Genomic DNA, 54,894 nt, shown 5'->3' with positions numbered 1-54,894 from the left:
GTATCCTTGCTCATGGTGGATGGTTTTGTTGTTCGCTGGTTTCCGACTTCGACAATCAGATTCTCAGCTGAAACCACCACCGCCTTCAATTTCCCGCCTCAACTCCCCCGTACACCACTTCCGACTTTAGCTCTCCTGCCAATGCGCAAACCATGAATCGGCGGGAATGGATGTCCACAGTCATGCTGGAAATCGACATCATCAAGCGGCGTGGTCCATTACTGATCAAACCATTGCAGTTGCGTTTGCCCGTCCTGAAGCCAGCGTTGCCGGAACACATTCGCCGCGCGGATCAGGCAAGGAGAGCAAACGCGGAACGTGAGGTCAAAGAGGTCAGACATGCTGTGGATAGCGGTGACATTGCCGCTTTTATCGCTAGAAGCCGTCAGGCCGCCGTCGATGCCCTTCTCGCCGGTGAGTACGACTTCGCCTGGAGCGAGCTCGACGCCGACTGATGGCATCGATCAGCCGTGCTTCGCGCTTGCCGATCACGCGCGGATTCTGTTGCCCGATCTCATCGCGTTTCGGCTCGGTGTGCGGCCGGGCAGCACGCGCTCGCATGCGTTCGCGCTGGCGCCGCAGCTGACCTTGCTTGCCGTCGATATCGGCGAGGAGCAGCGCGCGCTCGAATCCGTTGCGCTGGCTTTGCTCGCGTTTACGCCGAAGGTCGTGCTTGCGCATGCGAATACGGTGCTGCTGGAAGTGGGCGCAAGCATGCGACTGTTCGGCGGACTGCGGGCGCTGCTCAAGAAAGTGATGTCTACAGTCAAAGGCTGCGGCTTCACTTCGCGTATGGGCTGCGCGCCGACTGCCTGGGGCGCGTGGCTGCTTGCGCATGCGCGCACGCGGCGTGTCACGCGTCGCGTGCGGATAGTGAAAGAAAGGACGCTGGTGCGTGTGCTCGATGCCTTGCCGGTTTCGCTCGTGCCATCGGCGGAATCGCATGGCAGCGCGTTCGAGCAGATTGGTTGTGCGACGATCGCGGATCTGCGGCAGTTGCCGCGAAAGGGCGTCGCGCGGCGCTTCGGACAAGGTATTTTGCAGTGGCTCGCGCAAGCGTACGGGCAGGCACCCGATCCACGCGAAGTGTTCTGCGCGCCGGCATCGTTCGAGGCGCGGCTTGAATTGCAGGCGCGCGTGGATAGTGCCGAAGCGCTGTTATTCGCGGCGCGCCGGCTGGTGCTGCAATTGGCCGGATGGCTGAGTGCGCATCACGCAGCGGTCAGCGAGTTTTCGCTTTTGCTGGAACATGAGCTGGCCGCGCGCCACGCGCCGAAGACCTCGACGCTCAATGTCAAGTGGGCCGTGCCGACGCGTGATTCCGATCACATCCTCTGGTTGCTGCGCGAAAAGCTCAATCACGAGACGCTTATCGCGTCGGTAATCGAGATGAAGTTGTTCGCCGATAAAGTCAGCGAGCACGCGCCGCCGCCCGACACGCTTTTTCCGATGCCGACCTCGGACAATGAATCGATGGCGAAATTGCTCGAACGTCTGAGCGCGCGGCTCGGTGCCGAGAACGTGGTGCAACTGGTTGGACATGAAGATCATCGGCCGGAAGCGGCGATGTCGGTCGAAGCGTATCAGCCTGTGCGTGAAACCAAGAAGAAGCGAGGAAAAAAGAAAGAAGAAGACCAGAAAATCGACGAAGAAGCGAAGGAAACCGAGGAAATCGGCGAGGAGTTGGAGCTTCCTGACCGTGCCATTCCATCGCAGCCGCGACCCGTATGGATTCTCGAAGCGCCGCAAAAGATGATGCTGCGCAACGAGCGGCCGTTTTATCGGCGGCCGCTGAAGCTGGTCAGCCGGACGGAGCGTATCGAAGCCGGCTGGTGGGACGGCAATGGCGTTCAGCGCGATTACTACGTCGCCTCCGACGATCGCGGTCGCATGTTTTGGGTGTATCGCGAGCGCCTGAGCGGTGCGTGGTATCTGCACGGCTTTTTCGGATGATGCGGCGATGGAAGATCTAAGCGACATCATCGAACTGAAAGGCGAGAAGGCGGTGTCTTCCTCGACGCTCCTGCCTGATTACGCCGAACTGCACTGTCTGAGCAACTTTTCGTTCTTGCGCGGGGCGTCACATCCGCAGGAACTGGCGGCGACGGCGCTGGAGCAGGGCTATACCGCGATCGCGATTACGGACGAGTGCTCGCTTGCGGGCGTCGTGCGCGCTTACGGCGCCATCAAGGAAATCGAAGCGCGGGAAAAGGTGGCGGATTCGGCGCACAAGCAGAAGCCCCCGTTGAAGCTGATCATTGGCAGCGAATTGCATCTCACCGATGCCAACGGTGCGCCATTTTGCACGCTGATCGCGCTTGCGACGAATCGTGCGGGCTACGGCAACTTATCGGAGCTGATTTCGCTGGCGCGTTCGCGATCGCCCAAGGGTAGCTACAAGCTCTGTCCCGAAGATTTCACCAATCCCGCCGCCTCGTCCAGCGCGCTCGATTCGACGGATTTGCGCGGTGATATCGCGCATTTGAAGCATTTGCCCGATTGTCTGCTGATCCTCGTGCCGCAGCGCTCGGCCACGCTTGCCGATACGCTGGATCGCGCGCACTGGCTCGCGAGTTTTGCCGCAGGCCGCGCGTGGCTCGCGCTGGAGTTATGGCAAGACGGCAGCGATGACGAACGCCTCGCGTCCTGCCACGTGATTTCGGAAGCGAGCGGATTGCCGCTTATCGCGGCGAGCGGTGCGCTGATGCACGCGCGTTCGCGCAAGCCCTTGCAGGACACGCTCACCGCCATTCGCCTGAATCGGCCGCTTGCCGAGTGCGGTTACGCGCTCGAAGCGAACGCGGAGCGCTATCTGCGCACGCGCTTGCGAATCGGCGCGCTTTATCCGCGCGCGGCGATCGCTGAAACGTTGAAGGTGGCATCGCGCTGCACGTTCGATCTCGAAGAACTGAAATACGAATATCCCGAAGAACTCGTGCCGCCCGGCGAAACGCCCGCAAGTTATTTGCGCAAACAGGTGATCGCGGGCGCGCTCAAGCGCTGGCCGAATGGCATGGATGCCGACACAATCGGCCTGATCGAAAAGGAACTGGCGCTCGTTTCCAAGCTGAAGTACGAGAAGTACTTTCTGACGGTGTATGACATCGTCACGTTCGCGCGTAGCCAGAAGATCTTGTGTCAGGGGCGTGGTTCGGCGGCGAATTCCGTCATTTGCTATTGCCTGTTCATCACTGAACTCGATCCAATCCGCTCAAACCTCCTGATCGAGCGATTCATCTCGCAGGCGCGCAACGAGCCGCCGGATATCGATGTCGATTTCGAGCATCAGCGGCGCGAGGAAGTGATCCAGTACATCTATCGGAAGTACGGGCGGCATCGCGCGTCGCTGGCGGCGTCGCTGACGACGTATCACACGCGCAGCGCGCTAAAGGATGTCGGCAAGGCGCTCGGGCTGGAGGCGTCGCTGATCGAACGGATCGGCAAGTCGCAGCAATGGTGGGACGGGCCGTCGGCGGTGGCGGGGTATCTGAAGGAAGCGGGTTTCAAAGAGGACTCGCATATCACCAAACATTTGATTCGATTGACGCGCGACCTGCGTGGATTTCCGCGTCATTTATCGCAGCACGTCGGCGGATTCGTGATTGCGCGCGAGCGTTTGTCGCGGCTCGTGCCGATCGAAAACGCCGCGATGAAGGACCGCTGCGTGATTCAGTGGGACAAGGACGATATCGATCAGCTCAAGCTGTTGAAAGTCGATGTGCTCGCGCTCGGCATGCTGTCGGCGATTCGCCGCGCGCTCGAATTCGTCGCGCTGCGGCGGGGCATTCCGGACTTCGGCATCACGCATATCCGGCGCGAGGACAAAGCCGTCTACGAGATGTGCTGCCGCGCGGACACGGTCGGCGTGTTTCAGATCGAATCGCGCGCGCAGCAAAGCATGCTGCCGCGATTGCGCCCGGAAAAATACTACGACCTCGTGATCGAAGTGGCGATCGTGCGGCCCGGTCCGATTCAGGGCGGCATGGTGCATCCGTATTTGCGTCGCAAACAGGGTCTGGAAGCGGCGGATTATCCGAAGGAAGAGTTGCGGCCCGTGCTCGAACGCACGCTCGGCGTGCCGATCTTCCAGGAACAGGTGATGAAGCTCGCGATGGTCGCCGCTGGCTACACGGCCGAAGAGGCCGATCAGCTGCGCCGCGCAATGGCCGCGTGGCGACGCAGCGGCAATCTCGAAAAATATCAGGCCGATTTGATGGCGAAGATGCTCGCGCGCGGTTACGCGCACGAGTTCGCGGCGCGCGTGTGCAAGCAGATCGAGGGCTTCGGCGAATACGGTTTTCCGGAGAGTCATTCGGCGAGCTTCGCGCTGCTGGTCTACTTCAGCGCGTGGATCAAGCGATACGAACCCGCCGCGTTTCTGGCCGGTCTGCTCAACAGCCAGCCGCTCGGTTTTTACTCGCCGTCGCAACTCGTGCAGGACGCGCGTCGTCATGGCGTGCAGGTGTTTGCGCCGGATGTATCGCTGAGCGATTGGGAGTCGGTGCTCGAAAATGCGCCGGGCATCGGCGAACGTGTTCTTTTCGATGCCGACAAGGAGCGGCGTCGCCAGCAGTTCTACGTCGCGCCCATGCCGCAGCAGGTTTTTCGCAAGACGATGCGGCGCGGTGCGCGCAAGCTCTCCGCGCGCGTCGCGCTGGCCGCCAGGCGATACGGCGCGACCGGGCCGGGCGTGCGTATCGGTCTGCATCTGATCAAGGGGTTTTCGCAGGCCGCCGCCGAGCGGATCATGGCTGCGCGCGCCCAGGCGCCGTTCGTCGATGTCGACGATCTCACGCGCCGCGCGAACCTATCGCGACGTGAACTCGAAGCGCTCGCGGCTGGCAATGCGCTGGCGAGTATCGCGGGGCATCGCCGGCAGGCGTGGTGGGAAGTGACTGCGCAGCAGCGCGCGCCCGAATTACTGCGCGACGCGCCGATGAGCGAGCCGGCGCTCGCTTTGCCGCAAGCGCCCGAAGGCCGCGAAATCGTCGATGACTACGCGAGTCTCGGCCTTACGCTCAATCGGCATCCGCTTGCGCTGCTGCGCGAACGGCTGACGCGGATGCGCTTCAAAACCGCCGCCGAACTCGGCGATATCCGCAACGGACGCATGGTGCGCGCGTGCGGCATCGTTACGGTGCGTCAGCGTCCGGGCACGGCGAACGGCACGATTTTCGTCTCGATCGAGGACGAAACCGGCTCGATCAACGTGATCGTGTGGCCGGGGCTCGTCGAGAAACAGCGCAAGGTTTTGCTGGGCGCGTCGCTGCTCGGCGTGCACGGCGTCTGGCAGATGGAAGGCGACGTGCGTCATCTGGTGGCGCAGCGGCTCGAAGATCACAGCGCCTTGCTGGGGCGGCTCGCCGCGACGAGCCGCGATTTTCACTGAGTGGGCATCGCCGGATAATTCGCCAGCAACGAAGCGATGGCGACATCGAACGGCGTGCGGCGGCCGATCCCGAGCGCTTCGAGCCGTCCCGAATCGAGATGGCAGTCGCGCGGGCGCGGCGTCGCGTCGGTCGGTGTGCGCTGCGCGGTGAGTTTGGCGTCCACCTTCAGCACGCGCGCGATGCGTTCGGCGATATCGAACTTGGTCATAGGCTCGTCGCCGGACCATTGCGTGATGCCCGAAATTGTATGGCCGCGCGCGTGGTGGTCGAGCATGCCGCGAATGACCACGGCGACGTCGGGCGTGTAGGTCGGATAGCGCGTCGCCCAGGCGTCCATCGAGGCGGGCGCGCTGCCCGTTTCCGCTGATTGGACGATGGCGGGCGTCAGGCTCGTCACCGCCGATTCGGCCCAATCGACGAACGGTCCGTAAAGCAGCGGCAGACGCAGCACGCACGCGGCGGGATCGGCCGAAAGCAGCGCGCGTTCGCCGTCGAGTTTGCTGTGGCCGTAGGCGTTGAGTGGCGCGGGCGCGTCGTCGGGAAAGTAGGGCGGCGACGTGCCGTCGAAGACGTAGTCGGTCGAAATCGACAGAACCCACGCGCGCGCTTCGGCGATCGTCGCGAGCGCTTCGACATTCAGTGCGCGTGCGAGCGCCGGATCGTTCTCGCACACGTCAGGCCGGCGTTCGGCTGCGGCAACCACGACCGCATCCGGCGATTCGGCGCGCAGGAAGTTGCGCACGGCTTCGTGATCGCGAATATCCAGACTCACGACGCCCGCGCCCGTCCGCCGATGCGCGGTCCGCACAAGCTGCCATCCATCCGCGCGCTCGAGTTCACGGCTGACGGCGCGCCCGAGCAATCCTGACGCGCCGATGATCGCAACCTTCCTCATGCCGATGCAACGCCGAGCACGGTGTAACCCGCGTCGTCGATCGCGTCTTTCAGCGCATCGTTCGTCTGCGTCGATTCGACCGCGACCTTCCCACGCTCCAGATCAATCTGAACGCGTGCTTGCGGATCGATTTCCTGAATCGAACGCGTAACGGCTGCAACGCAATGCTGGCAACTCATGCCCTGAACTTCGAATTCGGTCATTCCGGTTCCTCTATTGAAAAAGCTTCGACGATCTATATCGTATACCTTGCCATCGTGGGAAGGTGTAGAGTCGATTTCAGATTTTTCTTCAGGAGCGTTGGATGAACATCGGTGAAGCGGCGCGCGCGTCGGGCGTGACGGCCAAGATGATCCGCTATTACGAAAGCGTCGGCTTGCTCAATCCGGTTGGGCGCACGACGTCGGGGTATCGAGTGTACGGGCATCAGGAAGTGCATGCGCTGCGCTTTGTGCGGCAGGCGCGGCGGCTCGGATTTCTCGTCGAGGATATTCGCAAGCTGCTCGCGTTATGGCAGGACCGCTCGCGAGCGAGTGCGGAAGTGAAGTCGATTGCGATGGAACATGTCGCCGAACTCGATCGACGGATCACCGAACTCACGGACATGCGCGATACCTTGTCGCATCTTGCGCAACATTGCCACGGCGACGAGCGCCCGGAATGCCCCATTTTGGATCGTCTGGCCGAGTAAACGCACCAAAATAGAACGTAGTTGTATAGTTAACTGAATTGATGTGCGCTTTTTCCTATTAAATCAGTACTTTGTTGCTGTTGCAGAATCGCACTATTGCGCAACATGACGCACTCAGACCATGCATTTCGCTGGCACAAAGTCAAAAAGGTTCGTATAATCCGGGTTATCCCTTATGCGGGTAATCCCTGACCCGAACCGCCAGGGACACTGAAATCTCTGGAGAACATCATGTTTGCAATCATCATCGAAAAGCTAAGCGCCTGGTTTGAAATCGCCGAGCAACGTCGTCGTGAAGAGTATCTGGCGCAATCGTCGGATATCGTCCAACTCGAACAGCGCATCCGCTCGCTCGAGTCGAACGGCTACAACGTCTAAGCGTTAGTTGCCCGAGCAAAAGAAAAGCCCCGTTAGGGGCTTTTGTCGTTTACGGCGTACGCGCGTGGCTTTACTTCTTTTGCGGATGCGCCGCCAGCCATTGCTTCATGAACGCGATTTCCTTGTCCTGCGCCGCGATGATGTCCTTCGCCAGTTTGCGCAGCTTCGCGTCCTTGCCGTACTTCAGCTCGACTTTCGCCATTTCCACCGCGCCTTCATGATGCGGGATCATATGCGCGACGAAATCGCGGTCGGCGTCGCCCGTGTATTGGATGCTCGACATGCCCGACATCATCGAATGATCGGCGGCCTGAAAAGCGGCGGTGGAGGCTGAGTCCGACGGCTCCATCTTCATGCCGGCCATCGTGTCGTGCGCGGGTGCGGCGGTTTGGGCGAAGGCACTCATGCTGCAACATGCGGCCACCGCAGCCAGCAAAATCCTTGATCTCATCGATGCTCCTTGTTGTGTAATCAAACGCCTAGCCTAAAGCTTGCCACCGGGGTAAGGTAAAGCCGTTTCGTCTACTGATAAGAGCGAACGATGCGAGGCCACATCATCACCACGAGGAAGTCGCTTGCACGCCATGCCGCCGTGCTCGCCCTGACGCTTTGCGCCGCGCACTCGGCGCTGGCGAAACCCGGCGGCGAGCCGCTCGTGCTCGACACGCAAACCGGCATTCACAGCGGCGTGCCTGGCACGGTGCTGCAAACAGCGCCGCTCAATTCATCGGGTATGGTCCAGATGGACACCTTGCCGGACATTCAACAACAAGGGCAGCCGCCGATCATCGTGCAGCCGTATGTCGAATATCCCGGCACGCAAGGCGCGACGCCTTACAACAGCAACAGCGGCCGCAATCGCCCGCCGCGGCAATCGTATTAATCCGCGCGATGTTCCAGCTTGAACGATGCGTTAGAGTCTTCGCCGAGCGTATCGACGAGAAAGGGCAGCGCGGATTTCAACTCGGCCGCCAGCGTGTACGGCGGATTCAGGATGAACATGCCGCTGCCGTAAAGGCCGAAGCCGTCCTTCGGCGGCGCTTTCACGATCAGCGATGCGTGCAGCCAACCCTTGGGCTGAATCGCTTTCAACTGTTCTGCGAAACGCTGTGACTCCGGGCGCGTGACGATCGGATACCACACGGCGTACGTTCCCGTCGAAAAGCGCTTCAGGCATTCCTCGACGCAGGTCAGCGTGCGCGCGTAGTCGCGTTTGTCTTCGTACGATGGATCGATCAGCACGAGCGCGCGGCGCGGCGGCGGCGGCAAAATTGCCTTGATGCCGTCAAAACCGTCGCCTTCGTAGATCATCGTTCGGCGGCCTGCGTCGCGGAAGTTGTGGCGCAGCACGTCGATTTCCGTGCTGTGAAGCTCGTACAGTCGCATGCGGTCCTGCTCGCGCATTACGCGATAGGCGAGGTACGGCGAGCCGGGATAAAAACGCATATCGTCATCGGGGTTCAGCGCTTTGACTTCGTCGATGTAATCGGTAATGAGCGGCGGCGCATCTCCACGATCCCACAGCCGCGCAATGCCCGTCTCGTATTCGGCAGTTTTCGTCGCGAAACCTTCGGTCAGCGAGTAGACCCCCGCGCCCGCGTGCGTGTCGATATACCAATACGGTTTGTCCTTCTGGCCGAGGTAACGCAGCATCTGAATGACGATCGCGTGCTTCAGCACATCGGCGTGATTGCCCGCATGGAAAGCGTGACGGTAACTGAGCATGAAGATTGGCCCGCGCGGGGCGTGTGACGAGTTGAGAACGGAGGCGCGCCTCGCGAAGGGCATCTATTTTAGCCGACGCCGCTGTGCTGCAGAGCCGCACGGCCTTCATGCACAATAGCCTGACTCGGCCACGCCCGACAGTCGTCCGGATGGCATAGGCAAAAAAGACAGTCCAAATTGCCTATGCCATTCGGACGACTAGGCGGCGATCGGCGCGCATGTTGTCATTCACCTTCATCACTCGCGGAAAGGAGGTTTGCATGTCACAGAACGGAAAGCTCGACGGCAAGGTCGCTGTCGTTACGGGCGCGGCGAGCGGTATCGGCCGGGCGATTGCATTGACATTGGCCGATGCAGGCGCCGCCGTCGCCATCGCCGATCTGAATCAGGCGGGCGCAGACGCGGTAGCGAAGGAAATCGCCGATAAAGGCGGCCGCGCGATCGGTATCGCGATGGACGTGACCAGCGAAGAAGCGGTCGATCAGGGCATCGACCGCGTGGTGAAGGAACTTGGATCGGTGGATATTCTCGTGTCGAACGCGGGCATCCAGATCGTTAATCCGATCGAAAACTACGCGTACGCGGACTGGAAGATGATGATGGCGATCCACGTCGATGGCGCGTTTCTCACCACCAAAGCCGCGCTTCGGCATATGTACAAGGACGATCGCGGCGGCGTCGTGATCTATATGGGTTCGGTGCATTCGCATGAAGCGTCGCCGCTCAAATCCGCTTACGTCACGGCAAAGCACGGTTTGCTCGGTCTCGCGCGCGTGCTGGCGAAGGAAGGCGCGAAGCACAAGGTCCGCTCGCATGTCGTGTGTCCGGGTTTCGTGCGCACGCCGCTGGTCGATAAACAGATTCCGGAGCAGGCGAAAGAACTGGGTATCAGCGAGGAAGAGGTCGTGAAGCGCGTGATGCTCGGCGGCACCGTCGATGGCGTGTTCACGACGGTCGAAGATGTCGCGCAGACCGTGCTGTTCCTGTCGGCATTCGAGACGGCGGCGCTGACGGGCCAATCATTCGTCGTCAGTCACGGCTGGTTCATGCAATAAGAGAGGGCGCGACCGCATGGCAGAAAACGACAACAGCCGCGCGCAGGAAGGCGAGCGCGCGCAACGGCGAATCGACTTGCCGCCTTATGAAACCGTCGCGCTGATGCTTCAGGGCGGCGGTGCGCTCGGCGCATATCAGGCGGGCGTGTATCAGGGCTTGCATGAGGTCGGCATTCATCCGAACTGGATCGCGGGCATATCCATCGGCGCGCTCAATACCGCGATCATCGCGGGCAACGCGCCGGAGGATCGCGTCACGCGCCTCAATCAGTTCTGGGACACGATCTGCCAGCCCGCTTTTGGTTTCCCGATTCCGCCGATGCTCGAACGCGCGCTCTTCGATTCCGCCGATGAGATCCGCAACGCGTTCACCACATATCAGGCGTTCAGTGCGTTGGTCGAAGGGCAGAAGGGTTTTTTCGTACCGCGCTTTCCGCCGCCGTCACCGATTGCAACGAGCACGCCGCAGACCGCGAGCTACTACGACACGACACCGCTCAAAACCACGCTCGAAAGCCTGTGCGACTTCGACCGCATCAATTCGGGCGAAACGCGCGTGTCGGTCGGCGCCGTGAATGTCGCGACCGGCAACTTCGCTTATTTCGACAACACGCAGATCAAGCTGCGCGCGGAGCACTTCATCGCGTCGGGCGCGCTGCCGCCGGGATTCGCGGGCGTCGAGATCGATGGCGAGTTTTACTGGGATGGCGGTCTCATGTCGAATACGCCGCTTTACGAAATCGCGACCGCCACGCCGCGCCGCGATACGCTCGCTTTCCAGGTCGATCTCTGGAGCGCGCGCGGGCCGGTGCCGGACAGCATCGTCGATGTGATGGGGCGCATGAAAGACGTGCAGTTTTCCAGCCGCACGCGCCTGGTCACCGATCAGATGCAGCGCGCGCAGCGATACCGTAATGTGCTTCGCCATGTGCTGGATCTGCTGCCAGAAGATGTTTGTAAAAGCGATCGATGGTGCAAGCTGGCGGAAGAGCTCGCATGTTCGAAGCATTACAACATCATCCATCTGATCTACCGGCAGAAGGAATACGAAGGGCATTTCAAGGACTACCAGTTCGGCTTTTCGACCATGCGCGAGCACTGGGCGAGCGGGCTGGAAGATATCCGGCGCACGCTTGCGCATCGCGACTGGCTGGAGATGCCGAACAACGAATCGCGCTTCGTCACGCACGACATTCACCGCGATGGCCGCTGAAGATGATTCAAAGGGTGATTCGGGCGGGATGCGCAGGCGCTTTGTATAATTCGGACGCCGTCGTCCCCTATCCCAAAATTCAGTCCGATGAACTCGATCGCCGTTTGCTTCGTCTGCCTCGGCAACATCTGCCGGTCGCCCAGCGCCGAAGCGGTGATGCGCGATCTGGTCGAGCGGGCGAAGTTGTCGGATCGCATCGTGATCGATTCGGCGGGGACGGGAAACTGGCATATCGGCGATCCGCCCGACGAGCGTGCGCAGCGCGCGGCGAAAAAGCGTAGCTACGACCTCTCCGCCCTGCGCGGCAGACAAGTCGTGGTCGATGACTTCGCGCGCTTCGATTTGATCATCGCGATGGACGACGCCAACTTCACCGCGCTGACCATGCTGTCCCCGCCGGAACATCGCGACAAGATTCGCATGCTGATGGAATTCGCCACGCGCGACGACAGCCGCGTGGTCGTCGATCCGTATTTCGGCGGCGAAGAAGGTTTCGAAACGGTGCTCGATCAGTGCGAAGACGCTTGCGAAGGCTTGCTGAAGGCGCTGCGAGCGCAACTCATCGTCTGAAAAGCATAGAGCAGACAGTTAAGCGTCTGCATATTTTTGGCCCGGATACTTGACTAAATATGTGGGCTATTTATACTTGACAGAAATCCTCGAGTATTAGCGGTAGCCCCCAATTATGAGACTCACCACGAAAGGCCGTTTCGCCGTCACGGCGATGATTGACCTGGCGCTGCGCCAGGAGCAGGGCCCGGTGACGCTGGCAGGCATCAGCCAGCGCCAGCGCATCTCTTTGTCCTATCTCGAACAGCTCTTCGGCAAGCTGCGGCGTCATGAGATCGTCGAATCGGTTCGCGGGCCGGGCGGCGGTTACAACCTCGCGCGCCGTGCGGAGAACGTCACGGTCGCGGACATCATCATCGCGGTCGATGAGCCGATCGACGCCACGCAGTGCGGCGGTAAAGGCACGTGCGAAGGCACCAAGCAGCACGATGGTCATTGCATGACGCACGAGCTGTGGGCCACGCTCAATCAGAAGATGGTCGAGTATCTCGATTCCGTCTCGCTGAAAGATCTGGTTGATCAGCAACGCGCGCGCGAAGGTTCGTCTTCCGTGCTGCGCGACCGGCGCACCGAATCGGCTGGCGTCGAAACTGCGCGCGTGGTGCCGAAGGGTCCGAATTCCATTTTCAACCTGGCCGGATAATGTGCGCCGCCGCGCGGGGCACGAGCCAGACGCGCGGAAGGACGACGCCAGCCAAGAGCTTTGACCGATTTTCCCGGAGCGACTGATGAATAACGATATCCCCCACCTGCCCATTTACATGGACTACAGCGCGACGACGCCAATCGATCCGCGCGTGGTGGACAAGATGATCCCGTATCTTCGCGAGCAGTTCGGCAATCCGGCCTCGCGCAGCCATCAATATGGCTGGGATGCAGAGCGTGCGGTCGAAGAAGCGCGCGAGAACGTCGCGGCGCTGGTGAATTGCGATCCGCGCGAAATCATCTGGACCTCGGGTGCGACGGAATCAGACAACCTCGCCATCAAGGGCGCGGCGCATTTCTACAAGAGCAAGGGCAAGCACATCATCACGGTGAAGACCGAGCACAAGGCCGTGCTCGACACCACGCGTGAGCTGGAGCGCGAAGGCTACGAAGTCACGTATCTGGATGTGAAGGACGACGGTCTGATCGACCTCGACAAGTTCCAGGCCGCGATCCGTCCCGACACGATCCTCGTTTCCGTGATGAGCGTGAACAACGAAATCGGCGTGATTCAGGACATCGAGGCAATCGGTGAGATCACGCGCGCGAAGGGCATCATTTTCCACGTCGATGCCGCGCAGGCCACCGGCAAGATCCAAATCGATCTGCAAAAGCTGAAGGTCGATCTGATGTCGTTCTCGGCGCACAAGACGTACGGCCCGAAGGGTATCGGCGCGCTTTACGTGCGTCGCAAGCCGCGTGTGCGGATCGAAGCGCAGATGCACGGCGGCGGTCACGAGCGCGGTATGCGTTCGGGCACGCTGGCGACGCACCAGATCGTCGGGATGGGCGAGGCGTTCCGTATCGCGCGTGAAGAAATGGCGACGGAGAACGAGCGCATTCGCATGTTGCGCGATCGTCTGCTCAAGGGCCTGCAGGATATGGAAGAGACGTATGTGAACGGCGACATGGAAAAGCGTGTGCCGCACAACCTCAATATCAGCTTCAATTTCGTCGAAGGCGAATCGCTGATCATGGCGGTAAAGGATGTGGCGGTGTCATCGGGTTCGGCGTGCACGTCGGCTTCGCTGGAACCGTCGTACGTGCTGCGCGCGCTCGGCCGTAACGATGAACTCGCGCATAGCTCGATCCGCTTCACGGTCGGCCGTTTCACTACTGAACAGGATGTGGATTACGTGATCAATCTGCTGAAGAGCAAGATCGCGAAGCTGCGCGATTTGTCGCCGCTGTGGGAAATGCACAAGGACGGCATCGACATTTCGTCCATCCAGTGGGCTGCGCACTGAGCGCACCAAGCGCACTAGCATCAAGCGCGCGCCGCGCGACATCGAATAAAGGAGAGTTTGAATCATGGCTTATAGCGACAAGGTTCTGGACCATTACGAAAATCCGCGCAACGTCGGCTCGTTCGCCAAGGACGATGACACCGTCGGCACCGGCATGGTCGGCGCGCCGGCCTGCGGCGACGTGATGAAGCTGCAGATTCGCGTGGGCGCGGACGGCGTCATCGAAGATGCGAAGTTCAAGACGTACGGCTGCGGCTCGGCGATTGCATCGAGTTCACTGGTCACCGAATGGGTGAAGGGCAAGACGCTCGACGAAGCAATGAGCATCAAGAACACGCAGATTGCCGAAGAACTCGCGCTGCCGCCAGTGAAGATCCACTGCTCGATTCTCGCGGAAGACGCGATCAAGGCAGCGGTCGCCGACTACAAGCAGCGCCATGGCGCAGCAGCGCCGGAAGTGGCGGCGACCGAATCCAAGCAGGCAGCGGCGTAACAAGACGAAGACGATGGGCGTCGAATGCGGTGCCCCGCAGAAGAGAAGCGAAAGACTATGGCAATCACGTTGACGGATAAGGCAGCACAACACGTGCAGAAGTATCTGACGCGGCGCGGCAAGGGCGTGGGCCTGCGTTTGGGCGTGCGCACGACCGGTTGCTCGGGTCTGGCGTACAAACTCGAATATGTCGATGAACTCGCGCCGGAAGACACCGTGTTCGAAACGTCGGGCGTGAAGATCGTGATCGATCCGAAGAGCCTGCCTTATCTCGACGGCACGGAACTGGACTTCGCACGCGAAGGCCTGAACGAAGGCTTCAAGTTCAACAATCCGAACGCGAAGGACGAGTGCGGCTGCGGCGAGTCGTTCCGCGTGTAATGCGCGTAACGCCGGCGGTATCGGCAGAAGAGGCGGCGCGTGCCGCCTTTTTCATTCGCGCTAATTGATTTGATTCATATGGCTTCGCTCACTGACTCTCACTTCGAACTCTTCGATCTGCTGCCGGTTTTTGCCGTCGATCAGCACAAGCTCGATGACGCCTATCGCACCGTGCAGGCGCAAGTGCATCCCGACCGCTTCGCTGCTGCCGGAGACGCTCAGCGCCGCCTCGCGATGCAGTGGGCCACGCGCGCCAACGAGGCGTATCAGACGCTGCGCGATCCGCTGAAACGCGCGCGCTATATGCTGTCGCTTCGCGGCATCGACGTCGGCGCGGAGAACAATACCGCGATGGAACCGGCTTTCCTGATGCAGCAAATGGAATGGCGCGAGAATATCGAAGATGCGGCGGCGGCGAAGAATATCGGCGCGCTGGAGGCCTTGCTTGACGAACTGCGCGATGAAGAACGTGTGCGCTTCACCAAGCTCGAAGCGCTGATCGACAGTCAATCGAATCAGCCTGCCAGCGAAGCCGTGCGCCAGTTGATGTTCATCGAACGCGTCGCGACGGAAATCGGCGCGCAAATCGAGCGGCTCGAAAGCTAACGAGAAGCCGCCCAACACCCCCTATATCGAACGATGGCTTTACTGCAAATTTCAGAACCCGGCATGGCGCCCGCGCCGCATCAACGGCGCGTGGCGGTCGGTATCGATCTCGGCACCACGAATTCGCTCGTGGCGGCCGTGCGCAACAGCGTGCCCGAAGCGCTGCCCGATGAAGACGGCCATGTGTTGCTGCCGTCGGTGGTGCGCTATCTGGAGAAGGGCGGGCGGCGTATCGGCCGGATCGCGAAGGAAGAGGCGGTGACCGATCCGCGCAATACGATCGTCTCGGTCAAGCGCTTCATGGGTCGTGGCAAGGCCGAAGTGGAAGGCGCGGAAAACGCGCCCTACGACTTTATCGATGCGCCCGGCATGGTGCAGATTCGGACCATCGACGGCGTGAAGAGTCCGGTGGAAGTGTCGGCGGAGATTCTCGCCACGCTGCGGTATCGCGCGGAAGACACGCTGAGCGAGGACCTCGTCGGAGCGGTCATCACCGTTCCGGCTTATTTCGATGAAGCCCAGCGGCAAGCGACCAAGGACGCGGCCAAACTCGCCGGTCTGAACGTGCTGCGCCTGCTGAACGAGCCGACGGCGGCAGCCATTGCCTACGGTCTCGACAACGGCGCGGAAGGTCTTTACGCGGTCTACGATCTCGGTGGCGGCACCTTCGATCTGTCGATTCTCAAGCTCACCAAAGGCGTGTTCGAAGTGCTGGCCGCAGGCGGCGATTCCGCGCTCGGCGGCGATGATTTCGATCACGCGCTGTATCGCTATGTGCTGACGGAGGCGGGCGTGTCGGCGGACACGCCGGAAGACGTGCGTTTACTGCTCGATCTCGTACGCGTCGCGAAGGAAACGCTCTCTTCCGCCGATGAAACCCGTGTGCAGGCCACGCTATCGGACGGCCGCAAAATCGACGTCGGCGTGACCGAATCGCAATTTGCCGCGCTGACGGAAGCGCTGGTGAACCGCACGCTGACGCCGACCAAAAAAGCCCTGCGCGACGCCAAAGTCACGCCGCAGCAAATCAAGGGCGTGGTGCTGGTCGGCGGCGCGACGCGCATGCCGGTGATTCGCCGCGCCGTGGAAACGTTCTTCGGCCAGCCGCCGCTCGTCAATCTCGATCCGGATCAGGTCGTCGCGCTCGGCGCAGCGATTCAGGCAGATTTGCTCGCGGGAAACCGTCGCGGAGAAGGCGACGACTGGCTGTTGCTCGACGTGATTCCGCTGTCGCTCGGCGTCGAAACGATGGGCGGCCTGACCGAAAAGATCATCCCGCGCAATTCGACGATTCCGACCGCACGCGCACAAGACTTCACCACGTTCAAGGACGGCCAGACCGCAATGGCGATCCACGTCGTTCAAGGTGAACGCGAACTGGTCGCCGATTGCCGCTCGCTGGCGCGCTTCGAACTGCGCGGCATCCCGCCGATGGCCGCAGGCGCGGCGCGTATCCGCGTCACCTACCAGGTCGATGCGGACGGCTTGCTCTCGGTGTTCGCACGCGAGCAGATGTCGGGCGTGGAAGCATCGGTGGTGGTGAAGCCGTCCTACGGCCTGGCCGACGATGAAGTTGCACGCATGCTCGAAGAAAGCTTCAAGACTGCGGATATCGATATGCGCGCCCGCGCCTTGCGTGAAGCGCAGGTCGAAGCCGATCGCATGATCGAAGCGACGCACGCCGCGCTCGAAGCCGATGGCGAATTGCTCGATGACGCCGAACGCGCCGAAATCGAAAAGCAGACGGCGGAACTCGCGGCGCTGGCGAAAACAGATTCGGTCGAGCAGATCGAAGACGCGACCAAAGCGCTTGCCGCCGGCACCGACGAATTCGCCGCGCGCCGCATGAACAAGAGCATTCGCCGCGCATTGGCTGGCCGCCGACTCGACGAAGTCTGAGCACGGGCATCGCCCAAGTCAGCAAACGACAAACAATCAAGCATTTACGGAATAACATGCCTCAAATCGTCGTACTGCCTCACGTGGAACTGTGTCCGGACGGCGCGGTGATCGATGCCGATCTTGGCAAAAGCATCTGCGATAACCTGCTGGATCACGGCATCGAAATCGAGCACGCGTGTGAAAAATCGTGCGCGTGCACGACTTGCCACGTCATCATCCGGGAAGGCTTCAACGCGCTCGAACCGTCCGAGGAACTCGAAGACGATCTGCTCGACAAAGCGTGGGGGCTGGAACCGACATCGCGGTTATCATGTCAGGCAATGGTGCCGGCCGACGAGGATCTGGTGGTCGAGATCCCGCGCTACACCATTAACCACGCCAAAGAAAATCACTGACAGGAGGCTCGCCCATGAAGTGGACAGATACTCAGGAGATCGCGATGGCCTTGACCGACGCGCATCAGGATATCGATCCCCAATATGTGCGTTTCACTGACCTGCATCGCTGGATCACCGAACTCGACGGGTTCGACGACGATCCCCAAAGCTCCAACGAAAAGATTCTCGAAGCCATTCAGGCGGCCTGGATCGAAGACGCGGATTATTGATTCGTCCGGTTTGTAAAAAAAGCGGCGGCTTTCTTCGGAAGCCGCCGCTTTTTCTTGCGCGCGCGTTCTGCATCTTTGACAGAACTTGACGTTGCGCACATTGTTCGACCTTTCCCCTGCGACTTAAAATCGCGTCCGCTGCTCGGCGGCAACTAATGCCGCACGTGCTCGATCCCGCTCTGACGATGCGCTGATCACGCGCCATCGCTTCGTATTGCCAACAATTTTTACCTTCTCGCATCGACCGGATTGCACGGTGCGTGACCGGTCTTTGGCGTTCATTTGAAGGAGAAGTACATGGGGAAACTCGGCCTTACGCGTCGTGGGTTTCTGAAAGCGGGCGCACTCGCAGGCGTGTCGGTTTTCGTCGCGCCGCTCGGCAGCCGTGCGTTCGCTGCGTTGTTCGAAGAGAAGATTCTTACGCCGGTGCAGTGGAACGCGGCGAACGGCGACGCGAAATTCCGCATCGACGGAATCGCGAAGGTGACCGGCGCGAAAGTCTTTGCGCGCGATATCCGCGCCGCCGACATGCCGCACTGGCCGCAGACGCAATCGCACGCGATGATTCTGCGCACCACGCTCGCGGATCGCACCTACGCAGGCTTCGACCTGTCCGTACTCGATGCCGCCGGCCTCGCGCCGGATCGTATCGTCACGGCTGACGATCTCGCGCGTGACAAGCTCGCATTCCCTGCGTTCTACGGCGACGACATGCTGCTGCCGACGGGCAAAACGCCCGCGTATCACGGCCAGGCGGTCGCAATCCTCATCTATCACGACTTCGCGCGCTTCCGCTTCGCAAAGGACAAGCTGCAATTCCGCGATGGCGTCATCAAGTACGGCGCGCAGACCGGCCCGCTCGAACGCGATCCTTGGGCGGCGTGGCGCTTCGTGCGCGTCGGCGGCAAGACGCCGTTCGACGACGACACCTTCTCCAGCATGAAGAACGCGCCGCTGTTCCCGCACATGATGAAGAAGCGCGAACCGGTCTGGGCCGATTCCAGCGAGCACGGCAAGCTGGACGAGCAGGGCATGTTCCACGCGAAGGCCATCGGCGATGCGCTCGATCATCCGGCGGACGGCTGGCTGGTGGTGAATCGCGAATACAAGACGCAATCCGTCGATACCGCCGCGCTCGAACCCGACAACGCGAACTGCTGGTACGACGCCGCGACGCAATCGCTGCATATGGTGATCCCGACCCAAGGGCCGAGCGAAGTCATCGAAAGCACGATCGAGATGACGAAGAAGTCGGGCTTCGCGGTGAAGAATCTGTTCCTGCATCCGTGCTACACGGTCGGCTACGGTTCGAAGGACCACTACAACATGCCGTTCTATGGCCTCGTCGCCGCGCTTTACGGCGACGGCCGTCCGGTGCGTCTCGCCAACGACCGCTTCGAGCAGTTCCAGACATCGCTGAAGCGCCATGCTTTCGATATGCGCTATCGCATGGCGATCGACAAGAAAAGCGGCCTGATTCAGGCCTTCAAGGGTGATTTCTCCGCGAACGGCGGCGGGCGCGCCAACTTTTCGCCGTCCGTGGCGATGGTCGGCGCGACCGCGGCGCAATCGATCTATTACATCCCGCAGAGCGATCTGACCGCGGTGGCGATTGCATCGCCGGCGGTCGATGCAGGCTCGGCGCGCGGTTACGGCACGCTGCAAAGCATGGCCGCCACCGAAATGATGATCGACGATATCGCCGAACAACTCGGCATCGATCCGATCGAACTGCGCCTGAAGAACGTGATGCGCACCGGCATGAAGAATACGCAAGGCGCGATTCCGGCCGGCGCGGTGCGTGCCGAAGACGTGCTGAAGAAAGCGCAGACGCATCCGCTGTGGACGGAGCGCGCGAAGCGCAAGGCCGAGTACGAAGCGGCGCATCCGGGCATGCGTTACGGCATTGGTTTCGCGTGTACGCAGAAGGACTTCGGCACTGGCGCGGAAAGCGCGTTCGCCAAGGTCGAATTCGGCAAGGACGGCAAGATCGCGCTGTCGCATTCGGGTGCGGAAATCGGCACGGGCAGTTCGACTTCGCAGGCGCTTGCGGTGGCGAAATGGCCCGGCAAGCCCGCCGCCGAAGTGCATATGGCGATCACCGACTGGTCCGACTTGCCCATCGTGACGAGCGGCAATCCGTACATCATGTCGCAGGCCGAGCAGGACAAGCTCAGCGCGAATCCGCGCTGGTCACCCGGCTATATGTCGCCGGCGAGCGCGACGAACTCCGCGTACTACTTCACGCACGCGACGCAGGAGGCGGCGCGCGTGGTGTTCCGTCACGGCCTCTGGCCCGCAGCGATGGCGATCTGGTCGCAAGGCATTGGCGGCGGTCAGGCGGCGTCGTTCGTGGTGCGGATCGAGGATGCGCGCTGGATCGACGGCAAGCTGTCCGCCGATGGCATGGAACCGCTCGCGCTCGATCTGCTTATGCAGAAAGCGCACGAACTTGGGCTTGTGACGGGCGCGACCGTGCACACGTTCAATCGCTGGCAATGGAGCGAAGCGCAGTTCGATATCGGCGGCAAGGTCGAACAGTTCCCGATCGATGGCTTGTCCGTGAAGCTCGGCGACAAGGCTTATACGGCGCTGAATCGCAAGAAAGTCTTTATTCCGCCGACGCAGCGCAATAACGCGACGGTCACGTATTACAGCGCGGTCGGCACGCTGGTCGAACTGGCGATCAGCGAGTCCAGCGGCAAGGTCGATCTGCTCTCGCATCACTCGATCATGGAGTGCGGCAATCAGCTTTCGCCTCAACTCGTGTCCGGCCAGTTGCAGGGCGGTCTGGCAATGGGCATCGGTCACGCGCTGCACGAGTATTTGCCGCTCTACAAAGACGGTCCCGGCAACGGCACGTGGAACTTCAATCGCTATCACTTGCCGCTCGCATCGGACGTGGCGGTGTGGAAGCAGACCGGCGAAGTGTTGCCGCCGCTCACCGAAACCGATCCGCCGAAGGGCATCGCCGAAGTGGTGATGATTCCGGTGGTCGGAGCCATCGTCAACGCGATCGCGCATGCGATCGGCCATCGCTTCACCGCTTTGCCGGTGACGCCGCAAAACATTCAGGAGGTGCTCGCATGACGGCGACGCAAACCGCTGCGAGCATCGAAACGCGCTCGCTTTCCATGACGATCAACGGCAATAAAGTCGGCCCGGTGGACGTGCCCGCCGGTCTGTCGATGATCGATTTTCTGCACGAATATCTGAACCTCACCGGCTCGCGGCTTGGCTGCGGGCAGGGCATTTGTCACGCGTGCGTCGTGATCGTCGATCGCGCCGACGGCACGAGCGAGGAAGTGCGCTCGTGCATCAACGGCGCGCATTTTTTCGATGGCAAATCCGTGCGCACGGTCGAGGCGCACGCGAAGCGCAACGAGCAGGGCGAGGTCGTCGAGATGTCTTCTGTGCAGCAAAAGTTTCTGGAGCATTTCAGTTTCCAGTGCGGCTACTGCACGCCCGGTTTCGTCAACGCGACGATGGTGCTGCTCGAACGTCTGAAGCGCGAGCCGGTGGCGAAGGACAAGATCGAATCGACCATCATGGATGCGCTCAACGATCATATCTGCCGCTGCACGGGCTACGTGCGCTACTACGAGGCCGTGAAGGATCTCGTGCTTTCCACGCCCGGACTCGTGAAGGACGCAGCATGAAGTTGATCGCTCTGCTGTTTCCCCTGGTGCTCGCGCTGTCCGCATGCGGTCAGAACGCGGACAACGCCGCGAGCGCGAAAAGTTCGCCCGAGCAGATTGCGCGCGGCCGTTATCTCGCGAAGGCCGCCGATTGCGCCGCGTGCCATACATCGACGGGCGGCGCGCCGTTCGCGGGCGGCGTGAAGCTCGAATCGCAATTCGGCACCTTCTATGGCACGAACATCACGCCTGATCCGAAGTACGGCATCGGCAAATGGAGTGCGGACGAGTTTTACACCGCGTTGCACGACGGTAAAGCGCCCAAGGGCAAGCTGTATCCGGCGATGCCTTATACGTCGTATCGGCAGATGTCGCGTGAAGATAGCGATGCGATCTACGCGTATCTGATGGCGCAGAAACCGGCCTCGCTGCCGAACGTCGAACCGGATCTGAAGTTTCCGTACAACGTGCGATTCGCGGTGCGCTTCTGGGACATGCTGTTCCTGAAGGATGCGCTGCCGGATGCATCGGCGGGGCAAACGGCGGACTGGACGCGCGGGCGTTATCTCGCCAACGCGCTCGGTCATTGCGCGGAATGTCATACGCCGCGTGGCGCGTTCGGGCAACTGGATGCGTCGAAGGCGCTGCAAGGCGGGGCGCTTGGCCGTGTCGCCGCGCCGGATATCACGCCGGATGCGCTGGCGGCGCGTGGCTGGACGGGCGCGGATTTGCAGGCGTTTTTTGCAACCGGTATCGCAAAGCAGGGTTCCGCATTCAGTGAGATGCATCCGGTCGTGTTCCTGAGCACGCAGCATCTGAATACGGACGATCTGCGCGCGCTTGCCACGTATCTGCTCGGTGATACGCCTCACGCGCCCGCGCCGGTATCGCCCGTGAAGCTGGACGATGCGGCGGGACGTCACCTGTATCTCGATTCGTGTGCGGGCTGTCATGGTATCGACGGGCAAGGCAAGCCGCACGTCGCCGTGGCGATGGATGGCAACTCCACGCTGCGCCAAAGCGATCCGCGCAATCTGATCGTGTCCGTCCTGGATGGCATCGACGCGCAGCCGTTCGCCGGTGTCGAAAGCATGCAGGCGATGCCCGCGTTCGCCGGCACGTACAGCGACGAGCAACTGGCGCAACTCGTCAACTATCTGCGCGCGACCTATGGCGGCCAACCCGCCGATGTCACGCCGGACACGGTGAAATCGCTGCGTTAAAACAAGAAGGCCACGTGTAACAACGTGGCCTTTTTGACATTTAGACGCGCACACCGCGATCCGACAACTGCCGCTGCAACGCCGGCCACATCTTCGCGACCGCTTCCTCGCCCGCAAGAATCGATGCATTGCGCTGGCTGAAATCGCTGCTGCTCATTGCGGCGAGATTCGGGCGAATGACGGCATCGGCATATTTGTCGAGTTCGTAGGCCTTGATGGTCTGACCCATGATCGTGAAAGTCTGCATCAGCACATCGAACGAACTGGAGGTGAGCGCGTTTTCCGGGCGCGACGAGATATCGACCGCGATCACGAATTCCGCGCCCATCTTGCGCGCGAACGCGGCCGGCACCGGGCTGACGAGCCCGCCATCCACATACTCACGATCGCCGATTTTCACCGGCTCGAAAATCGACGGCACGCTGCAGGACGCCCGCACCGCGACGCCCGTATTGCCGCGCTGAAACAGAATCGGCTGGCCGTTCTTCAGATCCGTCGCGACGATGCCAAGCGGGCGCGCCATCTTCTCGATCGGCCGATTATCGAGCGTCTTGTTCAGATAGTTCTGCAGCGCGACGCCTTGCAGAATGCCGCGTGCGCGAAACGGCATGGCCCAGTCGCTGATCGAGGCTTCGTCCATCGTCAGCGCCAGCTTGTTGATGGCGATGCCGTTCATCCCCGATGCATACAGCGCCGCGATCACCGATCCCGCGCTCGTGCCCGCGACCAGATCGACCTGCACGTTGCGCGCTTCGAGCGCCTTGATCACGCCGATATGCGCGAAGCCGCGCGCCGCGCCGCCACCCAGCGCCAGCCCGATGCGCACCGGCTTTTGAGGATCGGTTTTAATCGGCGGCGTAACTGCTGCGGTGCCGCCGCCGGTTGACGTTGACGTCGTCGTGCAAGCAGCAAGAACGGACGATGCCGCCGCGAGCGAAAACGCGCGGCGGGAAAGGCGAGGCGAGGATGACGTCAAGGTGTACTCCAGCGTGGCCGCCGGTCTTCGCGCGATGGCCGCGCGGGTGCTTCGGGGCATGTCGTAAAAGGCGCGCACATCATAAAGCAAAGGCGCATGGCCCGACAGAAAGCGGGCGGCGAGTATAATTCCGACTCATTTTGAGCAAGCGCGCGGGCACGTTTACGCCGCTTGAAAACGGCTCGCGTAAGACGATAAACCGCCGCGAACCGGCATCACGACTTCATCCGCTTCGGCGCGCTTCTTTCGGCTTTTGTAGTCACATGCCCGCGCCCATCATCGAGTACACATCAATGAGCACCCAAGTCCGCACACGCTTCGCCCCGAGCCCGACCGGCTTCATCCATCTCGGCAATATCCGCTCTGCGCTGTATCCGTGGGCGTTCGCGCGCAAGATGAAGGGCGTGTTCGTGCTGCGGATCGAAGACACCGACCTCGAGCGCTCGAGCGATGCATCGGTCGATGCGATCCTCGAAGGCATGTCGTGGCTCGGCCTGAATTTCGATGAAGGCCCGTTCTATCAGATGCAGCGCATGGACCGCTATCGCGAAGTGCTGGCGCAGATGATGGAGAAGGGCCTCGCGTACCACTGCTACATGTCAACCGACGAACTCGACGCGTTGCGCGAACGTCAGCGCGAAGCGGGCGAGAAGCCGCGCTATGACGGCACGTGGCGTCCGGAACCGGGCAAAACGCTGCCGCCGGTTCCCGAAGGCGTGAAGCCGGTGGTGCGCTTCCGCAATCCGCTGACGGGCGCGGTCGCGTGGGACGACGCGGTGAAAGGGCGTATCGAAATCTCCAACGAAGAACTGGACGATCTGGTGATCGCGCGTCCCGACGGCACGCCGACGTATAACTTCTGCGTGGTCGTCGACGATCTCGACATGAAGATCACCCACGTGATTCGCGGCGACGATCACGTCAACAACACGCCGCGCCAGATCAATATCCTGCGCGCGCTTGGTGGCGACGTGCCCGTCTACGCGCATTTGCCGACCGTGCTGAACGAGCAGGGCGAGAAGATGAGCAAGCGCCACGGCGCGATGAGCGTGACGGGGTATCGCGATAACGGGTATCTGCCGGAAGCGGTGGTGAACTATCTCGCGCGCCTCGGCTGGTCGCATGGCGATGCGGAAATTTTCTCGCGCGATCAGTTCGTCGAATGGTTCGATCTGGAGCATCTGGGCAAGTCGCCCGCGCAATACGACCACGACAAGCTGAACTGGCTGAACGCGCACTACATCAAGGAAGCCGATAACGCGCGCCTCGCCGAACTGACCAGGCCGTTCCTGCTGGAACTCGGTATCGACTCAGCCGCAGTCGCCAATGGCGCGCCGCTCGACGAGGTGATCGGGTTGCTGAAGGACCGCGCCTCGACAGTCAAGGAAATCGCCGATAACGCCGCGATGTTCTACCGTGAACCCGCCATCGACGCCGATGCCTTCGCCCAGCACGTCACCGAGGCCGTGAAGCCCGCCATCGCTGATTTGCGCACCGCACTCGCCGATGTCGAATGGAGCAAGGAAGCCATCGCGGCGGCGCTCAAGGCCACGCTCGGCGCGCACAAACTCAAGATGCCGCAACTCGCGATGCCCGTGCGTTTGCTGGTCGCCGGGACCACGCACACGCCGTCCATCGACATGGTTCTGAAGCTGTTTGGCCGGGAAACGGTAATTGCGCGTCTGGCCAAAGCCGCAAGTTGAGAACATTGCGCGTGAATGCGTGAAGCGAGGCAAAAAATTTCGCGTCACGCACTAAAAGGTATTTACAGCTTCGAAAACGACTTATATAATCTCGTTTCTGTTCTGCAAGGGGGTATAGCTCAGCTGGGAGAGCGCTTGCATGGCATGCAAGAGGTCAGCGGTTCGATCCCGCTTACCTCCACCAAGAACAGTGAAGTGGTTGCGAGTTGTATTCTGAATCGGTTGTAGTTGATTCGAAATCGCAAAAAATACTTCACAAGATACACGAAGTTGTTTAGAATCTTGGTCTTCGCTGATTTGAATCAACTAAGTTAGTCAGTGAAGCGGAAGTAAAGACAGAATCACAAGTTTCTGTCCCCTTCGTCTAGAGGCCTAGGACATCACCCTTTCACGGTGAGTACAGGGGTTCGAATCCCCTAGGGGACGCCAGAATATCGGCGGCTGCTAGTTTAAAGCGCTGCACAATTCGCCGGTGACACGGCGAATCGATGAAAGTAAGTGGAGCGGTAGTTCAGTTGGTTAGAATACCGGCCTGTCACGCCGGGGGTCGCGGGTTCGAGCCCCGTCCGCTCCGCCAACGTATTTGCGAACATCGCGAGCAGGAACACTCCGGCTAATGAGAGCCGGTTTTTTTTCGCCGCAGATCGGTTGCAAAGGTTTTGAGAAGTTTCTGTCCCCTTCGTCTAGAGGCCTAGGACATCACCCTTTCACGGTGAGTACAGGGGTTCGAATCCCCTAGGGGACGCCAGAATATCGGCGGCTGCTAGTTTAAAGCGCTGCACAATTCGTCGGTGACACGGCGGATCGATGAAAGAAAGTGGAGCGGTAGTTCAGTTGGTTAGAATACCGGCCTGTCACGCCGGGGGTCGCGGGTTCGAGCCCCGTCCGCTCCGCCAGCTAAAAGTGGTATAAGCGTCGCTTGACGCAAAGAAGTCCAGCCTTCGGGCTGGATTTTTTTTTGCCTGGCTTTCGTCTGGTATATGCGCAACGTGGTGTCGAATCGTCAGACGGTAGTATTGTCCATTGCCAGCGCGCCCGCGCTGACTTAGTGTTGAGCACTGTTCTCCATGCCCTGCATGCGTGCGATGCTCGACCCGACCGAAGACCTCTCCCTCTACCAACTCCGCCAGGCGACCATGGCCGACTTCGCCTTCGCCGAAGCACTCACGCACGGCAATATGGGCGGCTACTACCGGCGACATAACCTCGTGTGGCGCGGCGATCTGTTCCTCTCGAGCTGGCGCGAATCCGAAAACTTCATCCTTCAGGCCGATGGCGTGCCCATCGGCGTGATGCGCGTGACCGAAGAAGACAACTCGCTGCATATCCGCGATGTGCAGATCGCGCAGGGATATCGCGGACGCGGGGCGGGGACGTTTCTGCTCAACACGGCGCATCGCTGGGCGCGGGCGCGTGGGCTGGCCGAGTGTCAGTTGCGCGTATTCGTCGATAACCCCGCGGCGCGCTTGTATGTCCGGCTCGGCTACAAACCAGCGGGCCCGCGTCTCGCGCAGCTCGGCGCGATCCGCCACATGGTTCGCCGCGTCTGATCAATCAATATGCTGTTCCGCGTCTTCATCGTGCCCGTCGCGGGCGAAGAAGGCGCGCGGACTTTCGCCGAAGGCACGGCGGAACATCGCGGAAAAGGCGCTTTGGCTTTGATAGCCCAACTCGCGCGCGACCTGTGCAAGCGGTCTGCCTTGACTCAGCAGCGGAATCGCGCGCGCTAGCACCGCTTGCTGTCGCCATTGCGAAAAGCTCACGCCCAATTCACGTCGAAACAATCGCGCGATGGTCCGCGTGCTTGCGCCCGCTTCGGAGGACCATCGTTCGAGATCCGAATTCGACGGATCGGCGAGCACGGCATCGCAGAGCGCGCGCAGGCGCTTTTCATTGGGCATCGGCACGGAAAGCGGCAAGGGCTGCGAGCGGATGATTTCGTCCAGCGCGAGCGTGCCGAGCAGCCGTTCGCGCGTGCGTGTAATGGCGGCATCATCGAGGGCGGCGATCACTTCGCGCAGCAACGGCGACACTTCCACCACGCGACACGCATCGAGACCGGCAGGCACCACGCTCGCATCGACATAAAGCGTGCGCAGATACGCGTCCTCGACGATCACGACCTCGTGCGTCACATTCGGCGGCACCCAGATCGCGCGGGAGGGCGGCACCATCCACGTGGAATCTGCCGTGGCGACGCGCAGCACGCCGCGCGACGTGTATGCCATCTGCGCCCACGGATGCGTATGCAGCGCGATACGCACGCCATACGGCATCGGACGCGACCGCACGCGAATGGGATGCTCCAGCGTCGGTGAATGCTCGACGGGAATATCCAGATGCTCGACTCTGTCGTTCGCTGTTTCGTTCGATACGCTCGTTTCAGCCTGCGTTGCCATGCGATCCTCGCTTTGCATCCGCCGATGGTAACCGAGCGCTTCGCAACACGCTTTTCGGCACCGCATAATGCGCAGATCACGCACGCACATGAGGAGCGCCTTTTCAGATGCAACACGTCTTTGTCTACGGCACGCTGCGAGCGGGCGAAATCAACGATATCAACTGCGCGGCCGAACGGCACGGCATCGCTTCGCCTGAGCGTATCGGCGCGGCATATGTGAACGGCTTGCTATTCGATTTCGGCAATTATCCCGGCCTGGTGCTGGACGAAGCGGGCGCGCGGATTCTAGGCGATGTGTATCGCATCGACGATGCTTTGGTGCCGGTGCTCGATGAAATCGAGGATGTCTATCCGGGCGTGGAAGGCCTGTTCCGCTCGCATCGTCTGCATGTCGAGGTGGACTTGCTTGACGGGCGGAGGCATATCGATTGTCTGATTTATCCCGTTAGCGTGGCCGCAGTTCAGGGATTGACGCGAATAGAAAGCGGCGATTGGGTCACGCATCGCGCGACACGCGATGCGTGACTAGGCGAACTTACTGCGCAGGCGCAGCCTTCTTGCCCTTGTGATGGTGCATCGACTTGTGCGCCGGCGCCTGGGACTGCATGTTCTGCATGCTTTCCTGCTGCGATTGCAGGTTCTGCGCGCGCGACTCGACGTCGGCGGCGACGGCGGGATCGGTGCTCATCCGCACGCCTTGATCGCTCTGCGCAAAAGCGCTCGTTGCGATCGCGCCAAGCGACAACAGAACAGCCAGGGACACTTTCTTCATTGTTACCTCCTAATAGCAGTTGAACCCGGGAATCGTCTGTCCGATCCGGTCGGAAAAACGCTCATGTCTGAGCAAAAAACGCTCCCGGCGCGATACCGCAAACGTTGGCGCGATAAGCCGAAGCAAACCGCACCTTAAACCCAGACACCCCGATCATAAGCCGAGAATCGGTCAGCGGTGTGTCGTGCGCACTGCCGCGGCCGGAACGCAATCATATCGATGTCCGGATTTGCTTGCTACTCCTGAATGATTTTTGCGCGCCCCGCAGGGCGATTCATTGATCGAACTCAATACCAATGCAGCCAGCGCCACACGTGAAAGCGCGCAACACCAATCAGCTCATGCGCAGCGAGCTCGCCGTTTTCAAAGCTTCTGAAACGTGGAAACACCGTTAGCGTACTCTGCCGTACATCGGAAACGTAGTACTGCGGGGAATATCCAAAGGCTGCGAAGGCATCCAGCGCGCGGCGCATATGATATGCAGATGTGACGACGATCAAACCGTTGTCATGTGAATGCCCGACTATTGCGGCTACGTTTCGCGCGTTCTGGTACGTATTGAGACTGCGGTTTTCGCGCGTCAGATCGCCCGGAGCGACGCCCTGTGCGATGAGATACGGCGCATAGTTATCCGCTTCGGCCTGACCGTGACGTTGTGGATCGCCGCCGCTCACGATCACCTTGCAGGTCGCGCCGGTTTGCTTGCATTGACCGTAAAGACGCGCCGTAGCGGCGATGCGCGCCATCGAATCCTGTTTCGGTACGAGTCCCGAATCTTCACGATCGGTGCCGCCGCCAAGTAGCACGAGCGTGGTGTCAGGCGTGAAATGCGGCTCGGAAACAGTGAGATAGCCGTCTTGTGCGACATCGAGCAAGCGTTGGGTCAGCAATCCCGAACCGAACGCCCATGCGAGCAGCACGATCACGATGGCGATTTGCACGCGCCGGCGTCGCCAAAGCGCAAATAATGCAAAAAAAAGCAGCAATAAGGTGATGAGAACCAATTTGATTGGGGTAACGTATTGGTTTGAGAGAGAAACGTTCCGTCATCGCGTACACGGGAACGCATCGGCGGGTGTCGCAGGAAAGCGCGTGATCAGCGCGCTCACACGGGGGCTTGTAATAAAAAGCAGCACCTAACGCAAGCGGCGGCCAAACATTCGCACTGCAGGAAGTCAGCAGTTTGTCAGCGCGAAATTCGGCGCGCCGCGTTTAGTCGACGTCGCGAACCGTCTTGCGACCGTCACGCGCGTCGTCATGGCTGCACAGGAAGAAAGAACGAGATGACCACGTATTCTAACGAAGCGGTACTCGAAGCACTTCGCCGAGCGCAGTATCGTCAGGTTCCCTGGGCGAAACGTCCCAATGTTTTCGATCTTTTGCGCGCGCTCGGCCTGCTCGAGCTTACGCGTCAACGAACTGTCGCTCCCGCGCCCGGTTTTCATGCACCGGTCGATATCGCGGTGGTGACGGAGCGCGGCAAAAACGAGTTCACGCGTCTTTCACGCGATGAACGTTCCATCGACTGGGATTTAAGGCGTGCCGAACGCTATACCTTCGGCGGCCAAGAAGTGGCGCTGGAAGCAAGGGTTTAACGACGCCTGAACCGGCGGCGTGCAACGCACCGGTTGCGGGGGAATCGTCGGAAGTAAACGGTCGACAGACGGGTCGAGGGTGCGTTGTCGTCGGTGGATTCGTGCCACTTATCGGACGGTCATCGGACGATCCGACTTCCAAAAAAAAGCCCGTGTCGCGGAGACACGGGCAGACCGGATCTTATTGCTGCCACGCTGTGCTCATGGCAATGGGTGTGACTCACGTCCGCCCAAGTGGTTCCGGCGATTCACACTCTCAATGCTGACGCGAACGGTCTTCCCGTTCGGAATCGGGTCGTGCGCGCGCGTTGCTGGCGATATCGCCACGCAAATCGCCGCGCGGCGTAGGCGGCGTCACTTCGCGCGTGCGAACGGCATCACGCGGTGAACCCATCGCGGTTTTGGTGCTGACGTACAAATCGGATGCGGGCGGCGGCTGTGCCTGTGCGGATGCCGCCACGCCGACCAATGCGCTAAGTGCGCCGGAAGCGAGCAGTATCAATGCCTTCATGGTAAGTGTCCTCAAGCCCTCGTGGAGCCTGTTCGATCACTTACCAAGCTAAGCGCATCAGCCAAATGGCGCTGTAAGCATTGGTAAAGAGTTGTTTCGTCGCGACGTCCGCACCGTGAAGGTGAGAAGACGCTCGCGCCGCGGACGACGCGAGTCGGACGATTTCAGAGGGGAAGCAGAGAGCGCAGGACAAAGCCTGCGCGCGATGTGTGCAGCAACCGAACCCGGCAGCCGGAATGTCCGGCAACTAGGCTCAGGCGGAGCGCTGAACGTTTATGCCATCTTCGCCGGCGCGCGCCACGATTCCGGATTGGTCCAGAACGCGCCACGCAGACGGTCGCGGCTCGGCGGAGCAGGCGGCTTGGCCGCGCTCGAACCGATACGGCCGCGCAACGAAACCTCACGGCCGTTGCTGGACAACCGCTTCACGATCTCGGCCAGCGTGCCGTCGGCCTGCCACTCGTCGAAACGACGGCGGCACGTGGGCGGCGAAGGATAGCGGCCCGGCAGCTTCGACCAGCCTTCACCGGTCGAGAGCACCCAGAGCACGGCGTTGACTACCGACCGCGCTTCGACACGCGGACGACCGCGCCGCTCGCTGCGAGCAGGCTCGGAACAGAACAGCGCCTCAACCAGCGCCCACTCGTTATCTCTCAAATCGTCGAACAGCACCATATCTCACCTCAGCGAAGCTAACCCCGGTGCGCTGCCCCGCGCCGCGCACTCTGGTCGGAATTCGAAGAACGAATACCAGGAAAGGTCGGAGCGGATAGCGGCGAACGATTTTTCGAAATAACCGCGTGACCCCGACCTCTGTGCGCAATGAAATGCGAGAACCGTGCCATGAGACTTGCAAAACCCGGGAAAGTCCCGTGGCAGTAGGCTGACGCGATGCCAGCATGGCCCGTATGAGACCCGAAATGGACTGATTAAGAAATCGGGACAATCACCAATCAAGTGCAATAGGCCCAGCTAGCGTGCGTTACGCGGATTTGCTGCACTGCATCGAAACGCTCGTTCGTGACGTGGTTCGCATTATTCAGGTCGTATAATTGCGCATGAAACAGATTGATTGATGAGTGATTCGAATGAGTGCGCCGCTGAATGTGACGTTACGGCAGTTGCGGGTGTTTATCGAAGTGTCGAGGCTGCGCAGCTTCAGCCGCGCCGGAGATGAAATTGGCCTGACGCAATCGGCGGTGAGCCGCTGCGTGCGCGAGCTGGAAGGCGAGATCGGATTGAAGCTGATCGATCGCACCACGCGTGAGGTTCAGTTAACCGATGTCGGCATCAACCTGGTCGGCACCGTGTCGCGGCTGCTTGCCGATCTCGATGAAGCCCTGCGCGAGGTTCGCGATCTGGGCCAGCAGAAGCGCGGCCGCGTGATCGTCGCCGCCAGTCCGACGATCGCCTGCCGGTTGATGCCGCGCGTGATCGCCGCCGCGCTCGAACAGTTTCCGCTCGTCACCCTCAGCCTGCGCGACGACGTGCAATCCGACGTTCTGCGCAAGGTGAAATCGGGCGAAGTCGATTTCGGCGTGGTGGTCGGCCCGTTCTCATCCGACGATCTGCACGGCGAAACCGTCATGACCGATTCCTTCTGCCTCGTCGCACGCGGCGATCATTCGCTCGCACGCGGGAAAGCCGTGGCGTGGGCATCGCTGGCGGGCCAGCCGCTGGTGATGCTCGATCACGCGTCCGGCAGCCGCCCGATCATCGATGCCGTGATGCAAGAGCACGGCGTCGAGGCCAACGTCGTGCAGGAACTCGGCCATCCGGCGACGGTGTTCGGGCTGGTGGAGGCGGGCGTCGGCGTGAGCGTGCTGCCGTGGCTCGCGTTGCCGTTGCCGGCGGATTCATCGCTGGTGGCGCGGCCGCTGGAGCCGCGCGCGGAACGCACGGTCGAACTGGTGCGGCGGCGCGACCGGTCGCTGTCACCGGCGGCGGAATCGGTGTGGTCGCTGATCGCGTCGTTGCCGGCGCGGGCGGAAGAACTGGGCTGAGGCGTTATCTCGAAATAATAGCGGGCGCGTTAGACTGCGCTTTTCATCGACGGGGCGGGCAATGAGTGAATCGGAAGGCGCGGTGCGCGCGGAATTGGGCGAACTCACGGGTGCGCACGGAAACAGTGCGATCGGCGCGCCGAACGCGCGCGACGCGGTGCGGGCGCTGCGGCCGTCGCAGATTCGCGAGGTGGCGAACGCCGGCTTCGGCGTGCCGGACGTGCTGCCGTTCTGGTTTGGCGAGTCGGATCGCGTGACGCCTGCCTTTATCCGCGATGCCGCCAGCCGCGCGCTCGCCGACGGCGCAACCTTCTACACGCACAACCTCGGCATCGCGCCGCTGCGCAGTGCGCTCGCGCGATACGTCAGCGCGCTGCACGGCGAGACATCGGCGGATCACATTGCAGTGACGAGCGCGGGCGTGAACGCGCTGATGCTCGCCGCCCAACTCGTGGCCGGTGCGGGCGATCGCGTGGTCGCCGTCACGCCGCTGTGGCCGAATCTGGTCGAGATTCCGAAGATCCTCGGCGCGAGCGTCGAAACCGTCTCGCTGACCTACGGCGAGCAAGGCTGGACGCTCGATCTGGATCGGCTGCTCGCCGCGCTCACGCCCGACACGCGCATGCTGATGATCAACTCGCCGAACAACCCGACCGGCTGGACGATGACGCGCGATCAACAGCGCACCGTTCTGGAACACTGCCGCAAGCACGGCATCTGGATCATTGCGGACGAAGTCTACGAACGCCTGTACTACGGCGACCACGGCAGCGTCGCGCCGTCGTTCCTCGATCTGGCCACGCGCGACGAACGCGTGATCGCGGTCAATTCGTTCTCGAAGGCGTGGCTCATGACCGGCTGGCGGCTCGGCTGGCTCACCGCGCCCACGCGCCTGATGGACGACCTCGGCAAGCTGGTCGAGTACAACACGTCGTGCGCGCCGTCGTTCGTGCAGCAGGCGGGCATCGTTGCAGTCGAAGAGGGCGAGAAATTCACGCAATCGCTCGTGCACGATCTTCGCGCCAGCCGGGATCATCTGGTCAGCGCCTTGCAGACCATCGATGGCGTTGACGTGCGTGCCCCGGACGGCGCGATGTATCTGTTCTTCTCGCTGCCAGGTTCGGCGCGCAGCCTCGATCTTTGCAAGCAACTGGTCCGCGAGGCGCATCTCGGTCTCGCGCCGGGCAGCGCGTTCGGCGCCGAAGGCGAAGGCTTCGTCCGATGGTGCTACGCCTGCGATCCCGCACGCCTGGATGTCGGCGTCGAACGGCTGCGCGCATTCCTCGCGGCAAAGTGAGTCTGAGCGTCCTATTTGAATCACCTTTACGCCCCGGTTCTTTTTGCGTAATATGGCGCTCAGTCACGCGCTTTCGTCCTGGAAAGCGCCACTTCGTCCGGCTGGATGGCCCGGCGGTTCGCTCACCGACCGCCCAATGTCGCCTCTCCCCGGTGCGTGCTCCCAATCAATATGACCGATCAGAAATCGGGCGAGCGCGTCTTGAAACTCCGCGTCCAGCTTTATCGTCCGCAGCGCTTCAACTGCGCTCAAGCTTGCGCAGTCATCTGCTCAGACTCGATTTGAATTGGATCATTGACCATATAGGGTTGACCCAAGCTGCATGAAAACCCAAGAGGCGAAAATCGTCCTCGAGACTGCTCTGATATGCGCGCAGGAACCGCTGCGGCTGAGTGATTTGCGCAAGCTGTTCACCGATGACATTTCGGCGGACACGGTGCGCAACTTGCTGGAGAGCCTGAAGGCGGACTGGTCGGGCCGTGGCGTCGAACTGGTCGCACTGGCGTCGGGATGGCGCTTTCAGAGCAAGCCTGCAATGCGGGCTTATCTCGATCGGCTGCATCCGGAAAAGCCGCCGAAATATTCGCGCGCTGTGCTCGAGACACTTGCAATCATTGCTTATCGGCAACCGGTTACGCGGGGCGATATCGAAGAAATCCGTGGCGTGACGGTCAACACGCAGGTCGTGAAGCAGTTGGAAGACCGGAGCTGGATAGAAGTCATCGGCCATCGCGATGTGCCTGGCCGGCCGGCGCTCTATGCCACGACCAAGCAGTTTCTCGACGATCTCGGCCTGACCGCGCTCGATGAATTGCCTGCTCTCGATAATCCGTCCGCGCAACTCGAAGCATCGCTGTTCGCGCAGCATTCGATCGATTTTCCGGAAGGCGTGGCGACGGCGGGGGAACAAGCCGACGCAGCGCCGGTCAACGCCGAAGAAGGGCACGCTGCCGACATGTCCGACGCGGTCGATATCGCCGAAACAGTGCAGGTCGAGCCGGAACCGCAGGCAGGACTCGGAACGGATCGTGCGCAAGCCGATGCTGAAACCCAGTCCGAACCCGGCGCGCAGACGCCAGAAGAAGAACGCACGATCCGCGAATTGGATTCGGCCGCAGCCCGCGAAGAGAGCGCGGCGCATGAGGATGATTCCGACGCGGCACCGTCGAACGGCATCGAATTCGACGACGATGACTCCGAGGAGCCCAGAGCGCGCCGCGCCTGAGCGACCTGAATCGCTTTGATTAATGCATGGCCCCTGATCGGCAAACCGGCTCTCTAAAAAGATGATTTCGAGACGAATAGCCGGACCGGTCAGCGGAAATTTTTGACGTGCCCGCGATGGGCGCGCGATTCGACATTTGAGGTTGTTTTGACACATTCCCACGACAGCGATTCGCCCGAATCCGCGCGGCCCGCGCACGCCTCGGACGCCCAGGATTCGGCCGACAACGGCGACCGCACGCGCGCCGAGCGCAACGACGAAAACGGCGAGGGCGATGATCGTCCGCGTCGCGGATTGCGCCGCGGTCCTCGCAGCCTGATCGCGCGACGCCGCGCTGTCGCCAAGACGAAGGGCGAAGACGGCGCGCCGGCTGCAGTCAGCGAAACGCCGCCGGATGGCGTGGCGCCCGCACAGGCCCGCGCGCCGCGCAAGGACACGAGCGGAAAGCCGCCGCGCGCGCCGCGAGCCAAGGCCGAGGGCGGGCAAGGCCAAGGTCAGGGTCAGGGCGGCCGTAGAAATACACGCCGCGATGCCGCCGAGCCGACCGTCGAAGCCGCTGGTGAATCGGCAACGCAGCCGCAGGCGCCGCGTGACAACGCGAATCGCAGGAACGGGCAGGGGCAGCAAAAGCGTGGCAAGCAGCCGCGCAACGAAGCGGCTGCATCGACGGAAAATTCGACGGCTGCAGGCGGCGACGATCTGTTCGCCTACGTCACTTCGCCCGCATTCGATGCCGACAACGGCACCACCGGCGTGCGCGCTCCGATGCTCCGCCGTGGCCGCAACGCGCCTCAGCAAAAGCGCGTGCTCGAACCGGACGACGACGCACCGAAGCTCCACAAGGTTCTCGCCGACGCGGGCATGGGCTCGCGCCGCGACATGGAAGAACTGATCATCGCGGGCCGCGTGTCTGTGAACGGCGAGCCGGCGCATATCGGCCAGCGGATTCTGCCGACCGATCAGGTACGCATCAACGGCAAGCCGATCAAGCGCAAGCTGGCGAGCAAGCCGCCGCGCATCCTGCTGTATCACAAGCCGACCGGCGAAATCGTCAGCCACGCGGACCCGGAAGGCCGTCCGTCCGTGTTCGACAAACTCCCGTCGATGAAAACCGCCAAATGGCTCGCGGTCGGCCGTCTCGACTTCAACACTGAAGGCTTGCTGCTGCTCACGACCTCCGGCGATCTGGCGAACCGCTTCATGCACCCGCGATACAGCGTCGAGCGTGAATACGCGGTGCGCGTGGTCGGCCAGTTGTCGGAAGGGATGAAGCAGAAGCTGCTGAAAGGCGTCGAACTCGACGATGGTCCGGCAAACTTCCTGCGTATTCAGGACGGCGGCGGCGAAGGCACGAACCATTGGTATCACGTCGCGCTGGCTGAAGGGCGCAATCGTGAAGTGCGCCGCATGTTCGAAGCCGCTGGCCTGATGGTCAGCCGGCTGATCCGCACGCGTCACGGTCCGATCGCGCTGCCGCGCGGTCTGAAGCGTGGCCGTTGGGAAGAACTCGAAGACAACGAAGTGCGCAGCCTGATGGCGGCAGTCGGCCTGAAAGCGCCGGTAGCCGAAAAGGGCGGTCGCAGCTCCACCCCACGCGTACAGCCCGATCCGATGCAAACGTCGATGGGTTTCATTACGCGCGAACCGGTGCTCAGCTCGCACTCGCGGATGGCGCAGCAACAGACGCCCAATGGTCGCGGCGGGCGTCGCGGTCCGTCGAGCGGCAGCATGCCGGGCACGTTCGGCATGGGTGGCATGGGCGGTGGATTCGGTGGCGGCAACGCGGGCGGCGGCATGGGCGGCACAGGCCGTCGCAATGGCCGCGGCGAGGCGAACGGCAATCGCATCGGTGGTAACGAGCCGAACGGCAATCGCGCCAATGGTCCGCGTCAGGCACGCGGCGCGCGTCCGCAAGGCGGGCCGCAGGGCATGGGCGGCAACGGCGGCGGCGCGGGCAAGCGTGGTCCGGGCGGGAACGCGCCGCGTGGCAATCGTCAGGGCCAGGGCGGTCAGGCGGCACAAGGCAAGCCGGGCGGCGGACGTAATCGTCCGCGCGGCCGGTAAGTCAGTAAGCGATCGGCGGTCGAGAGAACGCAAGCGCTTTCGACCGCCGCTTCACCCGCATCGCACTTTGCCAAAAAATATGCGAATCGACGCCAAACGGCCCTGAACCGGCGCTTTACGTTTGCGTTTATCTCGGAAAATGGCTAAAATCACAAAGTCGCTGGGCACGTAGTTTTTCTTCGCTGCCCGGGTGCGACCTCGGTTGAAAAAGATGGGCATTGGCCCATTTTTTTTTGGCTTTTTGGTTCGGCATCTCGGGAGCAGGGGTGCGCGCCCGCAGGAAGGCGCTGCCCGCAGGTGTTTCGGCGTGGAGCGCGCGAACACCTTGGAGTTACTGTGCAACTGACGGAATTGATTGAAACCACGGTCTCGGGCCTGGGCTACGAGCTTGTCGATCTCGAGCGTTCGGGAGGCGGCATGCTGCGTGTGTACATCGACCAGCCCGCAGGCATCGCCATCGAGGATTGCGAGAAGGTCACGCGTCAGCTCCAGTACGTGCTCGAAGTCGAACATTTCGACTACGACCGCCTCGAAGTGTCGTCGCCCGGACTCGATCGCCCGCTTAAGAAGCTCGGCGATTTCGAGCGCTTCGCGGGGAGCGAAGTCGTCATTACATTGAAAAAGCCGTTGGACGGGCGCAAGTCGTACCGTGGCATTCTGCATGCCCCGCAAGGCGACAATATCGGATTGGAATTTGAAGGGAAGGACGGCGCCGCGATGCTTGATTTCACGCTCGCGGACCTCGACCGCGCACGTCTCGTCCCCAAGGTTGACTTTAGGAGCCGCAAACAATGAGTCGCGAAGTTTTGATGCTGGCGGATGCGCTGGCGCGCGAAAAGAACGTCAACAAGGACGTGGTGTACGCAGCGCTGGAGGCAGCGCTGGCTTCGGCAACGAAAAAGCTGTTCGAGGAAGACGTCGATATTCGCGTCGCGATCGACCGTGAAAGCGGCGAGCACGAAACCTTCCGCCGCTGGCGCGTGGTGCCGGACGAAGCCGGTCTGCAAGAGCCGGATCAGGAAATCCTGTTGTTCGAAGCGAAGGAAGAAAAGCCCGACGCCGAGATCGATGACTACATCGAGCAGCCCATTCCGTCGATCGAATTCGGCCGGATTGGCGCGCAGGCCGCCAAGCAGGTCATTCTGCAGAAGGTGCGCGACGCCGAGCGCGAGCAGATCCTGAACGACTTCCTGGAACGCGGCGAAAAGATCATGACCGGCTCGGTCAAGCGTCTGGACAAGGGCAATTTCATCGTCGAATCGGGCCGTGTCGAAGCGCTGCTGCGCCGCGACCAGCTGATTCCGAAGGAAAACCTGCGCGTGGGCGACCGCGTGCGTGCGTATATCGCCAAGGTGGACCGTACGGCGCGTGGCCCGCAGATCGAACTCTCGCGCACCGCGCCCGAGTTCCTGATGAAGCTGTTCGAACTGGAAGTGCCGGAAATCGAACAAGGCCTGCTTGAAATCAAGGCGGCCGCGCGCGATCCCGGCGTGCGTGCGAAAATCGGTGTGATCGCTTATGACAAGCGTATCGACCCGATCGGTACGTGCGTGGGCATCCGCGGTTCGCGTGTGCAGGCCGTGCGCAATGAGCTCGGTGGCGAGAACGTGGACATCGTGCTATGGTCGGAAGATCCCGCACAGTTCGTGATCGGCGCCCTTGCGCCGGCAGCCGTCCAGTCGATCGTCGTCGATGAAGAAAAGCACGCGATGGACGTGGTCGTGGACGAAAACGAACTGGCGGTCGCCATCGGCCGTGCTGGCCAGAACGTGAGACTCGCCAGCGAACTCACCGGCTGGCAAATCAATATCATGACGCCGGACGAGTCGGCGTTGAAGCAGAACGAAGAGCGTGGCAAGTTGCGCGAGCTGTTCATGGCGCGTCTGGATGTGGACGAGGAAGTCGCCGACATCCTGATCGACGAAGGCTTCACCAGCCTCGAAGAAATCGCCTACGTGCCGCTCAACGAAATGCTCGAAATCGAAGCCTTCGACGAAGACACCGTGCACGAGCTGCGCAATCGCTCCCGCGACGCGCTGCTGACGCAGGCCATCGCCAATGAAGAGAAAGTGGAAGGCGTCGCGCTCGATCTGAAGAGCCTCGAAGGCATGGACGGCGACCTGCTCGCGAAGCTCTCCGAACACCAGATTCAGAACCGCGACGAACTCGCGGAGCTGGCAGTAGATGAATTGGTCGAAATGACCGGTATGGAAGAGGATGCCGCTAAGGCGTTGATCATGAAAGCACGTGAACACTGGTTCCAGTGAGAAATGACCATGGCGCACTGAAATTTGGCGGCCAGTTCGGCCGCGTGACCCCGATCTAACAGCAAGGATATTTCCTTGCATCAAGAGGAATGAATGGCGAGTAACAACGTAGCCCAATTTGCCGCGGAACTCAAAATGCCTGCAGGCGTGTTGCTAGAGCAACTGCAGGCGGCTGGCGTCCAGAAAGCGAGCGCGAACGATGACCTGTCCGAAACGGACAAGGCGCGTCTGCTCGACCATTTGCGCAAGTCGCACGGTTCCGCCGACGCCGACAAGCGCAAGATCACTCTGACCCGCCGGCATACGTCGGAAATCAAGCAATCCGACGCAACGGGTAAGGCTCGCACCATTCAGGTCGAGGTGCGCAAGAAGCGTGTGTTCGTGAAACGCGATGAAACCGGTGCGGAGCAAACCGAGTCGGCCGCGAATCACGTCGAGGAACCGGAAGTCGATGAAGCCGAGCTTCAGCGTCGCGAGGAAGAAGCGCGCCGTGCCGCCGAGCAGCTCGAGCGCGAAGAGCGCGAGCTGAAAGAGCGTCAGGCGAAGCTCGAGCAGGAAGAAGCCGAGCGTCGTTCCCGCGAAGAAGCGGCGGAAGCCGAGCGCAAGAAGCAGGAAGAGGAAGCGGCGCGCCGTGCGGCGGCTGCGGCTCAGGCTGCGGAAATCTCGCGTGCGGCGCAGGCCGCGCGTCAGGAAGCGCGTACGCAGCAACCGGCGGCGGAAGCCAAGCCGGAACCGAAGCAGGACGATTCCGCTGCTCAGCGCGAAGCCGCTGAGAAGGCCGCGAAGGCTGAAAAGGCTGCGGAAGAGAAGGCTGCGAGCGAGCGCGCTGCGCAACGCGAAGCCGCCAAGAAGGCGGAAGAAGACGCGAAGGCGAAGGCCGAAAAGGCGCGCGTCGAGCAGGAAGCGATTGCGAAGCGTCGTGCAGCGGCAGAAGCCGAAGCACGCGCTATCCGCGAAATGATGAGCACGCCGCGCAAGGCGCAAGTCAAGGCGCCGGAACCGGCACCAGCGGCTGCCAAGGCCGCGGAACCGGCGAAGGCTGCTGAAGCCAAGGGCACGCTGCACAAGCCCGCCAAGCCGGAAGGCGCGCAGTCGGCTCGTCCCGCAGCAGCGGCAAAGAAGCCGGCGGCTGGCGGTGGCGCGGCCGCACCGGCATCGACGGCACCGGCAGGCGCTGGCGACAAGAAGAAGGCTGGCAAGGGCGGCTGGTCGCAGGACGACGCATCGAAGCGCCGTGGCATGAAGACGCGTGGCGACTCCAGCGGCGGCGTCGATCGCGGCTGGCGCGGCGGTCCGAAGGGTCGCGGCAAGCATCAGGAACAGACGTCGTTCCAGGCGCCGACGGAACCCATCGTGCGTGAAGTGCACGTGCCGGAAACCATTTCGGTCGCGGATCTCGCACACAAGATGTCGGTGAAGGCTTCGGAAGTCATCAAGGTGATGATGAAGCTGGGCCAGATGGTCACGATCAATCAGGTGCTGGACCAGGAAACGGCGATGATCGTCGTCGAAGAACTGGGCCATCGCGCGGTCGCGGCAAAGCTGGACGATCCGGAAGCGCTGCTGGTCGAAGGCGAAGCAACGGAAGATACGGCAGAGAAGCTGCCGCGTCCGCCGGTCGTCACCGTCATGGGTCACGTCGATCACGGCAAGACCTCGCTGCTGGATTACATCCGTCGCGCGAAAGTGGCGGCGGGCGAAGCGGGCGGCATTACGCAGCATATCGGCGCGTATCACGTCGAAACGCCGCGTGGCGTCATCACCTTCCTCGACACGCCGGGTCACGAGGCCTTCACGGCCATGCGTGCGCGCGGTGCGAAGGCAACCGACATCGTCATTCTGGTGGTTGCAGCGGACGATGGCGTGATGCCGCAGACGAAGGAAGCGATCGCCCACGCGAAGGCGGGCGGCGTGCCGATCGTCGTCGCGATCAACAAGATCGACAAGCAGGATGCCAACCCGGATCGCGTGAAGCAGGAATTGGTCGCGGAAGGCGTCGTGCCGGAAGAATACGGTGGCGATTCGCCGTTCCTCGAAGTGTCGGCGAAGACCGGCAAGGGTATCGACGATCTGCTGGAAAACGTGTCGTTGCAGGCCGAAGTGATGGAACTGACCGCGCCGGTGGAAGCCGCCGCCAAGGGTCTCGTCATCGAAGCCAAGCTGGACAAGGGTAAGGGCGCGGTCGCGACCATCCTCGTGCAGTCGGGCACGCTGAATCGCGGCGACGTGGTTCTGGCGGGCAGCGCTTACGGCCGCGTTCGCGCCATGCTGGACGAAACCGGCAAGCCGACCAAATCGGCAGGTCCGTCGATCCCGGTGGAAATCCAGGGTCTGTCGGAAGTGCCGGCGGCGGGCGAGGAAGTCATCGTGTTGCCGGACGAGCGCAAGGCGCGCGAAATCGCGTTGTTCCGTCAGGGCAAGTTCCGCGATGTGAAGCTGGCCAAGCAGCAGGCCGCCAAACTCGAAAACATGCTCGAACAGATGGGCGAAGGCGAAGTGCAGAACCTGCCGCTTATCGTCAAGGCGGACGTGCAGGGCTCGCAGGAAGCGTTGGTGCAGTCGCTGCTCAAGCTGTCGACGAGCGAAGTGCGTGTGCAGATCGTGCACAGCGCGGTCGGCGCGATCAGCGAGTCGGACGTCAATCTGGCGACGGCATCGAAGGCGGTCATCATCGGCTTCAACACGCGTGCGGATGCTCAGGCGCGCAAGGTTGCCGAAGCGAACGGCATCGATATCCGCTACTACAACATCATCTATGACGCAGTGGATGAGGTGAAGGCAGCGATGTCCGGCATGCTGGCGCCGGAGAAGCGCGAGACGGTGACGGGCATGGTCGAGGTGCGTCAGGTTATCCGCGTGCCGAAGGTCGGTCTGATCGCGGGTTGTATGGTCACGGACGGCGTGGTCAAGCGTTCCTCGTCGGTGCGCGTGATCCGCAACAACGTCGTGATCCACACCGGCGAGCTGGATTCGCTCAAGCGCTTCAAGGACGACGTGAAGGAAGTGCGTCAGGGCTTCGAGTGCGGTATGTCGATCAAGAACTTCAGCGATATCGTCGAAGGCGATCAGTTCGAAGTCTTCGAAGTGACCGAAGTGGCGCGTACGCTGTAATGCGCTAGCCGCAGCGGTTAGGGGCGGAGCGGGCCTTGCGGCTCGCTCCGCCCTTTTTACTTAAGCGGCGCGAAAGAGATACGGAACAAACATCATGGCTAAAAGAAAGACATCGGCGAATCGCAATGTGCAGATCGCGGACCAGATTCAGCGCGATCTCTCCGAGCTGATGCGCGAAGTGAAGGATCCGCGTATCGGAATGGTGACGATTCAGAGCGTCGAACTGACGCCCGATTACGCGCACGCGAAAATCTATTTCACGACGCTGACCGGCGATCCGAAGCAGACGCAGGAAGGGCTGAATCACGCGGCGGGGCATCTGCATAATTTGCTGTTCAAGCGCCTGCATATTCATACGGTGCCGACGCTGCATTTCCACTACGACCAGACGATCGAAAAGGCCGTGGAAATGTCGCGTTTGATCGATGAAGCGAATGCGACGCGCGCGAAAGATGCCGATGAAGATCAGGAAGGCGCGTAAGTGAAAGGCGGTCCGAAGATTCCGCGCCGCGCGCTCGATGGCGTGTTGCTGCTGGACAAGCCGCTCGGTCTGTCGAGCAACGACGCGCTGATCAAGGCGAAGCGCATTTATCTGGCGAAGAAGGCGGGCCACACGGGCACGCTCGATCCGCTCGCGACGGGTTTGTTGCCGTTGTGCTTCGGTGAGGCGACGAAGTTTTCGCAGGATTTGCTCGAAGCCGACAAGACCTACGAAGCGACGATGCGCCTTGGCATTCGCACCACGACGGGCGATGCCGAAGGCGAGGCCATCGATACGCGCGACGTTACATGTGATGAGGCTGCCGTCGTCAAAGCGCTCGGTAAATTCAAAGGCGAAATCACCCAAGTCCCGCCGATGTATTCCGCGTTGAAACGCGACGGCAAGCCGCTGTACGAATACGCGCGCGCCGGGCAAACGGTTGAGCGCGAAGGCCGCCAGGTGACGATTCTCGCGTTGGAGATGATCGCGTGCGCGCTGCCGCTGGTGACGTTTCGCGTGACGTGCAGCAAAGGCACATACGTGCGCACGCTGGCTGAGGATATCGGTGAGATTTTGGGATGCGGGGCGCATCTGACTGCGCTGCGTCGTACGGGCGTCGGTGCGTTGACGCTGGAAAACGCGATCACGCTCGATGAACTCCAAGCGCTCAGCGAAGCCGAGCGCGACCAACGCCTGCAACCGGTCGATGCGTTGCTATCGACTTTCCCCGCAGTGAAACTCGACGACGAAGCCACGAAGCGCTTTCTCCACGGCCAGCGCCTGCGTCTTGCCGACGTGGTCAGCACGCGTCTCGAAGAAGGCCGCGTACGTGTTTATGCGCAACAAGGCGACCGATTGCTGGGCGTCGCAAAAGCGGGCGAGGGCGTGCTTGCGCCTGAACGCCTGATCGTCACAGCACAATAAAGAAGGCCCGGATATCGAATCCGGGCCTTCTCACATCAGTGTGCTGCGGACGCCGCCGCCGAATCCCCGCCGCCTGAACGCTCAGGCTTGGTAATCCAGATCAGCGCAATCAGCGCGATAAAAATCCCCGCCGAGATATAGAACATATCGTTCACGCCGAGCTGTGCGGCTTGCTGCGTCGCCATGCTGTTGAACAGGCCGACGGTCTGATCCTGCGAGAAGCCGAGCGCGCCCATTTGCTGCATCGAATTGTTGAAGGTCGGGTTGAACGCGTTCGCCTGTTCGACCAGTTGCGTGTGATGGAAGATCGAGCGATGTTCCCAAGCCGTCGAAAAGATCGACGTGCCGATACCGCCGCACATGATCCGCACGAAGTTCGACAAGCCCGACGCCGCCGGAATCCGATGCCCCGGCAAGCCCGACAAGGTGATCGACACCAGCGGAATAAAGAAGCCCGCCATCGCGATACCCTGAATAATCGTGGGCAGCGTGAGCGACCATGTATCCACGCCGGTCGTGTAACGCGAGCGCATCCAGAAGCACAGCGCGAAGATGATGAACGCCGCCGTCGCGATACGACGCGGATCGGTGCGCGGAAGGAACTTGCCGGTGATGGGCGATAACAGCACGGCGAACAGACCGACAGGGGCCATCACCAGACCCGCGTCGGTGGCCGTGTAGCCGATCACGGTCTGCAACCACAGCGGCAACAGCACCAGATTGCCGAAGTACAAACCGTAGCCGACGGATAGCGCAATCGTCCCGCCGCTGAAGTTACGCAACGCAAACAGCGACAAATCGACGACCGGATGTTCCGCCGTCAATTCCCACACGATAAAGAACGCAAACGCGATCACCGCCACCAGCGCCAGCACGACGATGGTCGTCGAATTGAACCAGTCGAGGTCCTTGCCCTTGTCGAGCATGACCTGCAACGAGCCGACCCAAATCACCAGCAGCGCGAGTCCGACGACATCGATCGGCGCCTTGCGGATGGCCGAATCGCGGTCGCGGAAGATCACATACGTCGCGCCCGCAGCCAGAATGCCGACCGGAATGTTGACGTAGAAAATCCACGGCCACGAGATATTGTCGGAGATCCAGCCGCCGAGAATCGGGCCGGCGACCGGTGCGATCAGCGTGGTCATCGACCACATCGACAAGGCGACCGGCGCTTTCTCCCGTGGATAACTCGCGAGCAACAGCGTTTGCGACAGCGGAATCATCGGACCGGCGACCGCGCCTTGCAGCACGCGCGCGGCGAGCAGGAAGGGCAGCGTCGGCGCGAGCCCGCACAGCCACGACGCGATCACGAACAGAATGATCGAGCCGATAAACAGCCGGAACTGGCCCATGCGCTGCGTAAGCCAGCCCGTCAGCGGCACCGAGATCGCGTTGGCGACCGCGAACGACGTAATCACCCACGTGCCCTGATCGGACGAGACGCCGAGATCACCCGAAATCGACGGAATCGACACGTTCGCGATCGACGTATCGAGCACGTTCATGAACACCGCGAGCGATACGGCGATCGTCCCGATAACGAGCTTTCCGCCTTCGAGCGGCGCGTGAGCGATGTTTTGCTGAGCCATGAGCCTCGTCCGCTTACATCAGCTTGGCAGCCGACGCCGTTTTCGACGCCTCGTTGCCTTTGCTACTGCCAATGCCGTTGCCGCGCATCGACGTGCTTTGCGTGCCTGCGTTCTGCTGGATGATGCGCGCGATTTCCTGATCGGCCTGTGCGCCGTAGTTGTCGAACACGTTGGTTTGATACACCGTGTTCGGCGCGTTGCCGAGCTGGCCGCCCTGATCGTCCTTGATGGTCACGTCCACGTCCATCGACAGGCCGATACGCAGCGGATGCTGTTCCAGTTCCTTCGGATCGAGCTGGATACGCACCGGCAGACGCTGCACGACCTTGATCCAGTTACCCGTCGCGTTCTGCGCGGGCAAGAGCGAGAACGCCGAACCCGTGCCCGCCGAGAAGCCGATCACCTTGCCGTGATATACGACGCCCGAACCGTACAGGTCGGCCGTCAGTTCAACCGGCTGGCCGATGTGCATATGCTTCAACTGCACTTCCTTGAAGTTGGCATCGACCCAGACGCCGTTGAGCGGCACGATCGCCATCAGCGGATTGCCAGGCGCGACGCGCTGGCCGACCTGCACCGAACGCTTCGCCACATAACCCGTGACCGGCGCGGGCAGCGTGTTACGCGCATAGTTGATGTACGAGTCACGCACCTTCGCGGCGGCGGCCAGCACATTCGGATGCTCGGCGATGCTCGTGTTCGCGGTCAGCGAACGGTTCGACGCGAGTTCCTGCTCGGCGGCATCGAGTGCGGCTTGCGCGCCGCGCACGGCATCGCGTGCATGCGAGATTTCTTCCTGCGATACCGCGCCCGTCTGCGCCACCTGCATACGGCGCTTGAAGTCGTCCTGCGCGCGCGACAAGTCCGAGCGGCGCAGCGCGATCTGCGCTTCGTACTGACCGTTGTTCACGAAGTACGTGCGCACCTGACGCACGGTCTGCGCGAGATTCGCTTCGGCGGAATCGAGCGCGACTTTGGAATCGGCGGGATCGAGCGTCACCAGCGGATCGCCCATTTTCACGGTCTGCGTATCGTCCGCGTTCACGGAGATGACCGTGCCCGTGACCTGCGGTGTGATCTGCACGACATTGCCGTTCACGTAGGCATCGTCGGTGGATTCGTGGAAGCGCGCGACGAGAAAGTAGTACAGACCGTACGCGACGGCCGCAATGATAATGACGAGCACGATCAGGCTCATCAGCACGCGGCGCTTGGTATTGCTCTGCTTGGGCGCTGGCGCGGCTGCCGTGGCGCTGGCGGCTTTTTGATTAGGGTCGCTCATGAAAGGCTCCGGGTATTTCGTCTTTGTCGTGTTGCGTGCTTATTACGTGCTCAGTTCGCGGCTTGATTGGTCGATGCAGTCGATGCTTTATGCCCGCTCCCGTCGATGGCGAGATTCGTATTCGTCGCATCGAAACCGCCGCCCAGTGCGCGGATCAGCGCAATCTGCAGATCGCTGCGGCGCATGCGCAGGTTGGTCACCGTCTGCTCGTTGGCGAGGCGGTTTTGGTCCGCCGTCAGCACTTGCAGTTGTGGCGACAAACCCGCTTTGTAGCGGATCACGGCGAGGTTGTACGCGCTCGTCGCGGCGGTCAGCGCGCGGTTGGCATCGTTCATTTGCTTTTCTACGGCGCGGATCGACGAGATATTGGTCGCCACGTCGTTCAGCGCGTTGATCAGCGTCTGGTTGTAGCTGGCGACGTCGTTATCGAAATCGGCGTAGCGGCCTTTCAACTGCGAACGCAGCGCGCCGGCATCGAAAATCGGCAGATGGACGGCCGGGCCGGCCTGAATCTGACGGCTGCCTGCGGTCAGGAATCGGCCCCAGCCGAACGCGTCGAAACCGAAGCCCGCAGCCAGATTGATGTCCGGGAAGAACTCGGCCTTCGCTTCCTTGATATTGTGCGTGGCCGCTTCCACCTGCCAGCGCGCCGCGACGATATCCGGGCGGCGCGAGATCAGATCGGCGGGCACGTTATCCGGCAGGGCGAGATTAACTTTCGTATCGATCACCGGATTGGCGATCTGCAAACCGCGATCCGGACCTTTGCCAAGCAGCGCGGCAAGCTGATACCGCACCGATTCGATCTGCCCGTCGAGATCGCTCAAATTGGTCTGGCTGGTCGCGACGTTGCCCTCGGCGGTGCGGCGCTCGACGTTGGTATCGAGTCCGGCGGCGACGCGTCCGTTGGTAATGCGCCCGACGTTTTCGCGATTGGCGATTTCGCGCTGTGTAACATCGCGCAGCGCGTAGAGCAGGGCGAGCTGGTTATACGTGCGCGCCACCGATGCCGACAGCGTCACGCGCGCCTGCTGCATATCCGCTTCGGCCGCCTTTTCCTGCGACACCGCCATATTCAGACGCGAGCGGTTCTTGCCCCACAGATCCAGATCCCACGATGCGCTCGCCAGCACATTGTTCTCGCTATACCACGTGCCACCGTACGGCGGCGGATACAGCGCATTGCCCGAGAACAACTCGCGGTTCCACGAATACGAGCCGTTGACCTTCGGATACAGCGACGAGCGCGAACTCTCGATATACGCCGATGCCTTCGCGATCCGCGCCTGCGCCTGCGCGATGGTCGGCGCATCCGACAGCGCTTCGTCGATCAGCTTCGGCAGTTGCGGATCGCCGAACTGATTGGCCCAGTCGAGCGTCGGCCACTGGCCGCCTTGTCCGGGCACGCTTTGCGTGGCCTGATAGTTGTCGGGCGAAGCGATCTGCTTGTCGCTCGAAATGCCCGCGTAGTTCGCGCAGCCCGCGACGAACAGCGCGGCCGCAGCGGCCACAGCGCTTTTCGTCAATCGGCTGCCCCGTCGTGCAGGCAAGGAGAGGTGTTTCATCGCTCGTCTCTTTGAATCAGAGTTAAAGATGGACCTTGCAATCATTTTGTAGGCTTTCGCGCCTGATTTCGTCGCTGATTTGATTGTCGATGCAATCACGCGCTCTTGCCGGCGCCAGCGAGCAACGCCGCCGCCGATGGATCGCACGAATTCGCCAGTATCCGGCGCAACATGTTTTTGAGAAAGCCGACTTCTTCCGGCGAGAAGCCCGAGAGCAGGCTATCCAGAACACGCGTGAAGATGGCAGGAACCTGCTCGGCCATCGCGCGGCCATCGTCGGTGAGGGCGAGGCGTACGACGCGCCGGTCCTGCTCGCTGCGTACGCGCGACAGGAGCCCGCGCTTTTCCAACCGGTCGATCAGACGCGTCACCGCGCTGGCATCGATGCCGTATTCGCGCGCGATATCCGCTGCCGTCGCGCACTTGCCGACCGCCAGCATGAACATGATGCTGGCCTGCGTGCTGGTGATGCCAAGTTCCGACGATGTGTGTTGCGTGACCATGTTCCACATCGTCGAGCGCACGCGGCTGATGAGGTAGCCGACGCTTTCGCTCAGCACGTAATCGTTGATCGCGGACGCGCTGTTGGGCGGGTTGAGATCGTCGCTCATGAAAATAATCGTGCGCTTGCAATAGTTGACTAGGCAGGATTATAGGAGCGTGTTTCAGATGCTGCAAGGATGTTTTCCAGAGACGCTTAATAATCGCTGCGGCGCTTAGCTGACCGGCGGCAAGCATTGAAGAACTGTCGGGCATCTGCGACAGAGTGCGCAAGCGCGTTCCGGGTCGCGTCCTATTGCAAGAAAGCGACATTCGTGCGTGCTATACTTTTGGGTTCTCACCGCGCCGGACCCACGGTTTTCATGCAACGCGCAGACTTTTATGTGCACGTACGCATGACGCTTCATGAAGGGTTGCCGAGCCAGAGGGCTTTCTCACCGGAGAAGGTCCGCTCCGACGGCGCACAAACCAAGACATCCTCTTATGACTCGCGCCCTTCGCAATATCGCCATCATCGCCCACGTCGACCACGGCAAGACTACGCTCGTCGACCAACTGCTTCGCCAGTCGGGCACCTTCCGTGAAAACCAGCAAGTTGCCGAACGGGTCATGGACTCGAACGACATCGAAAAGGAACGCGGCATCACGATTCTCGCGAAGAACTGCGCGGTCGAATACGAAGGCACGCACATCAATATCGTCGATACGCCCGGACACGCGGACTTCGGCGGCGAAGTGGAGCGCGTGCTGTCGATGGTCGATTCCGTTTTGCTGCTGGTCGATGCCGTCGAAGGCCCGATGCCGCAAACGCGCTTCGTGACCAAGAAGGCGCTCGCGCTCGGTCTCAAGCCGATCGTCGTCGTCAACAAGGTGGACCGTCCGGGCGCGCGTATTGACTGGGTCATCAACCAGACCTTCGATCTGTTCGACAAGCTCGGCGCGACGGAAGAACAACTCGATTTCCCGATCGTGTACGCATCGGGTCTGAACGGTTTCGCCGGTTTGAACCCTGACGTGCGCGAAGGCACCATGCGTCCGCTGTTCGAAGCCATTCTTGAACACGTGCCGGTTCGCCCGGCTGATCCGGACGGTCCGCTGCAACTGCAAATCACGTCGCTCGACTACAACTCGTACGTTGGCCGTATCGGCGTGGGCCGTGTGGCGCGTGGCCGTATCCGTCCGGGCATGCAAGTGGCCGTGCGTTCGGGTCCGGACGGCGCAATCCTGAATCGCAAGATCAATCAGGTGCTGTCGTTCCACGGTCTGGAGCGCGTGCAGGTCGAGGAAGCGCAAGCGGGCGATATCGTGCTGATCAACGGTATCGAAGAAATCGGCATTGGCGTGACTATCTGCGCGCCGGACAATCCCGAAGCGCTGCCCATGATCACCGTCGATGAACCCACGCTGACGATGAACTTCCTCGTGAACTCGTCGCCGCTGGCGGGCAAGGAAGGCAAGTTCGTGACAAGTCGCCAGATTCGCGATCGTCTGACCAAGGAACTGAACCACAACGTCGCGCTGCGCGTAAAAGACACGGGCGATGAAACCACGTTCGAAGTCTCGGGCCGTGGCGAACTTCATCTGACCATTCTGGTCGAGAACATGCGTCGTGAAGGTTACGAACTCGCGGTGTCGCGTCCGCGCGTGGTGCTGCAAGAGATCGACGGCGTGAAGTGCGAGCCGTATGAAAACCTGACGGTCGATATCGAAGACACGCATCAGGGCGGCGTGATGGAAGAACTCGGCCGCCGCAAGGGCGAAATGCTCGACATGAGTTCCGATAGCCGTGGCCGCACGCGTCTCGAGTACAAGATTTCGGCGCGTGGCCTGATCGGCTTCCAGGGCGAGTTCCTGACGCTGACGCGCGGCACGGGTCTGATGAGCCACACGTTCGATTCGTACGCGCCGGTCAAGGAAGGCTCGATCGGCGAGCGTCGTAACGGCGTGCTGATCTCGCAGGACGATGGCGCGGCTGTTGCGTACGCACTGTGGAAGCTGCAGGATCGCGGCCGCATGTTCGTGTCGCCCGGCGATGCGCTGTACGAAGGCATGATCATCGGCATTCACAGCCGTGACAACGACCTCGTCGTGAATCCGATCAAGGGCAAGCAGCTCACCAACGTGCGTGCTTCGGGTACGGACGAAGCCGTGCGTCTGGTGCCGCCGATCCAGCTTTCGCTGGAATACGCGGTCGAATTCATCGACGACGACGAACTGGTGGAAGTCACGCCGCAGTCCATCCGTCTGCGCAAGCGTCACCTGAAGGAACACGAGCGTCGCCGCGCCAGCCGTGAAGGCAACGCTGACTAAGACGAACTGAGACTAACTTAGCGCGTTGAATCGAAACAAGAAAAAGCCGCCCGAGGTCGTATCGAAGGCGGCTTTTTTGCGTTTGCAGGCAGCCCTTGCTTATCTCGAAAACGCCCGCAAATGCCCGGTACAGAAGGCGCGCAGGACTATATGAAGATGCGACTACCGGTCATATGACGAATAGTTCTGTGCTATGCTAGTGAGATTAGCTGTCGCATGTTAGGTCCTTCCAAGCAGACTTGATTCGCGCAATCCGCTAAACGGTCAGGCCGTGGCGCGGAAGGTTTTGTAACCCGCACTTCCTCGGGAAACCCGAAGAAAGGTGAGCGTAAAAATGATGAAGCAATTCCGGTCGAACTCATACTTGTTCGGCGGTAACGCTCCGTACGTCGAAGAACTGTACGAGCAATATCTCGATAATCCCGCGTCAGTGCCCGAGACCTGGCGAGCTTATTTCGACGCGTTGCAAAACGTGCCCGCCTCCGACGGCTCGGCACACAACGACGTGGCTCACGGCCCGATCGTCGAATCGTTTGCGTTGCGTGCAAAGCAGAACGCTTTCATGCCGCGTGAGGGCGGTGGCGGTGAAGATCTCGCCACGTCGCGCAAACAAGTCTACGTTCAGTCGCTGATTGGCGCGTATCGCTTCCTTGGCTCGCAATGGGCCAATCTCGATCCGCTCAAGCGCCGCGAGCGTCCGCATATCCCCGAACTCGAACCTGCGTTCTACGACTTCACCGAAGCCGACATGGACCAGGAATTCAGCGCCACGAACCTGTATTTCGGTTTCGAGCGTGCGTCGCTGCGCGAGATCGTCAAGGCATTGCGTGACACATACTGCGGCACGATCGGCGCGGAGTACATGTACATCAGCGATCCTGAACAAAAGCGCTGGTGGAAAGAAAAGCTCGAATCGATCCGTTCGACGCCGAATTTCTCGAACGAGAAGAAGAAGCACATTCTCGGTCGCCTGACGGCTGCCGAAGGTCTCGAACGTTTCCTGCATACCAAATACGTCGGTCAGAAGCGCTTCTCGCTGGAAGGCGGCGAAAGCTTCATCGCGTCGATGGACGAAGTCGTGCGTCATGGCGGCAAGAGCGGCGTGCAGGAAATCGTCATCGGCATGGCTCACCGTGGCCGTCTGAACGTGCTGGTCAATACGCTGGGCAAGATGCCGGCTGATCTGTTCGCCGAATTCGAAGGCAAGCATCACGACGATCTGCCGGCTGGCGACGTGAAGTATCACAAGGGCTTCTCGTCGGATGTATCGACGGAAGGCGGCCCGGTTCACCTGTCGCTCGCGTTCAATCCGTCGCACCTTGAAATCGTGAATCCGGTGGTCGAGGGTTCGGCCAAGGCGCGGATGGATCGCCGTGGCGACGAAGACGGTCTGCAAGTGCTGCCGGTTCAGGTTCACGGCGACGCGGCATTCGCCGGTCAGGGCGTTGTGATGGAAACGCTGAACCTCGCGCAAACGCGCGGTTACGGCACGCACGGCACGCTGCATATCGTCATCAACAACCAGATTGGCTTTACGACGTCGGACCCGCGCGATTCGCGCTCGACGCTGTATTGCTCGGACGTGGTCAAGATGATCGAAGCGCCGGTGCTGCATGTGAACGGTGACGATCCTGAAGCCGTCGTGCTCGCGACGCAGCTCGCTATCGACTTCCGTATGCAGTTCCACAAGGATGTCGTGGTTGACATCATCTGCTTCCGGAAGCTCGGTCACAACGAGCAGGACACGCCGGCGGTCACGCAGCCGCTGATGTACAAGACCATTGCGAAGCATCCGGGCACGCGCGCGGTCTACGCAGAAAAGCTCGTGCAACAAGGCGTGATCAGCGCCGAGCAAGGCGACGAGTTCGTTAAGGCTTACCGTCAGGCGATGGACGAAGGCCATCACACCGTCGATCCGGTGCTCTCGAACTACAAGAGCAAGTACGCAGTGGACTGGGTGCCGTTCCTGAACCGCAAGTGGACGGACGCCGCCGACACCGCCGTGCCGCTGGCAGAACTCAAGCGACTGGCCGAGCGCATCACCACGATCCCGGAAAACTTCAAGGTTCACCCGCTGGTCGAGCGCGTCATCAACGATCGCCGCGCGATGGGTCTGGGCGAATCGAAGCTCGACTGGGGCATGGGCGAACACCTCGCGTTCGCATCGCTGGTGGCGTCGGGTTATGCCGTGCGTCTGACGGGTCAGGATTCGGGCCGTGGCACGTTCACGCACCGCCACGCTGTCCTGCACGATCAGAATCGCGAACGCTGGAACGACGGCACCTACATTCCGCTGCAGAACATCGCGGAAGGTCAGGCGAAGTTCACGGTGATCGATTCGGTGCTGTCGGAAGAAGCGGTGCTCGGTTTCGAGTACGGCTATTCGACCGCTGAACCGAACACGTTCGTCGCGTGGGAAGCGCAGTTCGGCGACTTCGTGAACGGCGCGCAAGTCGTGATCGACCAGTTCATCTCGTCGGGCGAAGTGAAGTGGGGCCGCGTCTCGGGTCTGACGGTGCTGCTGCCGCACGGCTACGAAGGTCAGGGTCCGGAGCACTCGTCGGCGCGTATCGAACGCTTCCTGCAACTGTGCGCGGACCACAACATGCAAGTGGTTCAGCCGACCACGCCGGCGCAGATTTTCCACCTGTTGCGCCGTCAGATGATTCGCTTGTTCCGCAAGCCGCTGATTATCGCCACGCCGAAGTCGCTGCTGCGTCACAAGGAAGCCGTGTCCGATCTGTCGGAACTGGCGAAGGGTTCGTTCCAGCCGGTGATCGGCGAAGTGGACGAAGCCATCGAAGCGAAGAAGGTCAAGCGCGTGATCGCGTGCTCGGGTCGCGTGTACTACGACCTCGTCGCGCATCGCCGTGAAGCGAAGAGCAACGACGTGGCCATCGTGCGTATCGAACAGTTGTATCCGTTCGCGCACAAGCAGTTCGACGCGGAACTCAAGAAGTACGAGAACGCGACGGAAGTGGTGTGGGTGCAGGACGAGCCGCAGAATCAGGGCGCGTGGTTCTACATCGAGCATCACCTGCGCGAAGGCATGAAGGAAGGCATGAAGCTGGCATACAGCGGCCGTCCGGCATCGGCGTCGCCTGCGGTTGGTTATTACGCGAAGCACTACGAGCAGCAGAAGGCGCTCGTGGAAGGCGCGTTCGGCCGACTCAAGGGCGCGCAGATCATCGCCAAGTAATCGCTGCCTGATCGGGACCGCATGAGCCGACGCTCATCCGGTCCCGACGCTCGACTTTAAAAAGACACGCATTAGGACAATACAGAAATGGCTATCGTAGAAGTCAAGGTTCCCCAGCTTTCCGAGTCGGTCTCGGAAGCGACCATGCTGCAATGGAAGAAGAAGCCGGGCGAAGCTGTCGCCCAGGACGAAATTCTGATCGAAATCGAAACGGACAAGGTTGTGCTCGAAGTGCCCGCGCCGTCGGCTGGCGTGCTCGCGCAAGTCATCAAGCACGATGGCGATATCGTCGGTGCGGATGAGGTGATCGCGAAGATCGATACCGAAGCCAAGGCTGGCGAAGCACCGGCTGCGGTCGCCGCTGCAGGCGATGCGGAAGTGAAGCCCGCGCCGGTC

General features: G+C 61.3%; 50 protein-coding genes and 5 tRNA genes. 41 read left to right on the top strand and 14 right to left on the bottom strand.

Annotated elements, in window-relative coordinates; translation table 11 throughout:
• The first annotated feature begins 182 nt into the window (after positions 1–182).
• The 3 genes from P7F28_RS30555 to P7F28_RS30545 are packed head-to-tail and all read left to right on the top strand — an operon-like array spanning position 183 to position 5,389.
• Complete coding sequence (locus P7F28_RS30555) at positions 183–455, top strand: hypothetical protein (RefSeq protein WP_277188873.1); 273 nt, start codon at positions 183–185, stop codon at positions 453–455.
• The gene (locus P7F28_RS30550; protein WP_277188871.1) at positions 400–1,953 is read left to right on the top strand and encodes a DNA polymerase Y family protein; all 1,554 of its coding nucleotides are present in this window, start codon (positions 400–402) and stop codon (positions 1,951–1,953) included. Before P7F28_RS30555 ends, P7F28_RS30550 begins: the two co-directional genes overlap by 56 nt.
• A gap of 7 nt (positions 1,954–1,960) precedes the next feature.
• Entirely contained in the window at positions 1,961–5,389 is a 3,429-nt protein-coding gene (locus P7F28_RS30545) for an error-prone DNA polymerase (protein ID WP_277188870.1), read from the top strand.
• On the opposite strand, the gene P7F28_RS30540 is transcribed toward P7F28_RS30545, so the two are convergent.
• Together P7F28_RS30540 and P7F28_RS30535 are read right to left on the bottom strand one after the other, a co-directional pair.
• The gene (locus P7F28_RS30540; RefSeq protein WP_277188868.1) at positions 5,383–6,285 is read right to left on the bottom strand and encodes an SDR family oxidoreductase; all 903 of its coding nucleotides are present in this window, start codon (positions 6,283–6,285) and stop codon (positions 5,383–5,385) included. The genes P7F28_RS30545 and P7F28_RS30540 overlap by 7 nt on opposite strands.
• Entirely contained in the window at positions 6,282–6,488 is a 207-nt protein-coding gene (locus tag P7F28_RS30535) for a heavy-metal-associated domain-containing protein (protein ID WP_277188866.1), read from the bottom strand. The genes P7F28_RS30540 and P7F28_RS30535 overlap by 4 nt, the downstream gene beginning before the upstream one ends.
• Positions 6,489–6,589: 101 nt before the next feature.
• On the opposite strand from P7F28_RS30535, the gene cueR reads away from it, so the two are divergent.
• Together cueR and P7F28_RS30525 are read left to right on the top strand one after the other, a co-directional pair.
• Positions 6,590–6,976 (top strand): Cu(I)-responsive transcriptional regulator, encoded by a 387-nt coding sequence (gene cueR / locus P7F28_RS30530; RefSeq protein ID WP_277188864.1) that lies wholly within the window; start codon positions 6,590–6,592, stop codon positions 6,974–6,976.
• 231 nt (positions 6,977–7,207) lie between these two features.
• A complete protein-coding gene (locus tag P7F28_RS30525; RefSeq protein WP_277188862.1) occupies positions 7,208–7,354 on the top strand; it encodes a DUF3563 family protein in 147 nt (48 codons plus the stop codon).
• 70 nt (positions 7,355–7,424) lie between these two features.
• Here the strand turns inward: P7F28_RS30525 and P7F28_RS30520 are convergent, their stop codons facing one another.
• Complete coding sequence (locus tag P7F28_RS30520) at positions 7,425–7,805, bottom strand: DUF305 domain-containing protein (protein ID WP_277188860.1); 381 nt, start codon at positions 7,803–7,805, stop codon at positions 7,425–7,427.
• A 90-nt stretch (positions 7,806–7,895) separates the two neighbouring features.
• On the opposite strand from P7F28_RS30520, the gene P7F28_RS30515 reads away from it, so the two are divergent.
• On the top strand, positions 7,896–8,237 hold the full coding sequence (locus P7F28_RS30515) for a hypothetical protein (RefSeq protein ID WP_277188857.1): 342 nt from the start codon (positions 7,896–7,898) through the stop codon (positions 8,235–8,237).
• Here P7F28_RS30515 and P7F28_RS30510 read toward each other — a convergent pair.
• Positions 8,234–9,079, bottom strand: a complete 846-nt coding sequence (locus P7F28_RS30510) for a 23S rRNA (adenine(2030)-N(6))-methyltransferase RlmJ (protein ID WP_277188855.1) — start codon at positions 9,077–9,079, stop codon at positions 8,234–8,236. The genes P7F28_RS30515 and P7F28_RS30510 overlap by 4 nt on opposite strands.
• 260 nt (positions 9,080–9,339) lie before the next feature.
• On the opposite strand from P7F28_RS30510, the gene P7F28_RS30505 reads away from it, so the two are divergent.
• The 14 genes from P7F28_RS30505 (at position 9,340) to P7F28_RS30440 (ending at position 22,719) form a co-directional block, all read left to right on the top strand.
• On the top strand, positions 9,340–10,134 hold the full coding sequence (locus P7F28_RS30505; RefSeq protein WP_277188853.1) for a 3-hydroxybutyrate dehydrogenase: 795 nt from the start codon (positions 9,340–9,342) through the stop codon (positions 10,132–10,134).
• A 16-nt stretch (positions 10,135–10,150) separates the two neighbouring features.
• Entirely contained in the window at positions 10,151–11,347 is a 1,197-nt protein-coding gene (locus P7F28_RS30500) for a patatin-like phospholipase family protein (RefSeq protein WP_277188851.1), read from the top strand.
• 87 nt (positions 11,348–11,434) lie between these two features.
• The gene (locus tag P7F28_RS30495; protein WP_277188849.1) at positions 11,435–11,917 is read left to right on the top strand and encodes a low molecular weight protein-tyrosine-phosphatase; all 483 of its coding nucleotides are present in this window, start codon (positions 11,435–11,437) and stop codon (positions 11,915–11,917) included.
• A gap of 115 nt (positions 11,918–12,032) precedes the next feature.
• A complete protein-coding gene (iscR, locus tag P7F28_RS30490; protein ID WP_277188848.1) occupies positions 12,033–12,560 on the top strand; it encodes a Fe-S cluster assembly transcriptional regulator IscR in 528 nt (175 codons plus the stop codon).
• A gap of 85 nt (positions 12,561–12,645) precedes the next feature.
• Positions 12,646–13,869, top strand: a complete 1,224-nt coding sequence (locus tag P7F28_RS30485; protein WP_277188846.1) for an IscS subfamily cysteine desulfurase — start codon at positions 12,646–12,648, stop codon at positions 13,867–13,869.
• A gap of 64 nt (positions 13,870–13,933) precedes the next feature.
• A complete protein-coding gene (iscU, locus tag P7F28_RS30480; RefSeq protein WP_277188844.1) occupies positions 13,934–14,362 on the top strand; it encodes a Fe-S cluster assembly scaffold IscU in 429 nt (142 codons plus the stop codon).
• A gap of 57 nt (positions 14,363–14,419) precedes the next feature.
• The gene (gene iscA, locus P7F28_RS30475) at positions 14,420–14,743 is read left to right on the top strand and encodes an iron-sulfur cluster assembly protein IscA (protein ID WP_050453841.1); all 324 of its coding nucleotides are present in this window, start codon (positions 14,420–14,422) and stop codon (positions 14,741–14,743) included.
• 78 nt (positions 14,744–14,821) lie between these two features.
• Positions 14,822–15,349 carry a Fe-S protein assembly co-chaperone HscB gene (gene hscB, locus P7F28_RS30470; RefSeq protein WP_277188842.1) on the top strand — a complete coding sequence of 176 codons (528 nt, stop codon included), beginning with the start codon at positions 14,822–14,824 and terminating at the stop codon, positions 15,347–15,349.
• 33 nt (positions 15,350–15,382) lie between these two features.
• Positions 15,383–17,248, top strand: coding sequence for a Fe-S protein assembly chaperone HscA (hscA, locus tag P7F28_RS30465; protein WP_277188840.1), 1,866 nt, complete (start codon positions 15,383–15,385; stop codon positions 17,246–17,248).
• A 56-nt stretch (positions 17,249–17,304) separates the two neighbouring features.
• Entirely contained in the window at positions 17,305–17,646 is a 342-nt protein-coding gene (gene fdx / locus P7F28_RS30460) for an ISC system 2Fe-2S type ferredoxin (RefSeq protein WP_277188838.1), read from the top strand.
• A 14-nt stretch (positions 17,647–17,660) separates the two neighbouring features.
• Positions 17,661–17,858: a Fe-S cluster assembly protein IscX gene (iscX, locus tag P7F28_RS30455; RefSeq protein WP_277188836.1), complete on the top strand. Its 198-nt coding sequence runs from the start codon at positions 17,661–17,663 to the stop codon at positions 17,856–17,858.
• Positions 17,859–18,155: 297 nt separating this feature from the next.
• Positions 18,156–20,948: a molybdopterin cofactor-binding domain-containing protein gene (locus tag P7F28_RS30450; RefSeq protein WP_277188834.1), complete on the top strand. Its 2,793-nt coding sequence runs from the start codon at positions 18,156–18,158 to the stop codon at positions 20,946–20,948.
• On the top strand, positions 20,945–21,517 hold the full coding sequence (locus tag P7F28_RS30445) for a (2Fe-2S)-binding protein (RefSeq protein WP_277188832.1): 573 nt from the start codon (positions 20,945–20,947) through the stop codon (positions 21,515–21,517). The genes P7F28_RS30450 and P7F28_RS30445 overlap by 4 nt, the downstream gene beginning before the upstream one ends.
• Positions 21,514–22,719, top strand: a complete 1,206-nt coding sequence (locus P7F28_RS30440) for a cytochrome c (RefSeq protein WP_277188830.1) — start codon at positions 21,514–21,516, stop codon at positions 22,717–22,719. The genes P7F28_RS30445 and P7F28_RS30440 overlap by 4 nt, the downstream gene beginning before the upstream one ends.
• A 40-nt stretch (positions 22,720–22,759) precedes the next feature.
• On the opposite strand, the gene P7F28_RS30435 is transcribed toward P7F28_RS30440, so the two are convergent.
• Positions 22,760–23,755, bottom strand: coding sequence for a patatin-like phospholipase family protein (locus tag P7F28_RS30435; RefSeq protein WP_370467440.1), 996 nt, complete (start codon positions 23,753–23,755; stop codon positions 22,760–22,762).
• Between the two features lie 233 nt (positions 23,756–23,988).
• Here P7F28_RS30435 and gltX point away from each other — a divergent pair, with 233 nt between their 5' ends.
• From gltX to P7F28_RS30400, 7 genes are all read left to right on the top strand, one after another.
• Positions 23,989–25,398, top strand: coding sequence for a glutamate--tRNA ligase (gltX, locus tag P7F28_RS30430; RefSeq protein ID WP_277188829.1), 1,410 nt, complete (start codon positions 23,989–23,991; stop codon positions 25,396–25,398).
• Between the two features lie 108 nt (positions 25,399–25,506).
• Positions 25,507–25,582, top strand: a tRNA-Ala gene (locus P7F28_RS30425).
• A gap of 169 nt (positions 25,583–25,751) precedes the next feature.
• Positions 25,752–25,827 (top strand) — tRNA-Glu (locus tag P7F28_RS30420).
• Between the two features lie 71 nt (positions 25,828–25,898).
• Positions 25,899–25,975, top strand: a tRNA-Asp gene (locus tag P7F28_RS30415).
• Positions 25,976–26,070: 95 nt separating this feature from the next.
• Positions 26,071–26,146: transfer RNA gene (locus tag P7F28_RS30410), tRNA-Glu, on the top strand.
• A gap of 71 nt (positions 26,147–26,217) precedes the next feature.
• Positions 26,218–26,294: transfer RNA gene (locus tag P7F28_RS30405), tRNA-Asp, on the top strand.
• 189 nt (positions 26,295–26,483) lie between these two features.
• Positions 26,484–26,948, top strand: a complete 465-nt coding sequence (locus P7F28_RS30400; protein WP_306806080.1) for a GNAT family N-acetyltransferase — start codon at positions 26,484–26,486, stop codon at positions 26,946–26,948.
• Here P7F28_RS30400 and P7F28_RS30395 read toward each other — a convergent pair whose 3' ends face one another.
• Complete coding sequence (locus P7F28_RS30395) at positions 26,949–27,797, bottom strand: helix-turn-helix domain-containing protein (protein WP_277188825.1); 849 nt, start codon at positions 27,795–27,797, stop codon at positions 26,949–26,951.
• A gap of 107 nt (positions 27,798–27,904) precedes the next feature.
• Here P7F28_RS30395 and P7F28_RS30390 point away from each other — a divergent pair, with 107 nt between their 5' ends.
• Positions 27,905–28,324 (top strand): gamma-glutamylcyclotransferase, encoded by a 420-nt coding sequence (locus P7F28_RS30390; protein ID WP_277188823.1) that lies wholly within the window; start codon positions 27,905–27,907, stop codon positions 28,322–28,324.
• 10 nt (positions 28,325–28,334) lie between these two features.
• Here the strand turns inward: P7F28_RS30390 and P7F28_RS30385 are convergent, their stop codons facing one another.
• Positions 28,335–28,571, bottom strand: coding sequence for a hypothetical protein (locus P7F28_RS30385; protein WP_277188822.1), 237 nt, complete (start codon positions 28,569–28,571; stop codon positions 28,335–28,337).
• 287 nt (positions 28,572–28,858) lie between these two features.
• A complete protein-coding gene (locus tag P7F28_RS30380; RefSeq protein ID WP_277188820.1) occupies positions 28,859–29,512 on the bottom strand; it encodes a YdcF family protein in 654 nt (217 codons plus the stop codon).
• Between the two features lie 342 nt (positions 29,513–29,854).
• Between P7F28_RS30380 and P7F28_RS30375 the strand changes: the two genes are divergently transcribed.
• Positions 29,855–30,166, top strand: a complete 312-nt coding sequence (locus P7F28_RS30375; protein ID WP_277188819.1) for a hypothetical protein — start codon at positions 29,855–29,857, stop codon at positions 30,164–30,166.
• A 256-nt stretch (positions 30,167–30,422) separates the two neighbouring features.
• Here P7F28_RS30375 and P7F28_RS30370 read toward each other — a convergent pair whose 3' ends face one another.
• Positions 30,423–30,677 carry a hypothetical protein gene (locus P7F28_RS30370; protein ID WP_277188817.1) on the bottom strand — a complete coding sequence of 85 codons (255 nt, stop codon included), beginning with the start codon at positions 30,675–30,677 and terminating at the stop codon, positions 30,423–30,425.
• Between the two features lie 273 nt (positions 30,678–30,950).
• Positions 30,951–31,352, bottom strand: coding sequence for a transposase (locus tag P7F28_RS30365; RefSeq protein ID WP_050454634.1), 402 nt, complete (start codon positions 31,350–31,352; stop codon positions 30,951–30,953).
• Positions 31,353–31,777: 425 nt separating this feature from the next.
• On the opposite strand from P7F28_RS30365, the gene P7F28_RS30360 reads away from it, so the two are divergent.
• The 9 genes from P7F28_RS30360 (at position 31,778) to truB (ending at position 44,049) form a co-directional block, all read left to right on the top strand.
• Positions 31,778–32,680, top strand: a complete 903-nt coding sequence (locus P7F28_RS30360) for a LysR family transcriptional regulator (RefSeq protein WP_277188876.1) — start codon at positions 31,778–31,780, stop codon at positions 32,678–32,680.
• 61 nt (positions 32,681–32,741) lie between these two features.
• Entirely contained in the window at positions 32,742–33,977 is a 1,236-nt protein-coding gene (locus P7F28_RS30355) for a pyridoxal phosphate-dependent aminotransferase (protein ID WP_277188813.1), read from the top strand.
• Between the two features lie 322 nt (positions 33,978–34,299).
• Positions 34,300–35,202: an SMC-Scp complex subunit ScpB gene (gene scpB / locus P7F28_RS30350; protein WP_277188810.1), complete on the top strand. Its 903-nt coding sequence runs from the start codon at positions 34,300–34,302 to the stop codon at positions 35,200–35,202.
• A 147-nt stretch (positions 35,203–35,349) separates the two neighbouring features.
• The gene (gene rluB / locus P7F28_RS30345; RefSeq protein WP_277188808.1) at positions 35,350–37,266 is read left to right on the top strand and encodes a 23S rRNA pseudouridine(2605) synthase RluB; all 1,917 of its coding nucleotides are present in this window, start codon (positions 35,350–35,352) and stop codon (positions 37,264–37,266) included.
• A 336-nt stretch (positions 37,267–37,602) separates the two neighbouring features.
• Positions 37,603–38,061, top strand: coding sequence for a ribosome maturation factor RimP (gene rimP, locus P7F28_RS30340; protein WP_277188806.1), 459 nt, complete (start codon positions 37,603–37,605; stop codon positions 38,059–38,061).
• Positions 38,058–39,533, top strand: coding sequence for a transcription termination factor NusA (nusA, locus tag P7F28_RS30335; protein ID WP_277188804.1), 1,476 nt, complete (start codon positions 38,058–38,060; stop codon positions 39,531–39,533). The genes rimP and nusA overlap by 4 nt, the downstream gene beginning before the upstream one ends.
• 93 nt (positions 39,534–39,626) lie before the next feature.
• Complete coding sequence (gene infB, locus P7F28_RS30330) at positions 39,627–42,644, top strand: translation initiation factor IF-2 (protein ID WP_277188803.1); 3,018 nt, start codon at positions 39,627–39,629, stop codon at positions 42,642–42,644.
• A 94-nt stretch (positions 42,645–42,738) separates the two neighbouring features.
• Complete coding sequence (rbfA, locus tag P7F28_RS30325; protein ID WP_277188800.1) at positions 42,739–43,125, top strand: 30S ribosome-binding factor RbfA; 387 nt, start codon at positions 42,739–42,741, stop codon at positions 43,123–43,125.
• A complete protein-coding gene (gene truB, locus P7F28_RS30320; RefSeq protein WP_277188798.1) occupies positions 43,126–44,049 on the top strand; it encodes a tRNA pseudouridine(55) synthase TruB in 924 nt (307 codons plus the stop codon).
• Positions 44,050–44,084: 35 nt separating this feature from the next.
• On the opposite strand, the gene P7F28_RS30315 is transcribed toward truB, so the two are convergent.
• The 4 genes from P7F28_RS30315 to P7F28_RS30300 form a co-directional block, all read right to left on the bottom strand.
• Positions 44,085–45,641, bottom strand: coding sequence for a DHA2 family efflux MFS transporter permease subunit (locus P7F28_RS30315; protein WP_277188797.1), 1,557 nt, complete (start codon positions 45,639–45,641; stop codon positions 44,085–44,087).
• 13 nt (positions 45,642–45,654) lie between these two features.
• Entirely contained in the window at positions 45,655–46,923 is a 1,269-nt protein-coding gene (locus tag P7F28_RS30310; RefSeq protein ID WP_277188795.1) for an HlyD family efflux transporter periplasmic adaptor subunit, read from the bottom strand.
• A gap of 50 nt (positions 46,924–46,973) precedes the next feature.
• Entirely contained in the window at positions 46,974–48,488 is a 1,515-nt protein-coding gene (locus tag P7F28_RS30305; RefSeq protein ID WP_277188793.1) for an efflux transporter outer membrane subunit, read from the bottom strand.
• Between the two features lie 95 nt (positions 48,489–48,583).
• Entirely contained in the window at positions 48,584–49,099 is a 516-nt protein-coding gene (locus P7F28_RS30300; RefSeq protein WP_277188792.1) for a MarR family winged helix-turn-helix transcriptional regulator, read from the bottom strand.
• 373 nt (positions 49,100–49,472) lie between these two features.
• On the opposite strand from P7F28_RS30300, the gene typA reads away from it, so the two are divergent.
• From typA to P7F28_RS30285, 3 genes are all read left to right on the top strand, one after another.
• On the top strand, positions 49,473–51,299 hold the full coding sequence (typA, locus tag P7F28_RS30295; RefSeq protein ID WP_277188790.1) for a translational GTPase TypA: 1,827 nt from the start codon (positions 49,473–49,475) through the stop codon (positions 51,297–51,299).
• A 334-nt stretch (positions 51,300–51,633) separates the two neighbouring features.
• Complete coding sequence (locus P7F28_RS30290) at positions 51,634–54,498, top strand: 2-oxoglutarate dehydrogenase E1 component (RefSeq protein WP_277188788.1); 2,865 nt, start codon at positions 51,634–51,636, stop codon at positions 54,496–54,498.
• 87 nt (positions 54,499–54,585) lie between these two features.
• Positions 54,586–54,894, top strand: a 309-nt coding sequence (locus tag P7F28_RS30285) for a biotin/lipoyl-containing protein (protein WP_306806079.1), incomplete at its 3' end; no start/stop codon positions are given.

The sequence above is a fragment of the Caballeronia sp. BR00000012568055 genome (assembly GCF_029439455.1).
In the GTDB taxonomy this organism is placed as follows: Bacteria; Pseudomonadota; Gammaproteobacteria; order Burkholderiales; family Burkholderiaceae; genus Caballeronia.
Note: the sequence above shows the minus strand (reverse complement) of the source record. Positions and strands in the feature narration are given on the sequence as shown.

What these genes read in the sequence shown, in the direction of transcription:
- P7F28_RS30555 (WP_277188873.1), top strand. Translation starts at nt 183, where the DNA reads ATGCTGGAAATCGACATCATCAAGCGGCGTGGTCCATTACTGATCAAA.
- P7F28_RS30550 (WP_277188871.1), top strand. Translation starts at nt 400, where the DNA reads ATGCCCTTCTCGCCGGTGAGTACGACTTCGCCTGGAGCGAGCTCGACG.
- P7F28_RS30545 (WP_277188870.1), top strand. Translation starts at nt 1,961, where the DNA reads ATGGAAGATCTAAGCGACATCATCGAACTGAAAGGCGAGAAGGCGGTG.
- P7F28_RS30540 (WP_277188868.1), bottom strand. Translation starts at nt 6,285, where the DNA reads ATGAGGAAGGTTGCGATCATCGGCGCGTCAGGATTGCTCGGGCGCGCC.
- P7F28_RS30535 (WP_277188866.1), bottom strand. Translation starts at nt 6,488, where the DNA reads ATGACCGAATTCGAAGTTCAGGGCATGAGTTGCCAGCATTGCGTTGCA.
- cueR (WP_277188864.1), top strand. Translation starts at nt 6,590, where the DNA reads ATGAACATCGGTGAAGCGGCGCGCGCGTCGGGCGTGACGGCCAAGATG.
- P7F28_RS30525 (WP_277188862.1), top strand. Translation starts at nt 7,208, where the DNA reads ATGTTTGCAATCATCATCGAAAAGCTAAGCGCCTGGTTTGAAATCGCC.
- P7F28_RS30520 (WP_277188860.1), bottom strand. Translation starts at nt 7,805, where the DNA reads ATGAGATCAAGGATTTTGCTGGCTGCGGTGGCCGCATGTTGCAGCATG.
- P7F28_RS30515 (WP_277188857.1), top strand. Translation starts at nt 7,896, where the DNA reads ATGCGAGGCCACATCATCACCACGAGGAAGTCGCTTGCACGCCATGCC.
- P7F28_RS30510 (WP_277188855.1), bottom strand. Translation starts at nt 9,079, where the DNA reads ATGCTCAGTTACCGTCACGCTTTCCATGCGGGCAATCACGCCGATGTG.
- P7F28_RS30505 (WP_277188853.1), top strand. Translation starts at nt 9,340, where the DNA reads ATGTCACAGAACGGAAAGCTCGACGGCAAGGTCGCTGTCGTTACGGGC.
- P7F28_RS30500 (WP_277188851.1), top strand. Translation starts at nt 10,151, where the DNA reads ATGGCAGAAAACGACAACAGCCGCGCGCAGGAAGGCGAGCGCGCGCAA.
- P7F28_RS30495 (WP_277188849.1), top strand. Translation starts at nt 11,435, where the DNA reads ATGAACTCGATCGCCGTTTGCTTCGTCTGCCTCGGCAACATCTGCCGG.
- iscR (WP_277188848.1), top strand. Translation starts at nt 12,033, where the DNA reads ATGAGACTCACCACGAAAGGCCGTTTCGCCGTCACGGCGATGATTGAC.
- P7F28_RS30485 (WP_277188846.1), top strand. Translation starts at nt 12,646, where the DNA reads ATGAATAACGATATCCCCCACCTGCCCATTTACATGGACTACAGCGCG.
- iscU (WP_277188844.1), top strand. Translation starts at nt 13,934, where the DNA reads ATGGCTTATAGCGACAAGGTTCTGGACCATTACGAAAATCCGCGCAAC.
- iscA (WP_050453841.1), top strand. Translation starts at nt 14,420, where the DNA reads ATGGCAATCACGTTGACGGATAAGGCAGCACAACACGTGCAGAAGTAT.
- hscB (WP_277188842.1), top strand. Translation starts at nt 14,822, where the DNA reads ATGGCTTCGCTCACTGACTCTCACTTCGAACTCTTCGATCTGCTGCCG.
- hscA (WP_277188840.1), top strand. Translation starts at nt 15,383, where the DNA reads ATGGCTTTACTGCAAATTTCAGAACCCGGCATGGCGCCCGCGCCGCAT.
- fdx (WP_277188838.1), top strand. Translation starts at nt 17,305, where the DNA reads ATGCCTCAAATCGTCGTACTGCCTCACGTGGAACTGTGTCCGGACGGC.
- iscX (WP_277188836.1), top strand. Translation starts at nt 17,661, where the DNA reads ATGAAGTGGACAGATACTCAGGAGATCGCGATGGCCTTGACCGACGCG.
- P7F28_RS30450 (WP_277188834.1), top strand. Translation starts at nt 18,156, where the DNA reads ATGGGGAAACTCGGCCTTACGCGTCGTGGGTTTCTGAAAGCGGGCGCA.
- P7F28_RS30445 (WP_277188832.1), top strand. Translation starts at nt 20,945, where the DNA reads ATGACGGCGACGCAAACCGCTGCGAGCATCGAAACGCGCTCGCTTTCC.
- P7F28_RS30440 (WP_277188830.1), top strand. Translation starts at nt 21,514, where the DNA reads ATGAAGTTGATCGCTCTGCTGTTTCCCCTGGTGCTCGCGCTGTCCGCA.
- P7F28_RS30435 (WP_370467440.1), bottom strand. Translation starts at nt 23,755, where the DNA reads ATGCCCCGAAGCACCCGCGCGGCCATCGCGCGAAGACCGGCGGCCACG.
- gltX (WP_277188829.1), top strand. Translation starts at nt 23,989, where the DNA reads ATGAGCACCCAAGTCCGCACACGCTTCGCCCCGAGCCCGACCGGCTTC.
- P7F28_RS30400 (WP_306806080.1), top strand. Translation starts at nt 26,484, where the DNA reads ATGCTCGACCCGACCGAAGACCTCTCCCTCTACCAACTCCGCCAGGCG.
- P7F28_RS30395 (WP_277188825.1), bottom strand. Translation starts at nt 27,797, where the DNA reads ATGGCAACGCAGGCTGAAACGAGCGTATCGAACGAAACAGCGAACGAC.
- P7F28_RS30390 (WP_277188823.1), top strand. Translation starts at nt 27,905, where the DNA reads ATGCAACACGTCTTTGTCTACGGCACGCTGCGAGCGGGCGAAATCAAC.
- P7F28_RS30385 (WP_277188822.1), bottom strand. Translation starts at nt 28,571, where the DNA reads ATGAAGAAAGTGTCCCTGGCTGTTCTGTTGTCGCTTGGCGCGATCGCA.
- P7F28_RS30375 (WP_277188819.1), top strand. Translation starts at nt 29,855, where the DNA reads ATGACCACGTATTCTAACGAAGCGGTACTCGAAGCACTTCGCCGAGCG.
- P7F28_RS30370 (WP_277188817.1), bottom strand. Translation starts at nt 30,677, where the DNA reads ATGAAGGCATTGATACTGCTCGCTTCCGGCGCACTTAGCGCATTGGTC.
- P7F28_RS30365 (WP_050454634.1), bottom strand. Translation starts at nt 31,352, where the DNA reads ATGGTGCTGTTCGACGATTTGAGAGATAACGAGTGGGCGCTGGTTGAG.
- P7F28_RS30355 (WP_277188813.1), top strand. Translation starts at nt 32,742, where the DNA reads ATGAGTGAATCGGAAGGCGCGGTGCGCGCGGAATTGGGCGAACTCACG.
- scpB (WP_277188810.1), top strand. Translation starts at nt 34,300, where the DNA reads ATGAAAACCCAAGAGGCGAAAATCGTCCTCGAGACTGCTCTGATATGC.
- nusA (WP_277188804.1), top strand. Translation starts at nt 38,058, where the DNA reads ATGAGTCGCGAAGTTTTGATGCTGGCGGATGCGCTGGCGCGCGAAAAG.
- infB (WP_277188803.1), top strand. Translation starts at nt 39,627, where the DNA reads ATGGCGAGTAACAACGTAGCCCAATTTGCCGCGGAACTCAAAATGCCT.
- rbfA (WP_277188800.1), top strand. Translation starts at nt 42,739, where the DNA reads ATGGCTAAAAGAAAGACATCGGCGAATCGCAATGTGCAGATCGCGGAC.
- P7F28_RS30315 (WP_277188797.1), bottom strand. Translation starts at nt 45,641, where the DNA reads ATGGCTCAGCAAAACATCGCTCACGCGCCGCTCGAAGGCGGAAAGCTC.
- P7F28_RS30310 (WP_277188795.1), bottom strand. Translation starts at nt 46,923, where the DNA reads ATGAGCGACCCTAATCAAAAAGCCGCCAGCGCCACGGCAGCCGCGCCA.
- P7F28_RS30305 (WP_277188793.1), bottom strand. Translation starts at nt 48,488, where the DNA reads ATGAAACACCTCTCCTTGCCTGCACGACGGGGCAGCCGATTGACGAAA.
- P7F28_RS30300 (WP_277188792.1), bottom strand. Translation starts at nt 49,099, where the DNA reads ATGAGCGACGATCTCAACCCGCCCAACAGCGCGTCCGCGATCAACGAT.
- typA (WP_277188790.1), top strand. Translation starts at nt 49,473, where the DNA reads ATGACTCGCGCCCTTCGCAATATCGCCATCATCGCCCACGTCGACCAC.
- P7F28_RS30290 (WP_277188788.1), top strand. Translation starts at nt 51,634, where the DNA reads ATGATGAAGCAATTCCGGTCGAACTCATACTTGTTCGGCGGTAACGCT.